The organism is Streptomyces sp. NPDC001135, from assembly GCF_053598395.1.
The window spans coordinates 1-57,671 of sequence record NZ_JBSFKD010000035.1 but is presented as its reverse complement, the minus strand read 5'-3'; the positions used below and the strand labels follow the sequence as shown (position 1 = coordinate 57,671).

At 73.4% G+C, this 57,671-nt stretch carries 13 protein-coding genes (1 of these 13 running past the window's edge); 1 reads left to right on the top strand and 12 read right to left on the bottom strand.

The features are described from left to right. The 3 genes from ACWC94_RS33180 to ACWC94_RS33170 form a co-directional block, all read right to left on the bottom strand. Positions 1-5, bottom strand: partial view of a thioesterase II family protein gene (locus ACWC94_RS33180; RefSeq protein ID WP_450801012.1) — the start only. It extends 772 nt beyond the left edge of the window; the window shows 5 of its 777 coding nt (coding positions 1-5); its start codon is at positions 3-5; the stop codon falls past the left edge of the window. Positions 6-104: 99 nt separating this feature from the next. After that, the gene (locus tag ACWC94_RS33175; RefSeq protein ID WP_450801011.1) at positions 105-1,742 is read right to left on the bottom strand and encodes a GMC oxidoreductase; all 1,638 of its coding nucleotides are present in this window, start codon (positions 1,740-1,742) and stop codon (positions 105-107) included. A 577-nt stretch (positions 1,743-2,319) separates the two neighbouring features. After that, on the bottom strand, positions 2,320-2,898 hold the full coding sequence (locus ACWC94_RS33170; protein ID WP_450801010.1) for a LuxR C-terminal-related transcriptional regulator: 579 nt from the start codon (positions 2,896-2,898) through the stop codon (positions 2,320-2,322). A 482-nt stretch (positions 2,899-3,380) separates the two neighbouring features. Here ACWC94_RS33170 and ACWC94_RS33165 point away from each other — a divergent pair, with 482 nt between their 5' ends. Continuing rightward, on the top strand, positions 3,381-6,890 hold the full coding sequence (locus ACWC94_RS33165) for a BTAD domain-containing putative transcriptional regulator (protein WP_450801009.1): 3,510 nt from the start codon (positions 3,381-3,383) through the stop codon (positions 6,888-6,890). Between the two features lie 161 nt (positions 6,891-7,051). Here the strand turns inward: ACWC94_RS33165 and ACWC94_RS33160 are convergent, their stop codons facing one another. The 9 genes from ACWC94_RS33160 to ACWC94_RS33120 form a co-directional block, all read right to left on the bottom strand. Then, a complete protein-coding gene (locus ACWC94_RS33160; protein WP_450801008.1) occupies positions 7,052-7,246 on the bottom strand; it encodes a ferredoxin in 195 nt (64 codons plus the stop codon). A 44-nt stretch (positions 7,247-7,290) separates the two neighbouring features. After that, positions 7,291-8,505 (bottom strand): cytochrome P450, encoded by a 1,215-nt coding sequence (locus ACWC94_RS33155; protein WP_450801007.1) that lies wholly within the window; start codon positions 8,503-8,505, stop codon positions 7,291-7,293. 186 nt (positions 8,506-8,691) lie between these two features. Then, entirely contained in the window at positions 8,692-9,891 is a 1,200-nt protein-coding gene (locus ACWC94_RS33150; protein ID WP_450801006.1) for a cytochrome P450, read from the bottom strand. 44 nt (positions 9,892-9,935) lie between these two features. Then, the gene (ccrA, locus tag ACWC94_RS33145) at positions 9,936-11,192 is read right to left on the bottom strand and encodes a crotonyl-CoA carboxylase/reductase (protein ID WP_450801005.1); all 1,257 of its coding nucleotides are present in this window, start codon (positions 11,190-11,192) and stop codon (positions 9,936-9,938) included. A gap of 58 nt (positions 11,193-11,250) precedes the next feature. After that, positions 11,251-21,312 carry a type I polyketide synthase gene (locus ACWC94_RS33140; RefSeq protein WP_450801004.1) on the bottom strand — a complete coding sequence of 3,354 codons (10,062 nt, stop codon included), beginning with the start codon at positions 21,310-21,312 and terminating at the stop codon, positions 11,251-11,253. 46 nt (positions 21,313-21,358) lie between these two features. Beyond that, on the bottom strand, positions 21,359-39,808 hold the full coding sequence (locus ACWC94_RS33135) for a type I polyketide synthase (protein WP_450801003.1): 18,450 nt from the start codon (positions 39,806-39,808) through the stop codon (positions 21,359-21,361). Between the two features lie 34 nt (positions 39,809-39,842). Beyond that, positions 39,843-45,326 (bottom strand): SDR family NAD(P)-dependent oxidoreductase, encoded by a 5,484-nt coding sequence (locus ACWC94_RS33130; RefSeq protein ID WP_450801002.1) that lies wholly within the window; start codon positions 45,324-45,326, stop codon positions 39,843-39,845. 33 nt (positions 45,327-45,359) lie between these two features. Further along, positions 45,360-56,222, bottom strand: coding sequence for an SDR family NAD(P)-dependent oxidoreductase (locus tag ACWC94_RS33125; RefSeq protein ID WP_450801001.1), 10,863 nt, complete (start codon positions 56,220-56,222; stop codon positions 45,360-45,362). A 70-nt stretch (positions 56,223-56,292) separates the two neighbouring features. Beyond that, positions 56,293-57,671, bottom strand: a 1,379-nt coding sequence (locus ACWC94_RS33120; RefSeq protein ID WP_450801000.1) for an SDR family NAD(P)-dependent oxidoreductase, incomplete at its 5' end; no start/stop codon positions are given.

The window sequence follows — 57,671 nt, the reverse complement described above, 5'->3', positions numbered from 1 at the left end:
TTCATGGAATCGTTCCTTTTCCGTCTGGGTTCGACCGCCCACCGTGGCGGGGCGTACTCGGGGTGGAGAGGGGCGGTGCACGCGCGCGCTCCGCCCACCGCTCGTCAGGAACCCGCGACGTCCTCCTTGATGATGCGCTCCACGTTCCGCTCCGCCAGCGCCGTGATGGTCACGAACGGGTTGACACCGATGCTGCCGGGGATGAGCGAACCGTCGGTCACGTAGAGGTTCTTGTATCCGGCGACGCGGCCGTGGTTGTCGGTGGCCTTGCCGAGGACGCAGCCGCCGAGCGGGTGGTAGCAGAAGTCGTCGGCGAAGGCCTTGATCTGCTTGCCGAACAGGTCGTACCGGTAGATGGTGGCATTGGCCTTGTTGATGCGGTCGAACAGCGACTTCGCGGCTGCGACCGCGGGCGCGTTCTGGTCCCGGGTCCAGTGCAGGTCCGCCCGGTCCTTGGCGGCGTCGTAGACGAAGGTGCCGCGCTCCGGGTTCTTGGTGATGGCCAGGTAGAGGCTGACCCAGGTCTCGACACCCGCCGGCATGGGGGCGATCTCGGCGAAGACGGGGGTGTTCGGGTTGTCCCAGTCGTCGATGCCGAGGGCGGGGATCGACGACTGCTTGGTGCCCGTGGGGTTCCACATGTGGTTGGCGCGGGCGGTCATGATGTTGCCGTTGGGGCCCCATCCCCCACCGATCTCGGAGCTGAGGTTCGGGAGTGTGCCGGTCTCCCGGGCCCGCAGCAGCAGTTCGGTCGAGCCGAGGCTGCCCGCGCCGAGGAAGAGGTGACGGCAGGAGATCTCCTTGGTCGCGAGCAGCTTGCCGTCGGGGTCCCGCTGCTCGACGGTCAGCAGGTACGTGCCGTCGTTCTGCTGACGGATCGTCTTGACCTGGTGCAGTGTCTCGATGGTGACCTTGCCGGTGCCCAGGGCGGCCGCCAGGTAGCTCTTGTCGAGTGAGACCTTGCCGTGGTTGTTGCCGTAGATGACCTCGGCGGCCAGCGCGGACTTGGGCGCCGTGCCGTCCGCCTCACGGCGCATGTGGTCCCAGTCGTAGACGTTGGGCACGAAGGTGGTGCCCAGGCCCGCGTTCGAGGCCTGCTGGCGCGAGACACGCGCGAACGTGTACCAGTCGGTCTGCTCGAACCAGCTCTTGTCGATGTTGTTGACCCGGAGGGTGGAGTTCGCGCGCGGGAAGTACTTGGTGTACATCTCTTCGGCGTCGACCTGGGGCAGCACCTCCTCGAAGTACGAGCGTCGGGGCGTGACCGCCATGCCGCCGTTGACGAGCGAGCCGCCGCCGACGCCGCGTCCCACGTACACGGACATCTGGTCGAAGTTGACCCGGTCCAGTACGCCCGCGTAGGGGTCGATGTCCCGGTTGGCGAGGTCGAGCCACAGGAAGGAGCCGAGCGGGGCCTCGGTGCGGGTCTTGAACCAGCTGGAGCGCTTGTCGGGCTTGAGCATCCCGCAGAACACGTTGCCGTCCGGACCGGGCTGGTTCCACAGCTGGCCCATCTCCAGCATCAGGGTGGGGACCCCTGCCTCGCCGAGACGCAGGGCGGAGACGGCCGCGCCGTAACCGGTGCCGACCACGACGGCGGGGACGAACGTACCGGCCGATCCACTGGTGGCGGTGGCAGCGGCTGCCGGTGCGGCGGTGATCGTGGTCTGCCCCGCGAGTGCGGCGGCACCCAAGGCCGCCAGGCCGAGCATGCGGCGGCGCGACAGAGGCTGATGTGCCATCACGTGTGTTTCTCCTGAGCGTCGAAGAGAGTAGAAGGGAGGGGAAGAACGAGTCGGAGGGCCGGCCGGAGCGGAACGGCCCGGGGCGGAACGGCCCAGGGCGGGACGGGGCGGGGACGGGACAGGACGGGCAGGACGGAACGGGCCATGTGGAGTCCGCGCGAGGGGCGGGGATGAAGTGCGGACCTGGCGGGCTGATCTCGGGGAGGCGGGGCCCGGAGTTCGGTCACCCGGGCACGGAGGAGAGCGTTGTGGTACGGCCCGCTCCCGGGCGCGGGCAGCGCTCACGGCGTGGCTCCAGGTGTCCGCCGGGCCGCGCGACAATGGGGATCACACGGCCGTTCGGAGTGTCCGTCGACCCGGGGCTTGCGGTAGGCGCTGGTGAGGTGCTCAAGCCGGGCAGCGACCGCCGTCGCGCCCGTCCCGGCCTTCACGGCGCGCGAACTCACTCAGCCGTTCTGCCCTGTGCTTTCCGGGCGCTGTGTGAGCGGCGAGTCCTGTGGCCCGCGTTCGGCGCGGGTGAACGCTGCCACAGCCGCCGGCGCGTGCGGGTGCCCGGCGCGGGCCCTGTGGCCGCTCACTTCACGAAGTCGTCCACGACCTCGGGCGGCCAGGTGCCGACCTTGAGGACGCCCATGGAGTAGGCGCGGGAGACCAGCGCGGCACGGTTGGGCACCTTGAGCTTCCGCAGCAGGCAGGTCACGTGGTACTCGACGCCCTGCCGGCTGAGGTAGAGGCTTGCCGCCAAGGGGACGGTGGAGACGCCGGCGGCGATGCCTTCGAGGATACGCGCGTCCATGGCGGAGAGGATCTTCTTGCGTTTGGTCACCACACGTGTGCCCTCGGCCTCTCCGGCCGTGGGCATCATGACCAGGATCGCGGTCGTGTCGGGCAGGCCACCGCGCACCGCGACCGCGGTGAGGGGAACGGTGAAGGCGGACTCCTCGCCAGGCCCCACGGCAATGACGGGCGTGACGAATCGCTGGTGCTTCCCTTCCAGCAAATTGGAGAATTGGCGCACCAGCGGCTGCTGCACGCTCGGGTGCACCACGTCGCGGAAATTGCGGCCGCATATGTCCTCGGACGAGCCGTTGAACTGCCGGAAGAACTCCTGGTTCGCCTGCTGGATGGTCAGGGTTTTATCGAGGCTGGCCATGCACAGGCCTGGAGCTGCAGATGCTGGACTCAGCAAGGGAGGGCTCCCTGTCAGAAAACTTGAGCGCGAAATCAATTCGGAGGCTGGTGAGCGGCCGTGGGGACCGTCACCAGGGGCGTCGTCGACCCTGGGACCAGCGGTTCTCCAGATGCTGACATCGTGCGCCACCACCCTTGCGGGGTCCTGGTCGAGCCACTGGCGGCTCCTTGCCGTCGCCCGCCATCGCTTTCAGGTCCCCTTGTCGGAATCCTTGCCGAAAACCCGCCGCTTTCTTGCCAATCGACGGATGACCAGCCCGGAAGGCGCTTTCCCTATGCCAAGATCCACAGGAGACGGTGTGGGACACAGCCAGCTCGAAACCGTCCGTCAGTCAGCCGTATCCGCGACAACGATGGGGTCCAGCCATGCCCACACCTCCGACCACAAACGTGTTACCCACGGAAACCATCCATGACGAGCTCCTATTGAGTGTTCTGGGGCCCATGTCGGCGCGGCACAACGGGCAGGATCTGCCACTCGGCCCGCCACGCCGGCGAACTCTGCTCGCCCTGTTGCTCATCCGCCTCGGCCGCGTGGTGCCCACCGAACTGCTCGTCGAGGAACTGTGGGGTGACGCAGCGCCCCGTCACGCCGTCGCCACCCTCCAAAGCCATGTCTCCCATCTGCGCCGGGCCCTGCATCCCGTGGCGGGATCGGGCCACCTTTCGGTACTGCGTCACCGGACGCCCGGTTACGTCCTCGATCTCGATCCCGAACGCGTCGACGCCTGCCGCTTCGAGCGTCTGGTCACCGACGGACGGCGGCTGCTGGAGCAGCGCGATCCGCGCACCGCCCATGCCCGGCTCACCGAGGCCCTGGGGCTGTGGCGCGGGTCGCCCTACGCGGAGTTCGACAGCCATCCGCCGCTCAGCGACGAGTGCACCCGACTCGAACAGATCCGGCTCACCGCCGTGGAGTCCTGCGCGGAGGCGCGGCTGGCTCTCGGCGCGGCCGAAGAGGTCGCCGCCGATCTGGACCGGGAGGCGCGCCGTCATCCCACGCGGGAGCGGTTGGTCGGCCACCTCATGACGGCACTGTCCCAGCTCGGACGGCAGGCCGAGGCCCTGGAGGTGTACGAGCGGACGCGCAGTCATCTGGTCGAGGAGTTCGGTGTGGACACGGCAGCCGAACTACGCCGGGTCAGAAACGCGATCCTGCGCCAGGAGCCGGGAGCGAGCGCCCCCTCGAAGGGGCTGTCGCCCGCACCACTTGAGTCCACCGCAGCGTCCCGCGTCCCGCTCGTGGGGAACGAGGCCGGTGACGACGGAGTACCGGACTCGCCGGGCTTCGAGGGCTCAGGGGGCGGTGGGACGGCCGTCACGGCCGGGGGGCACGGCCGGGTGGTGGCAACCGACGGCGCCGACGTGACGGACGGATCCGGCGCGGCCGTCCGACCCGAGGGGATCACGGGTATCGACGCGCGCCCGGAGCGACGAACCGATGGGCCGCCGGGCACGCGGGCGGATGCCGCCGGGACACAGGCCGCGACAGACCAGTGGCGGCCCGGGCCCGGGCCGGAAGACGAGCCGGCGGCTGCCCCGGGGGCCTGCGGGTCCCCGGGGTTCGAGTCGGGGTGGACGACTACCCCCTCGCCGTTCACCGGCCGCAGCCAGGAGCTCGACCGCCTGACGACCGCCGCCGCGAGCGCGGTCGTGGGCCAGGGCCATGTGGCCGGCGTCCTCGGCCCCCCAGGAGTCGGAAAGACCCGCCTGCTGCTGGAACTCGCGGCACGTCTGGAGAACATGGACGCCCAGGAGAAGGGCTCCAGGCTGGAGGTGGTCTGGAGCCACTGCTTCCCCGGCGAAGGTGTCCCCGCCTACTGGCTGTGGACCCAGATCCTGCGGCGGCTGTCCGCCACCCGCCCGGACGCCTTTCGCGAGGCGACGGAACCGTACGGCGCCCTGCTCGGCCCACTGATGCCCGAGCGGTCGGCGGCCCGGACCGGAGGCCCGAAATGGGCCTCGGACTGGTCCCAGGCCCGCTTCCTCGCCCACGACGCGGTCTGCGAGGTGTTGCTCACCCTCGCCGGGCAACACCCGCTCGTGCTGCTCCTCGAGGATCTGCAATGGGCGGACACCGCCTCCCTCGACCTGCTCAGGCTACTGAGCACCCGCTGCCAGGGCCATCCGCTCGGCATCGTACTCACGGCCCGCAGGTTCGAGGCCGAGTCGGACGCGACGCTGCGCCGGATGGTCTCCGACGTACTGCGCGGCCCCAGGACCGAGACGCTGCGGCTCTGCGGCCTCTCCCTGCCGGCCGTCGGTGCCCTCGTCGAGGCACATGCGGGGCCTGGTGTGGACCCGAAGGTCGTCGAGGTGCTGCACCGGCGCAGCGAAGGCAACCCGTACTTCGTGATGCAGCTGCTCTCCCTCGTCGGCGATGCGCGCAAACTCCATCGCCCGAATGCGGTCGACGCGCTCCTGGCTCACATTCCCACCGGCGTACGCGAGGCGCTGCACCAGCGGTTCGCCGCACTGCCCGAGCCGGTCCTGCGGGTGCTCCGGCTGTGCGCCGTCATCGGCGCCGAGGTGGACACCGACCTGTTGCACCGGACCGCCACGCCCGACGAACCGGTCATCGCGGGCCTTGAGTCGGCCATCCGTGCCGGCCTGCTCGAGGAGGACCCGCACCATCCGGGGCGGCTGCACTTCGCGCACGCCCTGGTCCAGGAGACGCTCGTCGACGAGCTCCCCCGTGAGGACCGCCACCGCCTGCACGCCAGGGCCGCCGACGCGCTGTACGCACGCAGGCGCGGGCAAGTGGGGGGCGAGGAGATCGAGCGGGTGGCACATCACAGCTGGCACGCCAAGAGTGCACTGCCCGCCGCCGAGGTGCTGCCCCGGCTGCTGCTCGCCGCGGAACACGCCGAGCAGTCCATGGCGTACGAGCAGGTGGAGATCTGGCTGCGCCGCGCAGTGCACCTGGTCGGCTTCCTACCGCCGGACGATTCCGCCACGGTGAGGTTGGAACAGAAGCTGCACATCCAACTCGGCCAGGTGCTCGCCACCACGCGCGGCTACGGCCACCCCGAGGCCGAGACGGCACTGACGCGCGGTCGCGCCCTCAACACGGCCACTCACGCCCCCGAGGACGCGTCGGTGCTCTGGGCGCTGTGCGCGGCCCATCTGGTCACCGGCCGCTACGACGCCTCACGGCAGTTGTCCGGCCTGCTGCGGGAGATCTCGCGGCAGACCCGGGAGCCCGTGGCGGTGCTCGGTGCGGCGTACGGCGAAGGCATCGTGCTGCATGTGCGCGGAATGCTGCCGCAGGCACTCGCCGAGCTGGAGCACGGCGTCGACATGGCGGATCGTTTCGCCCATGAGGGTCATGTGCTGGCGCGTACCTTCCAGCACGACCCGCGCGTCTCCTGCCGCTCCTACGACACCTTCACCCACTGGCTCCTCGGACACCGGCAGACCGCCGACGCGCGCCGACGCGAGCTGCTGAGCCTCACCGAGTACGACAGCAGGCCGTCCGACCGCTCCTTCGCGCTGTACGTGGACGGGGTCGTGGCGGCTTGGGAGGGCGACCCCCGCACCGCACTGGCCTCGAGCACCGAGGGCGTCCGGGTCGCGGGCGAACACGGGCTTCTCTACTGGAAGGCCATGCTGGGCGTCGTCAAGGGATGGGGCCTGGTGCACGCAGGAGACCGCGACGACGGCCTCGCCCTCATGCACACCTCGCTGGCCGAACTGGGCCAGTCCAGGACGTACATACGCCACCCGCTGCACCTGGGCCTGCTGGGCCAGGCGCAATATCACGGCGGGCGGACCGAGGAGGCGAGGACCACCTTCCGGATGCTGCTGGCCGCTGTCGAACAACGCCGCGAGCGCGTGTACCTCCACCCGGCGCTGCCCGCGACTCCGCTGCTCCACGACCTGCTGGGGCACGGTGACGACGACACGTGGGCGGGCCGGGGCCCCGGACGGGACGAGCCGGACTCCGGCCGATGAGCGTGGCGGCACCGCGCTCTGCCCCGTCAGGCGACTCATCGGGTTCCTGTCCCCGTGATGTGCCACCGTGGGATTCCAGCAAGCGGTGGCCCTGGCCGCCCGGCTCCCGGAGAGCCACCGCCCGCACGGTCGCGGACCCCACGCCTCACGGCTCGTGCCGTTCAGTCCTCGAAGATCGCGACCGCCTGTACCGGACAGGCCGCGGGAACGTCGTGCACGCGCGGGTCCCCCGCCCCGTCCTCATGTCCCGGGACCAGAGTGACCAGCGCGTCGTCGTCCTGGGTGAAGACGCCGGGCGCGGTCATGACGCACTGTCCGGATCCGATGCACCGGTCGCGGTCGATGGTGATGCGCACGGTGTGGCCCGCCTCCCTTCCTTCCGTTCCTTCCGCCCGGACGCTCACCACGTGACGGGGAGTTCGACCGGGCCCTGGGCGTCGTGACCGGCCTTGATGGGCACCTCGTCCAGGGGTACGGCCAGCCGCAGGCCCGGGATGCGGGCGAAGAGCGTGCCGAGGGCGATCTCGAGCTCGGCGCGGGCTAGATTCTGCCCCAGGCACTGGTGGATGCCGTGGCCGAAGCCGACGTGGTGACGCGCGTTGCGCCGGGCGTCGAAGGTGTCGGGGTTCTCGTACGCCTTGGCGTCGCGGTTCATCAGCGTGATGGAGACCAGCACCGCGTCCCCGGCCTTGATGGTCTCGCCGCCGACATCGATGTCCTCCTTGGCCATCCGGACCATGTAGTCGGAGACGGAGGTGAACCGCAGCAGTTCCTCGACCACTCCCGAGATCGCAGCCGGGTCACGCAGCAGCACCTCGATCTGCTCGGGGTGCTGGATGAGCGTGAGGGCTCCGAGGGCGATCGCGTTGACGGTGGTCTCGTGGCCGGCCACCAGCAGGACGAACGAGATCATGACCACCTCGTCGTGGTCCAGCTCGCCTTCCTCCAGCTGGCGTGCGATCAGCTCGTCCAGCAGGCCGTCCCCGGGGTCGGCCTGCTTCTTGGCGACCAGGCCGTGCAAGTACTTGTACAGCTCGGCGAAGGCCGCGTCGGCCTCCGCCGACGTCGCGGCGCCCACGAAATTGCGGGAGCACTCCTCGAAGAAGTCGTGGTCGCCGTACGGGACGCCGAGGAGTTCGCAGATCGCCATGGACGGCACGGGCAGGGCGAAGGCCGACACCAGGTCCGCGACCGGCCCCTTCGCCAGCATGTCGTCCAACAGCCGGTCGACCAGGCTCTGCAGTCTGGGACGGATGGCGTTCATGCGCTTGACGCCGAAGCTGGGGATCAGCATGCGCCGCTGCCGGGCGTGCAGGGGGTCGTCGACACCGATCAAGGGGAACGCGAGCCCGCCGCGGTCCTCGGTGCGCTGGACGACTACGGGGAAGTCAGGGTGGCCCCAGTCGGATGACAGCCGGGGATCGACGAGCAGTGCCCGTCCCTCGGTATGCCCGGTGACCAGCCACGCCGGTCGGCCGTCGAACAGGGTGACCCGCGTCAGCGGGCTCTCGCCCCGCCATTCCGCGTAGGCCTTCGGCGGCTGGTACGGGCAGGTCCTGTCCTGGGGGAAGGACGGGGCCGACGATCCGGTGGGGCGGATTTCGGTCTCGGTCATGTCGTGCCTTTCGAACAATCGGCGGTGCGGTCGTTCATCGTGGTGAAGGGCCGAACAGCGGCCCCGGTGAACGGGATTGCGCTGGGCCGCCGCGGCGACCGGAGAGTCGCGGCGGCGGAAGGCGTGATCAGCGCACGCGGTCCGCGGACGCTGATCACCTGTGGGAGGGGGCTCGTGGAGGGGAGGTCACCAGGTGACGGGCAGCTCGTGCACGCCGTAGAAGACCATGTCGCTGCGGAAGCGGAGTTCCTCGACGGGCTTGGCCAGACGCAGGGTCGGGAATCGGCGGAACAGGGTCTCGAAGACGATCTGCAGCTCGATCCGGGCGAGTTGCTGACCGATGCACTGGTGTGCGCCGAAGCCGAAGGCCAGATGCGGGGCGGGGCGGCGGGTGATGTCGAAGCGCTCCGGCTCGTTCACGAAGGCGGGGTCGAAGTCGGCGGCCAGGACGTGCGCGACGACCTGCTCGCCCCGGGCGATGCGCACGCCGCCGAGCTCCACGTCCTCGGTGGCGACGCGCTCGCCGCCGAACTGGCCGATGGTGAGGTAGCGCAGCAGCTCCTCCACCGCGTTGCCGACCAGCGACGGGTCCTCGCGCAGCAGGGCCAGCTGGTCGGGGCGGTCGAGGAGCAGCGCCGCACCGAGGCCGATCATGCAGGCGGTGGTGTCGTGGGCCGCGATCAGCAGGGTGCCGGCCGCGTTCATGAGGAACATGTCGTCGACGACGCCGTCGGGGTCCTCGGTGGTGATCAGTGCCGAGATCAGGTCGTCGCCGGGGTTGGCCCGGCGCTCCTGGACGAGCTGGTAGAGCAGCCCTCCCAGGCGCATGCCGGCGGCCTCGGTGGCGGCGGCGTCCTGGTCGACCCGCATCATCGCCTCGGCGATCTCCTGGAACTCCGCCCGCCGCTCGACCGGGACACCGAACAGGTCGGAGATCACCATGGAAGGCACCGGGTTGGCGAAGGTCTTCACCAGGTCGACCGGGCCGCCCTGGGCCTTGATGGCATCGAGGTGCTCGTCGACGATGCGCTGGATGTTAGGCCGGAGCGCCTGCATGCGCCGGACGGTGAACTCCTTGGCGAGCAGCTTGCGGTCCGCGGTGTGCTCCGGCTCGTCCTGCCACAGCAGGCTGCCGCGGCCGGGCTTCTGGGTGACGACACCGTCCTGGGTGTGCAGCGCGTGGGGCACCTGGACGCTGAACGAGGGGTCGCGCAGCAGGGCGCGCACCTCTTCGTAGCCGGTCACCAGCCACGCTTCGTGGCCGCTGGTGAAGGTGGCCCGGGTCACCGGGGCGGCCGCCCTGATGTCGGCGAGACCGTCCGGCGGCAGGAACGGGCAGCTGCGGGCCTTCGGGACGGCGGGCGCGTCGGCGGTGGGCTCGGGCATGACTCTCCTTGTGCTGGTGGGAGGGGGTTCGTACGACGGGCCGGTCAGGCCGCGGCGGGTTCGAGTGTGGTCTCGCCGCGCCGGGGCGCGTTCACCAGGACGGCCATGTTCCCGGAGGGGTGCACGTTGTCGTGCATCATCTGGTGCATGCGCCCGATGTCCTGGAAGCCGTCGCAGGCGGACAGGCAGGGGTCGAGCATGCCGGCGCCGACGAGGTTGATGACCTCGCGGCACTGGCGGGTGTCGGCGTAGTGCGAGCCCTGGAGACGCTTGGAACGCATCCACAGGTGGCGCAGGTCGACGTCTCCGTTGTAGCCGGAGGTGCCGCCGCAGATCACCACCATGCCGGCGTTGTCGCACAGGTACATCGAGGTCGGCAGGGTGTCCTGGCCGCTGTGCTCCAGCACGATCCGCGGGGACTTGCGCTCACCGAGGATCTCCCAGATCTTCTTGCCGACCCCGCGAGCGCCGCGCAGGAACCGCGCCGACGCCTCGGCGTCCCCGACATCGGGCAGCCGGCCCCAGTGTTCGAAGTCGCGGCGGTTGATGGTGCCCTGGGCCCCGAGGCGGCGGCAGTACTCGGAGCGGTCCTCGCTGGAGACCACGGCGATCGGGATGCCGCCGGCCAGCCTGACGAGCTGGATGGCCATCGAGCCGAGGCCGCCCGCACCGCCCCAGATCAGCACCGGGTCACCGGGGCGGACCGTGTTGCCCTGCCAGCCGAACAGCTGCCGGTAGGCGGTGGGCCCGGTGAGCAGGAAGGCCGCCGACTCCTCCCACGACAGATGGGCGGGCTTGGGGTGGCACTGGTACTCGTCGACCCGGCAGAACTGCGCGAAGGAGCCGTAGTTGGTCTCGTACCCCCAGGCCTTGATGCTCTCCGACACCAGAGGGTCGGTGCCCAGCCGGATGTCCTCGGCGGTCTCGTCCCACTGGCCGCTGGTGAGCAGCACGTGGTCGCCCACCTTGACGTTGCGGACGCCTTCGCCGACGGCCCACACCACGCCGGACGCCTCCGAGCCGCCGATGTGGAAGTCCTCGGGCTGGCCCTGGCGCTGCCGCATCCCGATCACGTCGACCGGCTTGCCCAGCGAGGACCACACGTTGTTGTAGTTGATGCCGGCGGCCATCACGTAGACCAGCACCTGGCCCCGGCCCACCGCGGGGGTGTCGACGACCTCGGTGCGGAACGCCTGCTTCGGCTCTCCGAAGCGGTCCTGGCGGATCACCGAGGCGTACATCTGCCGCGGGACCTCACCGAGCGGCGGGGTCTCGCCTATCTCGTAGAGAGCCTTCGTCATGTCTTCTCTCCCACATCTGCTCTGTCCGGTCTGGGGTGCTCGCGGTGGCCGCGGGCGGTCATGCGGTCGTTGCGTCCTGGGATGCGGCGGGGCCGGACGCGTCGGGGACGACGTCCGCCAGCCAGGAGTCCACCGCCGCCGCGGTGGTGCCGGCGTGGTCCTCCAGCATCGAGTAGTGGTTTCCGGTCACTTCGACGATCGTGTCGACGTGCTCGGGCGGTGCCGCCCGCCCGTCGCCGTCCGCGGCGCCGGGCAGCATGGGCTCGCTCGCCCGTACGAGCAGGGTCGGCGCGGCGATCCGCGGCGCGGCCCAGTCGTCGAACAGGCGCATGTAGCGGCCCATGGCGGTGAGCTGTTCGCCGCCGGACCTCATGAAGTCCAGGCGCTGCGACTGTGCCTGGGCCATCGCGTTGAGCACCCGGTGGTCGAAGGGGACCTCCCGGCTGAAGCTGTCGACCATCACCACGGCCGCCGGCTGCTCGCCCATGGCCTCCAGGTGGGCCGCCACGCCGTGGGCGATCCAGCCGCCCGAGGAGTAGCCGAGCAGGACGACCGGCTTTCCGCCGGCGCACTCCCGTACGGTCTGCGCGTGCAGGCTGAGCACGACGTCCAGGTCGGACGGGACCGGCTCGCCCTTCTCGTAGCCGGGGTGGACCAGCGCCCACATGTCCAGCCGGTCGCGGAAGGGGGTGGCGAACCGCGCGTACTGGTGCGCCCCGGCCGGGACGACGTACGGCGAGAAGCACATCAGCGCGAGGGGGCGGTCGCCCTGCGACAGCCGTACCGGGGCGGGGCGCTGGGCCAGTTCCTCGGGCCGCTCGAAGGAGGGCCGGAAGCGGGCCGCCTCCATCAGCATCCCCATGGCCTCGGCGGCCGTCCCGTTCTCGCTCGCGTGCCGGTAGAGCTGCACCAGCATGTCGGCGGATCCCTCCTGCGCCGCGCCGCGGCCGGCGCCCTGGAGCCGCGTCAGCAGGTGCTTGGCGAGCCTGGTGGGCGTGGGATGGTCGAAGGCCAGTCCGGCGGGCAGGTGGAGACCGGTCGCCGCCGACAGGCGCCGGCGCAGGTCGATCGCGGTGAGCGAGTCGAAGCCGAGCTCCAGGAAGTGTGCGGTGGGCAGCACGTCCTCGGCCGACGCGTGACCGAGGACCACTGCGCTCTGGGCGCGGATGTGCTCCAGCAGTCGTTCCTCCTGCTCGGCCGGGGCGAGCCCGGCGAGTTCGGTGGCCAGCGCCGCTTGGGCGCCGGTCTCCTCGCCGGCGGGCTGCTCGGCCGCCAGGAGCCGCTGTACGTCGGGCAGGTCGGCCAGCAGCGGGCTGGGCCGTCCCACGGTGAAGGCGGGCAGGAACTTCTCCCAGTGGATGGGGGCGACGGTGAGGGCCGCCTCGTCGTGCTCGACGGCCTGGCGCAGGGCGGAGATCGCGAGCTCGGGGGCCATGACGCCCAGGCCCCGCCGCTCGCCGCGCTCCTGGACCGCGTCGTCGACCATGCCGCCGCCCGCCCAGCCGCCCCAGGCGACCGAGGTCGCGGCCAGGCCGCGGGCCCGCCGCCGCAGTGCCAGGGCGTCGAGGAAGGCGTTGGCCGAGGCGTAGGAGGCCTGCCCACCACTGCCCCAGACGCCGGCGCCGGAGGCGAAGAGGACGAACGCGTCCAGCTCACGGCCGGCGAGCAGCTCGTCGAGATGGAGGGCGCCGGTGACCTTGGCGGCCGCGGCTTCGGCGAACTCGTCGAGACCGGCGTCGGCCAGCATGGACGACCGTGCCGTGCCGGCGGCGTGCAGCACCGCGGTGAGGGGGTGCCGGGACTCGATGCCGGCGAGCAGCCGCGCGACCGCGTCACGGTCGGCGATGTCGCAGGCGGCGATGGTCACTTCGGCGCCCAGGGCGGTCAGCTCCGTGTGCAGTTCCCGCGCACCGGGGGCGTCGGGCCCGCTCCTGCTGGTGAGCACCAGGTGCTGCGCGCCCGCGCCGGCCAGCCAGCGGGCGAGGTGCCGGCCCACGCCGCCGGTTCCGCCGGTGACCAGGACGGTGCCGCGGGGCTGCCAGGGTGTCGCGGGCTCCTCGTCGGTGGGCCGTGCCCGGACCAGGCGCCGGACGTACACGCCGTCGGCCCGCACGGCGAGCTGGTCCTCGTCGTGCTGGGCCAGTGCTCCGGCCAGGCGGCGCAGCGCGTGCTCGTCCAGCTTCCCGGGCAGGTCGACGAGACCGCCCCAGCGCCGGGGCAGTTCCAGTGCGGCGGTGATGCCCAGGCCCCACAGCTGTGCCTGGTCGGCGTCGCGCAGCGGGTCGGTGGCTCCGGTGGACACCGCTCCGCGGGTGGCGCACCACAGTGGTGCCTGGACGTCGATGTCGCCCAGCGCCTGTACCAGGGTGACGGTCGTGGCGAGGCTCGCGGACAACGTCGGGTGGGCCGGGTGGCGGCCGGGGGCGAGGCCGAGCATCGAGACGACACCGGCGGGCCGTTCGCCGCCGAGTTCCTCGGCGAGCCGGTGCGCGGCCTGCGCGCGGTCGCAGTCGACGGGGAGTTCGACGACCCGCACCTTGGCGCCGTGGGCGCCGAGCACGCCGACGACACAGGGCGCCCACTGCTCGTCCGCCAGTCCGGCGGGGATGACGGCGAGCCACAGGCCGTCCAGGCTGGGGGCCGGGTCGTCGGCCAGCCGCCGGAAGGAGACACGGTAGCGCCAGCCGTCCACCGTGGACTTCTCGCGGCTGCGCCGACGCCACGCGGACAGCACCGGCAGCGCCGGACCGATGAGGGCCGCGTCGTCCGCCCCGAGCTGGTCGGCGAGCCCGGACAGGTCCGTGTTCTCCACCAGCTCCCAGAACCCGGCCTCGACCGGATCGGCGCCCGCCGGCTCCGGGTCGGCGCTCTGCAGCCAGTACCGCTGCCGTTGGAACGCGTACGTCGGCAGGTCCACGCGCCGTACCGGCCGCCCGGCGAAGGGGACCGTCAGGTCCACGGGTACGCCGCTCACGTGCAGTTCGGACACGGAGCGCAGGAAGTGGTCCATGCCGCCCTGGCCTCTGCGCAGCGAGGCGCCGGTCACGGCGTCGGCACCGGCCTCCTCCGCGATCTCCTGCACGGCGCCGGCCAGCAGCGGGTGCGGGCTGCACTCGACGAACACCCCGTGCCCGTCGTCCAGCAGGGCCCGTACGGTCCGCTCGAACTCGACTGTGCGGCGGGCGTTGCGGTACCAGTACTCGGCGTCCAGGGAGGTGGTGTCCAGCACGGTGCCGGTCACCGTGGAGTAGAAGGGGACGTCCGCCGCTGCGGGGGCGACCGGAGCCAGCAGTTCCAGGAGTTCGGGGCGCAGGCTCTCGACCTGGGCGGAGTGCCCGGCGCCGGTGGCACCGCGGACCTTGCGCACGCGCACGCCCTCGGCTTCGAGTTCCGCCAGGAGTTCGTCGACCGCGTCGGGTTCTCCGGAGACGGTCAGGGCGGCGGGCCCGTTCACGGCGGCGACCGACAGCCGGTCGCCGTACTTCTCCAGCCTCGCGCGGGCCCGGTCGGCGGGCATGGCGACCGCGAGCATCGCGCCCTTGCCGATGAGCCTGGTCAGTGAGCGGCTGCGCAGGGCCACGATCCGGGCCGCGTCGTCCAGCGTCAGCGCGCCCGCGACGTACGCGGCGGCGACCTCGCCCTGCGAGTGGCCGACGACGGCGGCGGGTGTCACACCGTGGGAACGCCACAGGGCGGCCAGCGACACCATCACCGTGAACAGCGCGGGCTGGGCGACCTCCACCTCGGCCACGTCCGGCGCACCGGGTTCGGCACGCAGGACGTCGAGCAGCGGCCAGTCGAGATAGGGGGCGAACGCCTCGGCGCAGGCCTTCACCTGGTCGGCGAAGACCGGGGAGGTGTCCAGCAGTTCGCGGGCCATCTCCGCCCACTGCGAGCCGTGACCGGGGAAGACGAAGGCGACCTTGCCGGAGGCCTCGGCGGTGCCCTGGACCACGGTGTCCGCGGGTGTGCCGTCGGCGAGCGCCGCGAGCCCGCCCCGCAGCTCGTGCCGGTCACGGCCGACGACCACGGCCCGGTGTTCCAGCTGCGTCCGGGTGGTGACGAGGGCGCGGCCGACATCGGGCAGGGAGAGCCCTTCGCTGCGGTCGAGGTGGTTCAGCAGTCGGCGGGCCTGCTCGCGCAGGGACCCGGCGGTCTTCGCGGACAGCGCCCACGGGAACACGTCCAGGGGCCGGGCGGCGGTCGCGTCCCGCGGTGCGGGGTCCTGCTCGTCCTCGGCGGCGGGCGCGGTCTTCGGGGCCTGCTCGATGATGGTGTGCACGTTGGTGCCGCTCATCCCGAACGAGGAGACGGCCGCGCGCCGGGGCCTGTGCTGGTCGGGCCAGGCGGTCTGCTCGGTGAGCAGGCGCACGCTCCCGCCGGCCCAGTCGACGTCCGGGGTCGGCTCGTCGACGTGCAGGGTCCGTGGCAGGACGCCGTTGCGGAGGGCCATGACCATCTTGATGACGCCACCGACACCCGCGGCCGCCTGCGCGTGGCCGATGTTGGACTTCAGCGAGCCCAGCCACAGCGGCCGGTCCGCGGGGCGCTCCTTGCCGTACGTGGCCAGCAGGGCCTGCGCCTCGATCGGGTCGCCGAGCCGGGTTCCGGTGCCGTGGGCCTCCACGGCGTCCACCTCGTCCGGGTCGAGCCGGGCATTGGCCAGCGCCTGCCGGATGACCTGCTGCTGGGCCTTGCCGCTGGGCGCGGTCAGGCCGTTGGAGGCGCCGTCCTGGTTGACGGCGCTGCCCCGCACGACGGCCAGGACCTCGTGCCCGTTGCGGCGGGCGTCGGACAGCCGCTCCACCAGGACCAGGCCCACGCCCTCGGCGAAGCCGGTGCCGTCGGCGGACGAGGAGAACGCCTTGCAGCGGCCGTCGGCGGACAGCGCGCGCTGCCGGCTCGACATCGTGAACGCGGACGGTCCGGCCATCACCATCACACCGCCGGCCAGTGCCATGGAGCACTCGCCGCCCCGCAGTGCCTGAACGGCGAGGTGCAGGGCGGTCAGTGAGGACGAGCACGCGGTGTCGACGGTGACCGACGGCCCCTGCAGGCCGAAGGTGTAGGAGAGCCGGCCGGAGATCACACTGGCCGCGTTGCCGCTGGGGAGGTAGCCCTCGACACCGTCGGGCACCTTGAGCGGGCGGCCCGTGTAGTCCTGGTAGCCGGAGCCGACGAAGACGCCCGTGGCGGTGGAGCGCATCGCGTCGGGGGCGATTCCGGCGCGCTCGAAGGCCTCCCAGGTGGTCTCCAGCAGCAGGCGCTGCTGCGGGTCCATGGCGACGGCCTCACGGGGGCTGATTCCGAAGACCGCGGGGTCGAACTCGTCCGCGTCGTGCAGGAATCCACCCTGGGTGGTGTAGGTGGTGCCGGGGTGGTCGGGGTCCGGGTGGTAGAGCGCCTCGACGTCCCAGCCGCGGTTCCCGGGGAAGCGGGTGATCGCGTCGCGGCCGGAGGCGACCAGCTCCCACAGGTCCTCGGGCGAGCGCACCCCGCCGGGGTAGCGGCAGGCCATCGAGATGATGGCGATCGGCTCGTCCAGCGCCGCGGCGATCGCCGCGGGCGTGGCCGTCTCGTCGTGGCCGCCGGTGAGTTCGGCGAGCAGGTGGGCGGCGAGGTCCGCGGCCGTGGGGTGGTCGAAGACCAGCGTCGTGGGCAGGGCGAGACCGGTGGCCTCGTTGATCCGGTTGCGCAGTTCCACCGCGGTCAGGGAGTCGAAGCCGAGGTCCCGGAAGGGCCGGTCGGCCTCGACGGCGCCCGCTCCGCAGTGGCCGAGGACGGCGGCGGCATGCGTGCGCACGAGGTCCACGAGGGCGCGTGCGCGGTCTTCGTACGACAGCCCGGCCAGGCTCTCGGCGAGCGCCCCGGAGCCGTGGCCCGTCCCGGGGGCGTCCTGGTCGAGCGCCGCGCGCACCTCGGGGAGGTCGCCGAGCAGCGGACTGGGCCGACCGAGGGTGAACGGCACGATGAAGCGCGACCAGTCCACGTCGGCCACGGTCAGCAGGGTCTCGTCGCGGTCGAGCGCGCGCTGCAGGGCGGTGATCGCCGAGGCGGGGGCCATCGCGCTGAGGCCGCGGCGGCGCAGCCGCTCCTCGTCGTCGCCGTCCTCGACCATGCCGCCGTCGGCCCAGGGGCCCCAGGAGACGGCGGTCGCGGTGAGGCCGCGGTCGCGGCGCTGCCGGGCGAGACCGTCGAGGAAGGCGTTGCCGGCGGCGTAGGCGGCCTGGCCGCCGCTGCCCCAGACGCCGGAGATGGAGGAGAAGAGGACGAAGGCGTCCAGTTCCGCGTCGCCCAGGAGTTCGTCCAGGTGTGCCGCGCCACCGGCCTTGGCGGCGAGCGCGGCGGCGAAGGCGGCAGGGCTGGTGGCGTCCACCATGCCCGCGTCGGCGACCCCGGCGGCGTGCACGACGGCGGTGAAGGCGTGCTCGGCGAGCAGGGCCGCCACGGCGTCGCGGTCGGCCACGTCGCAGGCGGCGAGCGTGACGCGGGCGCCGAGGGCCTCCAGTTCGTCCCGCAGGGCGGCGGCGCCCGGTGCCTCCGCGCCCCGGCGGCTCGTGAGGACGAGGTGTTCGGCGCCGCCGCGCGCCAGCCAGCGGGCGACGTGGCCGCCGAGCGCGCCCGTGCCACCGGTGACGAGGACGGTCCCGCGGGGCTGCCAGCGGCGGCTGGCCGGCCGTGCCGGTGCGTGGGCGAGCCGCCGGGCGAAGACGCCCGAGGTGCGGACGGCGAGCTGGTCCTCCTCCCACCGACCGGTCAGCCCCTGCCCCAGGATGTCGGTCAGGCGTGCGGCGGCCTGGTCGTCGACGGTCTCCGGCAGGTCGATCAGGCCGCCCCAGCGCCGGGGCTGTTCGAGGGCGACCGTGCGGCCCAGGCCCCAGACCTGGGCGTGCCGGGCGTCGCGTACGGTGTCCGAGCCGCTCACCGCCACCGCGCCCGAGGTGAGGCACCACAGCGGGGCGTCGACGCCCGCGTCGCCCAGGGCCTGGACGAGCAGCAGGGTGGGCAGCACGGGATCGCCGGTGACGAGCAGGGACAGCACGCCGTCGACCGGTCCGATCCCGGCCAGCTCCCCGGCCAGTGCGGCGCGGTCGCTCGCCGCGGCGACGACCAGTGTCCTCAGGGTGGCGCCGCGAGCGGTGAGCGCGGTGCGGACCGCGGCGGTCCGCTCGTTCTCCTCCTCGGGTACGGCCAGCAGCCAGGTGCCGCCGATGGCGGCCGGAGCGAGCTCGCCCAGGCGCTTCCACGACTCGCGGTAGCTCCAGTCGTCGACGGCGGACTGCTCCTTGCGCCGGCGCCGCCACGAGGACAGCCTCGGCAGTACGTCGCTGAACGTGTCCCCCGCCCCGATGTCCAGGGTCTCGGCGAGGGCCTGCAGGTCCTCGCGCTCCACGGTCTCCCAGAACTCCGCGTCCACCGGATCCGCCACCGCGGCGGCAGTGGTTTCCGGGGCGTCGATCCAGTACCGCTCGTGCTGGAAGGCGTACGTCGGCAGGTCGGTCCTGTGCGCACCGGCGAAGAACGCGCTCCAGTCCACGGACACGCCGTGCGTGTGCAGTTGGGCCAGAGCCGTGACGAGGGCCTGCCGCTCGGGGCGCTCGGCCCGCAGCATGGGCACCGTGACGGCGCCGTCCAGGCAGTCCTGCGCCATGCCGCTGAGGACACCGCCCGGACCGATCTCGACGAAGGTCCTGACGCCCAGGTCGTGCAGGGTCCGGACGCCGTCGGCGAAGCGGACGGCCTCACGGACGTGCCGGACCCAGTACTCGGGGGTGTAGGCCTCGACGAGCCGACCCGTGAGGTTGGAGACGACGGGTAACTGCGGCTCCTCGAAGGCCAGTCCACGGACGACCTCGGCGAACTCCTCCAGCATCGGGTCCATCAGCGGCGAGTGGAAGGCGTGGCTCACCTTCAGCCGGGACGTCTTGCGCCCCTGCTCGGCGAAGGACGCGGCGACCGCCAGGGCCGCCTTCTCGTCACCGGAAAGCACCACCGACGAGGGGCCGTTGACCGCGGCGACACCGACCCCGTCGGTGAGGTGGGGCAGGACTTCCTCTTCGGTGGCCTGCACGGCGACCATCGCGCCGCCCGTGGGCAGGGCCTGCATCAGCGCGGCGCGGGCGGACACCAGCTTCGCCGCGTCGTCGAGGGACAGCGCACCGGCCACGTGCGCGGCGGCGATCTCGCCCACGGAGTGGCCCACGACGAAGTCCGGTCGCACACCCCAGGATTCGAGGAGGCGGAACAGGGCCACCTCGACCGCGAAGAGCGCGGGCTGGGTGCACCCGGTCTGGTGGAGCGTTTCGGCATCGACGTCGGCCGGGGCGTCCAGACGCGCGCACACCTCGTCGTAGGCCGTGGCGAAGACGGGGAACGCCGCGTACAGCTCGCGCCCCATGCCAAGGCGCTGCGAGCCCTGCCCTGAGAAGAGGAAGCCGGTCTTGCCGCCGGCCGGGCGCCCCAGCAGCACACGGGAGGAGGGGGTCCCGGCGGCCAGGTCCTGCAGCCCGAGGAGCAGCTCCTCACGGTTCTCCCCCACGACCGCGGCCCGTTGGCGCATGGCCGCGCGGGTCGTGGCCAGTGACAGCCCGACGTCGTGCGGCCGGACCCCGCCCCGTACGAAGGCCAGCAGCCGGGCCGCCTGGGCCTGCAGGGCGGCACTGCTCTTGGCGGAGAGCACCCACGCGAGAGGACCGTCGGCGGGATCCCCCGCGGGCTCCTCGTCCTGGGCCGGCGGGGCCTGTTCGATGATGGTGTGGGCGTTGGTGCCGCTGACCCCGAAGGACGAGATCGCGGCCCGGCGCGGGTGATCGGTCTCCGGCCAGTCGACGGCCTCGGTCAGCAGCCGGACGTCGCCCGCCGTCCAGTCCACGTGGGGCGTCGGCTCGTCGGCGTGCAGGGTTCGCGGCAGGACACCGTGGCGCATGGCCATGACCATCTTGATGATGCCGCCGACACCCGCGGCGGCCTGGGCGTGGCCGATGTTGGACTTCAGCGAGCCCAGCCACAGCGGCCGGCCCTCCGGCCGCTCCCGGCCGTACGTGGCGAGCAACGCCTGCGCCTCGATCGGGTCACCCAGCCTCGTCCCCGTACCGTGCGCCTCCACGACGTCGATCTGGGCGGAAGACAGGCCGGCCGACGCCAGGGCCTGGCGGATGACCCGCTGCTGCGCCGGACCGTTGGGCGCGGTCAGGCCGTTGGACGCACCGTCCTGGTTGACGGCGCTGCCCCGCACCACGGCCAGTACTTGATGCCCGTTGCGGCGGGCGTCGGACAGCCGCTCCACCAGGAGCATGCCGACGCCCTCCGCCCAGCCGGTGCCGTCCGCGCCGGCGCCGAACGCCTTGCACCGTCCGTCCGGGGCCAGTCCGCGCTGACGGCTGAACTCCACGAACGCGGTGGGTGTGGTCATCACCTGCACGCCGCCGGCCAGCGCCATCGAGCACTCGCCGCCGCGCAGCGCCTGGATCGCCCAGTGCAGCGCCACCAGCGACGACGAACACGCCGTGTCGACGGTGACCGCCGGGCCCTCCAGGCCGAAGGTGTAGGCGATGCGGCCGGACATCACGCTGGCGGAGTTACCGGTGCCGAGATGGCCGTCGGACTCGCCGCCCACCCCGACCAGGAGGTTGACGTAGTCCTGGTAGCCGGAGCCGACGAAGACTCCGGTACGGCTGCCGCGCACCGACTCCGCGTCGATACCCGCCCGCTCGAACGTCTCCCACGTGGTCTCCAGCAGCAACCGCTGCTGCGGATCCATCGCCACGGCCTCACGCGGACTGATCCCGAAGAACCCCGGGTCGAACTCCCCCGCCTCGTACAGGAATCCACCGCGGCGCGTGTACGTCTTCCCCGTCGCGTCCGGGTCCGGGTCGTAGATGTCCTCCACGTCCCAGCCCCGGTCCGCCGGGAACTCACCGACCGCGTCACCACCGGAGGCCACCAGCTGCCACAGGTCCTCCGGCGAACGCACCCCGCCCGGATACCGGCACGCCATGCCGACGATCGCGATGGGGTCCTGGTCCTTCTCCTCGACCTCGCGAAGGCGCTCCCGGACCTGGCGAAGGTCTCCGGTGACGCGCTTGAGATACTCGAGAAGCCTGTCTTCGTTGCTGCTCATCCGCCTCATCCGTCCTCGGCTGTCGTTAAAGGTAGAGCGCCAAGAACTAGGAATTTTCTAGATCTTGATCGATCAGATCGAAGATGTCGTCGATCGTCGCGTCCTGCAGCTGCCGCTGCGCGTCGGCGGATTCCGTGCCTTGCTCTCCGGTGGAGTTCACCAGGGACAGCAGGTCCTGCAGCCGCCTGCGCACCCCTGACCGGACCGTCTCCTCGGCGGAGGCGGCCGTCGAGATCACCGACTCCAGACGGTCGAGTTCGCTGAAGACCGACATCTCGACCGGACCCGTCCCGCCGGCGAGTTCGCTCCAGAGGTGGCGGGCGATCGCCTCGGGCGTCGGGTGGTCGAAGACCAGCGTCGCGGGCAGGGGCAGGCCGGTGTCGGCGGTGAGCAGGTTGCGCAGCTCCACCGCGGTCAGGGAGTCGAAGCCGAGGTCCCGGAACGCCAGGTCCGGTTCCACCGCCGCGGAGCCACTGTGGCCGAGTACGGCCGCCGCGTGAGCGCACACCGTGTCCACGAGCAGGCGTTGCTGTTCGCCCTCGGACAGCGCGGACAGCTTCTCCTTCAGCGCGGACGGCTCCGCGGCCTGCTCGGCGGGCTCCTGCGCGAGGACGTCCCTGACCTCGGGCAGGTCGCTCAGCAGCGCGCTCGGCCTGCTGACGGTGAACGGGACGACGAACCGCTCCCAGTCCACGTCCGCCACGGTGAGCGTGCCGTCCCCGCCGCTCAGCGCACCGTGCAGCGCGGAGATCGCCCGGTCCGGCCGCAGCACGGTCAGGCCGCGCTGCCGCAGCCGCTCCTCGTCACCGGCGTCGGCGACCATGCCGCCCTCGCCCCACGGGCCCCAGGCGATCGCGGTGGCGGCGAGGCCCCGGGCCCGCCGGTGCTGCGCCAGGCCGTCGAGGAAGGCGTTCGCGGCCGAGTAGGCGGCCTGTCCGCCGCCTCCCCAGACGCCGGAGACGGAGGAGAAGAGGACGAAGGCGTCCAGCTCCTGATCGCCGAGCAGTTCGTGGAGGTGGACGGCCCCGAGGGCCTTCGCGGCGACCGTCGCCGCGAAGTCGCCGAGACCCGTCTCCGCGAGCATGCCCGCCTCGGCGGTGCCGGCCGTGTGGACGACGGCGTTCACGGGGTGCTCGGCGAGCAGCGCGGCCAGCGCCTCGCGGTCCGCCACGTCACAGGCGGCGACGGTCACGCGTACCCCTGCCTCCTGCAGTTCGGCCTTGAGGTCGACGGCGCCGGGGGCGTCGGGACCACGGCGGCTGGTGAGCACCAGGTGCTCCGCACCGGCACCGGCGAGCCAGCGGGCGACGTGCCCGCCCAGCGCACCCGTGCCTCCGGTGATCAGGACGGTGCCGCGCGGCGACCACGAACGGTCGCTTTGGGCCGCGGGCAGACGCGACAGGCGCCGCGCGAACACCCCGTGGTCGCGGATCGCGACCTGGTCCTCGGCCGACTGCCCGAGCACCGCGGCGAGGCGGCCGGCGACCCGGTCGTCGAACGTGTCCGGGAGGTCGATCAGACCGCCCCAGCGCGGCGCGTGCTCCAGCGCCGCCACCCGGCCCAGACCCCAGACCTGGGACTGGTACGGGTCTGTCACCTCGTCGCCGGGGGTCACGCCCACCGCGTTCCGGGTCGCGCACCACAGCGGGGCACCGATGCCCGCGTCGCCCAGGGCCTGGACGAGCAGCACGGACAGGGCGACACCGGCGGTCAGTGCGGCGGCCACAGGGGCGGCCTCGCCGTCGAGGGCGAGCAGCGACAGGACGCCCGCCACGGTCTCGCCACCGGCCGCTTGGGCGAGTTGCGCGGTCAGGTCCGCACGACCGGTGGCCGGCTCGACCGGGACCGGCAGCGGTGCCAGACCCCCCTCCGTCAGCCCGCCGAGGCAGGCGGTGACCCAGTCGTCGCCGAGTTGCCCGGCGCTGACGGGAACCAGCCATGTCCCGCTCCGGGCAGGACCCTCCGGGGCGGGGTCGGAAATCCCCTTCCAGGTGACGCCGTAGCGCCAGCCGTCCACGGTGGACCGCTCCTTGCGCCGGCGCCGCCACGAGGACAGCCTCGGCAGTACGTCGCTGAACGCGTCCCCCGCCCCGATGTCCAGGGTCTCGGCGAGGGCCTGCAGGTCCTCGCGCTCCACGGTCTCCCAGAACTCCGCGTCCACCGGATCCGCCACCGCGGCGGCAGTGGTTTCCGGGGCGTCGATCCAGTACCGCTCGTGCTGGAAGGCGTACGTCGGCAGGTCGGTCTTCCGCGCGCCGGCGAAGAACGCGCTCCAGTCCACGGACACGCCGTGCGTGTGCAGTTGGGCCAGAGCCGTGACGAGTGCCTGCCGCTCGGGGCGGTCGGCCCGCAGGACGGGCACGGCGACCGCGTCGTCCGCGCAGGCCTGCGTCAGGGCACTGAGGACACCACCCGTGCCGATCTCGACGAAGGTCGTCACACCCAGGCCGTGCAGGGTCTCGATGCCGTCGGCGAAGCGCACCGCTTCACGCACGTGCCGCACCCAGTACTCGGGGGTGTACGGCTCGGCCAGCCCGCCGGTGAGGTTCGAGACCACCGGAATCCGCGGCTCCTCGAAGGCCAGACCGCTGACGACCTGCGCGAACTCCGCCAGCATCGGATCCATCAACGGCGAGTGGAACGCATGGCTGACCTTCAACCGGGAAGTCTTACGCCCCCGTTGGGCGAAGACCTCGGCGATCTCCAGGACCGCGTCCTCGACCCCGGAGACCACAACCGACTGAGGCCCGTTGACCGCCGCGATACCGACCCCGTCGGTCAGGTACGGCAGGACCTCCTCTTCGGCGGCCTGCACCGCGACCATCGCCCCACCCGCGGGCAGGGCCTGCATCAGCGCGGCACGCGCCGACACCAGCTTCGCCGCATCCCCCAGCGACAACACACCCGCCACATGCGCGGCAGCGATCTCACCCACCGAGTGACCGGCCACGTAGTCCGGCCGCACACCCCACGACTCCAGCAACCGGAACAACGCCACCTCGACCGCGAACAACGCGGGCTGGGCCGAACCCGTCTGGTGAAGCGATTCCGCGTCGACGTCGACCGGCGCGTCCAGACGCGCACACACCTCGTCGTACGCATCCGCGAAGACCGGGAACGCCTCGTACAACTCACGCCCCATCCCCAGGCGCTGCGAACCCTGACCCGAGAACAGGAAACCGACCTTGCCTCCCGGCCGGCCCTGGACGACTCCGGGCGACGGCGTTCCGGCGGCCAGGCAGCCCAGCTCGCGGCGGAAGTCGTCACAGCTCTCGCCGATGACGGCCGCCCTGTGGCGCAGGGCGCTGCGGGTCGTCGCCAGCGAGAAGCCGACATCGGCCGGTGACGTGTCGTCCTGTACGAAGGCCAGCAGCCGTCGTGCCTGGTCGCGCAGCGCAGCACTGCTCTTGGCGGAGAGCACCCATGGCAGGAGGGCCGGGGCAGGGGCGGGGATGGCTTCTTCGTCCTGGGCCGGCGGGGCCTGTTCGATGATGGTGTGGGCGTTGGTGCCGCTGACCCCGAAGGACGAGATCGCGGCCCGGCGCGGGTGATCGGTCTCCGGCCAGTCGACGGCCTCGGTCAGCAGCCGGACGTCGCCCGCCGACCAGTCCACGTGGGGCGTCGGCTCATCGGCGTGCAGGGTCCGCGGCAGGACACCGTGGCGCATGGCCATGACCATCTTGATGATGCCGCCGACACCCGCGGCGGCCTGGGCGTGGCCGATGTTGGACTTCAGCGAGCCCAGCCACAGCGGCCGGCCCTCCGGCCGCTCCCGGCCGTACGTGGCGAGCAGCGCCTGCGCCTCGATCGGGTCACCCAGCCTCGTCCCCGTACCGTGCGCCTCCACGACGTCGATCTGGGCGGGAGACAGGCCGGCCGACGCCAGGGCCTGGCGGATGACCCGCTGCTGCGCCGGACCGTTGGGCGCGGTCAGGCCGTTGGACGCGCCGTCCTGGTTGACGGCGCTGCCCCGCACCACGGCCAGTACTTGATGCCCGTTGCGGCGGGCGTCGGACAGCCGCTCCACCAGGAGCATGCCGACGCCCTCCGCCCAGCCGGTGCCGTCCGCGCCGGCGCCGAACGCCTTGCAGCGGCCGTCGGGCGACAGCCCGCGCTGGCGGCTGAACTCCACGAAGGCCCGGGGGGTGGACATGACCATCACGCCGCCGGCCAGCGCCATGGAGCACTCGCCGTTGCGGAGGGCCTGGACCGCCCAGTGCAGGGCGACGAGCGACGAGGAGCACGCCGTGTCGACGGTGACGGCCGGTCCTTCCAGGCCGAGGGTGTAGGCGATGCGGCCGGACATGATGCTCGCCGAGTTGCCCGTGCCGAAGAAGCCCTCGGAGTCGTCGATCGCGTGGAATGCCTGGGCGGCGTAGTCCTGGTAGCCGGAGCCGACGAAGACTCCGGTACGGCTGCCGCGCACCGACTCCGCGTCGATACCCGCCCGCTCGAACGTCTCCCACGTGGTCTCCAGCAGCAACCGCTGCTGCGGATCCATCGCCACGGCCTCACGCGGACTGATCCCGAAGAACCCCGGGTCGAACTCCCCCGCCTCGTACAGGAATCCACCGCGGCGCGTGTACGTCTTCCCGGACGCCTCCGGGTCCGGGTCGTAGATGTCCTCCACGTCCCAGCCCCGGTCCGCCGGGAACTCACCGACCGCGTCACCACCGGAGGCCACCAGCTGCCACAGGTCCTCCGGCGAACGCACCCCGCCCGGATACCGGCACGCCATGCCGACGATCGCGATGGGGTCGTCGTCCGCGGCGAGTGCGGTGGCCGTCTCCGGTGCCGCCGTAGCGGTGCTGCCGGTGAGCTCGGTGCGCAGGTGCCGGGCGAGTGCCTGGGCGTTGGGGTGGTCGAAGACCAGCGTGGCGGGCAGGACGAGGCCGGTCTCGGCATTGAGCTCGTTGCGCAGTTCGACGGCGGTCAGGGAGTCGAAGCCCAGGTCCTTGAAGGCCCGGCCGGCCTCGACCTCGCCGGTGCCGCTGTGGCCGAGGACGGCCGCGGCGTGCGTGCGGACGAGGTCGACCAGCAGCGCCTGCTGCTCGGTCTCGGGCATCCCGGTGAGGCGGCCGGCCAGGGGCGAGGCGGCGGTGCCGGGCCGGCCGGCGTCGCTGTCCTCGGTGACGATCCGCTCGGCCTCCGGGAGGTCGCCGAGCAGGGCGCTCGGGCGGCCCACGGTGAACGGGGGCAGGAACCGCTCCCAGTCCACGTCGACCACGGTGGCGGTCGCCGCGCCGGAGTCCAGCGCCTGCCGGAGGGCGGCCACGGCGAGCGCGGCGGGCATCGGAATCAGACCGCGGCGACGCAGTCGTTCGTCCGCGCCTTCGCTCTCGGCCATGCCGCCGCCGGCCCACGGGCCCCAGGCCACGGCGGTGGCCGGCAGGCCTTGGGCCCGGCGGCGTTCGGCGAGCCCGTCGAGCAGGGCGTTGGCCGCCGCGTAGGCGGCCTGGTAGCCGCTGCCCCACACGCCGGCGATGGACGAGAAGAGGACGAAGGCGTCGAGGTCCCGGTCGGCGAGGAGCGCGTCGAGGTGCAGGGCGCCGGCCGCCTTGGCGGACAGCACGTCGGCGAAGGCGCCCGGCGTCATGGCCGCCAGCGGCTCCAGGTGGTCCACGCCCGCCGTGTGGACGACGGCGTTCACCGGGTGCTCGGCGAGCAGCGCGGCCAGCGCCGCACGGTCGGCGACGTCACACGCGGCGACGGTGACACGGACGCCCGCCGCCTCCAGTTCCGCGACGAGTTCCGCGGCACCGGGCGCCGCGGGGCCCCGGCGGCTGGTGAGCACCAGGTGTTCGGTGCCGGCGCCGGCGAGCCAGCGGGCGACGTGCCCGCCCAGCGCACCCGTCCCACCGGTGACCAGCACCGTGCCGCGCGGCGACCACCGCTGCCCGGCCCGTGTGTTCCGGCGGGTGGCGGCGTGGGAGAGCCTGCGGCCGAACACGCCGTGGGCGCGGATCGCGACCTGGTCCTCGGCCGACTGGCCGAGCACCGCGGCGAGGCGGCCGGCGACCCGGTCGTCGAACGTGTCCGGGAGGTCGATCAGACCGCCCCAGCGCGGCGCGTGCTCCAGCGCCGCCACCCGGCCCAGACCCCAGACCGCGTTCTGGGCGGCGCTCGGCACCGCGTCCGCACGGCCGGTGGACATGGCGGACCTGGTCAGCGCCCACAGCGGGGCGTCGATGCCCGCGTCGCCCAGGGCCTGGACGAGCGCGAGGGACAGTGCGGTGCCGACGGAGAGGGCCGGGTGTCCGGCGTGGGACCGCTCGTCGGTGCCGAGCAGGGAGATGACACCGTCGACCGGGGTCCTACGGACGGCGTCGCCGAGCTGCCGCAGCAGGGCGCCGCGGTCGGCGGCCGGATCGACCGCCACCCGGACCAGCCGGGCTCCGAGGGCGGCGAGCCCGTCGGCGACGGCGGCGGTCCACTCGACGGCGTCGGAGTCCTCGGTGTGCTCGGTGACCAGGAACAGCCAGTCGCCCGGCAGTTCGTTCTTCGTCCGGAGGCCGCTGAGCGGCTTCCAGCCCGTGCGGTAGGACCAGCCTTCCACGGCGGACTCCCGGCGCTGCTGCCGGCGCCAGGCGGACAGCCGGGGCAGCACCGCGTCCAGCTGCTCGGCGGGCAGGTCGAGGGTGGTGGCGAGGGACTGGGCGTCCTCGCGTTCCACCGTCTCCCAGAACCCGGCCTCCACCGCGTCGGTCCCGGCGACGGCGGCCGTGGGCGCGGTGGTCCGCAGCCAGTACCGCTGGTGCTGGAAGGCGTAGGTCGGCAGGTCGGCGCGGCGGGCGCCGCGGCCGGCGAAGAACGCCTGCCAGTCGACGGGGACGCCGTGCACGTGGAGCTGCGCCACGGCACCGGTGACCGCCTCGGGCTCGGGGCTGCCGGACCGTGTGGAGGGAACGGTGACCGCGCCGTCCAGGCAGCCCTGGGCCATGGCGCTCAGCACCGCGCCGGGGCCGGTCTCCACGAACGTGGTCACGCCCAGCTCGCCCAGGGTCCGGATCCCGTCGGCGAAGCGCACGGCCTCGCGGACGTGCCGGACCCAGTAGTCCGCCGTGTAGGTGTCGATGAGCTCACCGGTGAGGTTCGAGACGACCGGTGTCCGGGGCGTCTCGAAGCGCAGACCGCCGACGACGCGGGCGAAGTCCTCCAGCACCGGGTCCATCAGCGGCGAGTGGAACGCGTGGCTGACGGTGAGCCGGGAGGTCTTGCGGCCCTGCCCGGCGAAGACGTCCGCGACGGCCGCTACGGCGTCCTCGGCTCCGGAGACCACGACGGACCGCGGGCCGTTGATCGCCGCGATGCCGACGGCGTCGGTGAGGTGCGCCAGCACCTCGTCCTCGGTGGCCTGGACGGCGATCATCGCTCCGCCGGCGGGCAGGGCCTGCATCAGCGCGGCACGAGCCGTCACCAGGGCGGCCGCGTCCTCCAGCGACAGGGCCCCGGCCACGTGCGCGGCCGCGATCTCGCCGACGGAGTGCCCGGCCAGGTAGTCCGGCCGCACGCCCCATGACTCCAGCAGGCGGTGGACGGCGACCTCGTGCGCGAACAGCGCCGGCTGGGTGAAGGCGGTGCGGTTCAGCTCCTCGCCGTCCTCGTGACCGTTCGCGCCGAAGGCCACGTCCCGCAGCGGCCGGTCGAGGTGCCGGTCGAGGTGGGCGCACACCTCGTCGTACGCCTCCGCGAAGACCGGGAACGCCTCGTACAGTTCCCGACCCATGCCGGGCCGCTGCGAGCCCTGCCCGGAGAACAGGAACCCGACCTGGCCGGTGTCGGCGCGGCCGAGGACGACGCCGGGAGCGGGCGCTCCCGAGGCCACGGCCCGCAGGCCCTCGGCGATCCGGCCGCGGTCGGCGCCGGCCACGGCGGCGCGGTGCTCCAGGGCGGCCCGGGTGGTCGCCAGCGAGAAGCCGACGTCGGTCAGGGACGGTTCGGCGCCGTCCGCGGTGAGGGACAGCAGGCGCTCGGCCTGGGCGCGCAGGGCGGCCTCGGACTTGCCGGACAGCACCCACGGCACGGTCGCGGAGGCGACCTCGACCGGTGCGACGGCGGCCGGTTCGGTCACGGGGGCCTGTTCGATGATGGTGTGGGCGTTGGTGCCGCTGACGCCGAAGGAGGACACGGCGGCCCGGCGCGGGCGGTCCGTCTCCGGCCAGTCGACGGCCTCGGTCAGCAGCCGCACGGCGCCCGCCGACCAGTCCACGTGCGGCGTCGGTTCATCGGCGTGCAGCGTCCGCGGAAGAACGCCGTGGCGCATCGCCATCACCATCTTGATCACACCGGCCACGCCGGACGCCGCCTGCGCGTGACCGATGTTGGACTTCAGCGAGCCCAGCCACAGCGGCCGGTCCTCCGGCCGCCCCTGCCCGTACGTGGCGATCAGCGCCTGCGCCTCGATCGGGTCGCCCAGCGCGGTGCCCGTGCCGTGCGCCTCCACCGCGTCGACATCGGCCTCGGTGAGCCCGGCGGAGGCCAGGGCCTGCCGGATGACCCGCTGCTGTGCCGGACCGTTGGGCGCGGTCAGGCCGTTGGACGCGCCGTCCTGGTTGACCGCGCTGCCCCGCACGACCGCGAGGACCTCGTGGCCGTTGCGCACGGCGTCGCTGAGGCGCTCCACGAGCACCACGCCCACGCCCTCCGCCCAGCCCGTGCCGTCCGCGCCGGCGCCGAACGCCTTGCAGCGGCCGTCGGCGGACAGCCCGCGCTGCCGGCTGAACTCCACGAACGCGGCCGGTACGGCCATGACGTTCACACCGCCCGCGACGGCCATCGTGCTCTCGCCGTTGCGCAGCGACTGGATGGCCAGGTGCAGGGCCACCAGCGACGACGAGCACGCCGTGTCCACGGTGACGGCCGGGCCCTCCAGGCCGAACGAGTAGGCCACGCGCCCGGAGACGACGCTCGCGGCTCCGCCGGTGAGCAGGTGCCCCTCGACGCCTTCCGGGACCTGCGGGAGGCCCGCGCCGTAGCCCTGGTAGGACATGCCGACGAACACGCCCGTGCGGCTGCCCTTCAGGGAGGCCGGGTCGATGCCGGCCCGTTCGAACGCCTCCCACGAGGCCTCCAGCAGCAGGCGCTGCTGGGGATCCATCGCGAGCGCCTCGCGCGGCGAGATCCCGAACAGGGCGGCGTCGAAGTCGCCCGCGTCGTAGAGGAATCCGCCGTCGCGCGCGTACGTCTTGCCCGGGGTGCCCGGGTCGGGGTCGTAGAGGCCCTCGACGTCCCACCCGCGGTCCTCGGGGAAGCCGGAGATCGCGTCACCGCCGGACGTCACGAGCTGCCACAGGTCCTCGGGCGAGCCGACGCCGCCGGGGAGGCGGCAGCTCATGGCCACGATCGCGATGGGCTCGTCGCCGGCGGTGGCCGTGTGCTGCTCCTGCGGCGCGCCGGCCTGCGATCCGAGCAGTTCGGCGCGCAGGAACCGGGCCAGGGCCGTGGCGTTCGGGTAGTCGAAGACCAGCGTGGTGGGCAGTTTCAGGCCGGTGTCGGCCGTGAGCTTGTTGCGCAGTTCGACGGCGGTGAGCGAGTCGAAGCCGAGGTCGTTGAACGCCCGGCCGGGCTCCACCGCCGCGGCGCCGTCGTGGCCGAGCACGGCGGCCGCGTGCGTGCGGACGAGGTCCACCAGCGTGCGGTCCTGCTCGCCCGCCGGCAGCCCGGTCAGCTTCGCGGCGAGCGCGTTGCCGGCTGCGGCGCCGCCGGAGGCCGGGGCCTCCAGGGCGCGGCGCGCCTCGGGCACGTCCAGGAGCAGAGCGCTGGCGCGGGTGACGGTGAACGGGCCGATGAACCGCTCCCAGTCGAAGTCCGCGACGGTCAGGGCGGTCTCGTCGTCGGCCAGCGCCTGCTGGAGCGCGGAGATCGCGAGCGCGGGCCGCATCGGCGGCAGGCCGCGGCGGCGCAGCATCTCCTCTCCGTCGCCGACGCCGGCCATGCCGCCCTCGGCCCAGCCGCCCCAGGAGACGGCGAGCGCGGTGCGCCCGCGGGCCCGCCGGTACTCGGCGAGGGCGTCCAGGTAGGCGTTGGCCGCCGCGTACGCGCCCTGGCTCGCGCCACCCCAGACACCGGCGCCCGAGGAGAACATGACGAACGCGTCGAGCTCCTGACCGGCCAGCAGTTCGTCCAGGTGCGTGGCGCCCGCGGCCTTGGCCGCCACCGTGCCGGCGAACCCGGCCGGGTCGGAGTCCTCGATCATGACGTGGTCGCCGACGCCTGCGGCGTGGACGACGGCGTTGACGGGGTGCTCGGCCAGCAGCGCCCGCAGGGCGTCCCGGTCGGCCGCGTCACAGGCCACCACGGTCGCCCTCGCGCCGAGCTCCTCCAGCTCCGTGACGAGTTCCGCGGCACCGGGCGCCGCGGGGCCCCGGCGGCTGGTGAGCACCAGGTGCTCCGCGCCCGCGCCGGCGAGCCAGCGGGCGACGTGCCCGCCCAGCGCACCCGTCCCACCGGTGACCAGCACCGTGCCGCGCGGCGACCACCCTTGGGCGGGGCCGGTGGGGCGGGCGGCCCGGACGAGCCTGCGCCCGAAGACGCCCGAGGCGCGGACCGCCACCTGGTCCTCGGCCGCCTGGCCGAGGGCGGCGGCCACGCGGGCCGCACTTCGGGCGTCCAACAACTCGGGGAGGTCGATCAGCCCGCCCCAGCGCTGCGGGTGTTCCAGCGCCGCCGCCCGGCCGAAGCCCCACACCTGCGACTGCAACGGGCGGTCCACGCGGTCGGAGCGGCCGGTGGCCACCGCGCCGCGCGTGGCGCACCACAGCGGGGCGTCCACACCCGCGTCGCCGAGCGCCTGCACCAGGCAGAGGGTCGCGGCGAGGCCGTGCGACAGGCCGGGGTGGCCGACCGAGGCGCCCTCGTCCTCGGCGAGCAGGGACAGCACGCCGGCCACCGGGCCGACGCCGGCCAGGTCGCGGGCCAGCGTCCGGCGGTCGGTGCCGGGCCCGGCGACGAGGGTCACCAGTTCCAGGCCGCGTTCGCCGAGCGCGGTGCGGACCGAGGCGGTCCACTCGCTCTCCCCGGCCACGACGAGCAGCCAGGTACCGGACGCGCCGGGCTGCGGGAGCGCGCCGAGCGGCTTCCATGTGACGCGGTAGCGCCAGCCGTCGACCACGGACTGCTCGCGGCGCTGCCGGCGCCACGCGGACAGCCGGGGCAGGATCGCGCTCAGTGAGGCGTCCGCGCCGACGCCCAGGGTCGCGGCGAGGGACTCCACGTCCTCGCGCTCCACGGTGTCCCAGAAGCCGGAGTCCGCCGTGTCGGCCGGGGTGCCGTCGGCGGCCGGGTCCTCGTCCCCTTCCAGCCAGAAGCGCTCGCGCTGGAAGGCGTAGGTGGGCAGGGTGACGCGGTGAGCGCCAGGGAAGAGCGCCTGCCAGTCAGGGGAGACGCCGTGCACGTGCAGTTCGGCGAGCGCGGTGAGGAGTGCCTGCCGCTCGGGGCGGTCGGCCCGCAGGACGGGCACGGCGACCGCGTCGTCCGCGCAGGCCTGCGTCAGGGCACTGAGGACACCACCCGGGCCGATCTCGACGAAGGTCGTCACACCCAGGCCGTGCAGGGTCTCGATGCCGTCGGCGAAGCGCACCGCTTCACGCACGTGCCGCACCCAGTACTCGGGGGTGTACGGCTCGGCCAGCCGGCCGGTGAGGTTCGAAACGACCGGAATCCGCGGCTCGTTGAAGACCAGATCGCTGACGACCTGCGCGAACTCCGCCAGCATCGGGTCCATCAACGGCGAGTGGAACGCATGGCTGACCTTCAACCGGGAAGTCTTACGGCCCCGTTGGGCGAAGACCTCGGCGATCTCCAGGACCGCGTCCTCGACCCCGGAGACCACAACCGACTGAGGCCCGTTGACCGCCGCGATACCGACCCCGTCGGTCAGGTACGGCAGGACCTCCTCTTCGTCGGCCTGCACCGCGACCATCGCCCCACCCGCGGGCAGGGCCTGCATCAGCGCGGCACGCGCCGACACCAGCTTCGCCGCATCCTCCAGCGAGAACACACCCGCCACATGCGCGGCAGCGATCTCACCCACCGAATGACCGGCCACGTAGTCCGGCCGCACACCCCACGACTCCAGCAGCCGGAACAACGCCACCTCGACCGCGAACAACGCGGGCTGCGCCGAACCCGTCTGGTGAAGCGCTTCCGCATCGACGTCGACCGGCGCGTCCAGAAGCGCACACACCTCGTCGTACGCATCCGCGAAGACCGGGAACGCCTCGTACAACTCGCGCCCCATCCCCAGGCGCTGCGACCCCTGACCCGAGAACAGGAAACCGACCTTGCCTTCGGAGCGGGCGCGTCCCAGCGTCACGTTCGCCGCCGGTTCGCCGGCGGCGAGGGCCGTGAGGGCCTGCCGGAGCTGGTCCGGGCCGTGCGCCAGGAGCACCGCGCGGTCCTCGAACGTCTCGCGGGCGGCCAGGGAGAGGGCGATGTCGGGAGCCGTCCAGTCGTCCCTGGCGTCGAGGTGGCCGGCCAGCCGGGCCGCCTGTGCGCGCAGCGCCGGCTCGCCCTTGCCCGACAGCACCCACGGCACGAGCGTGCCGGAGTCGGCCGTGGGCGGCAGCTCCGCCGTGGCGGGGGCCTGCTCGATGATGGTGTGGGCGTTGGTGCCGCTGACCCCGAAGGACGAGATCGCGGCCCGGCGCGGGCGGTCGGACTCGGGCCAGTCGGCGGCCTCGGTCAGCAGCCGGACGTCACCGGCCGTCCAGTCGACGTGCGGCGTCGGCTCGTCCGCGTGCAGGGTCCGCGGCAGGATGCCGTGCCGCATCGCCATCACCATCTTGATCACACCGGCCACGCCCGCCGCGGCCTGCGTGTGGCCGATGTTGGACTTCAGCGAGCCCAGCCACAGCGGCTGTCCTTCGGGCCGCTCCCGGCCGTACGTGGCGAGCAACGCCTGCGCCTCGATCGGGTCGCCCAGCGTCGTGCCCGTGCCGTGCGCCTCGACGGCGTCCACGTCGCCCGGAGCGAGCCCGGCCGAGGCCAGCGCCTGGCGGATCACCCGCTGCTGCGCCGGACCGTTCGGCGCGGTCAGGCCGTTGGACGCACCGTCCTGGTTGACGGCGCTGCCCCGCACCACCGCCAGGACCTCGTGGCCGTTGCGCACGGCGTCGGAGAGGCGCTCCACGAGCACCACGCCCACGCCCTCGGACCAGCCGGTGCCGTCCGCGTCCGCGCCGAACGCCCTGCAGCGGCCGTCGGGCGACAGGCCGCGCTGCCGGCTGAACTCGACGAAGACGTTCGGGCTGGCCATGACCGTGACACCGCCGGCCAGCGCCATCGTGCACTCGCCGTTGCGCAGCGACTGCAGGGCCAGGTGCAGGGCGACCAGGGACGACGAGCAGGCCGTGTCGATCGTGACGGCGGGGCCTTCGAGGCCGAAGGTGTAGGCCACCCGGCCGGAGACGACGCTGGACGCGCCGCCGACGAGCCGGTGTCCTTCGACGCCTTCCGGTGTGCGGCGCACATCGGCCCCGTAGCCCTGGTAGGCCATGCCGACGAACACGCCGGTCCGGCTGCCGCGCAGCTGCGCGGGGGCGATCCCGGCCCGCTCGAAGGCCTCCCACGAGGTCTCCAGCAGGAGGCGCTGCTGGGGGTCCATCGCGAGTGCCTCGCGCGGTGAGATCCCGAAGAAGCCGGCGTCGAAGTCGGTGGCGCCGTAGAGGAATCCGCCGTCGCGCGCGTACGTCTTGCCGGGGCGATCGGGGTCGGTGTCGTAGAGGGCCTCGACGTCCCAGCCGCGGTTCGACGGGAAGGCGGAGATGGCGTCGCCGCCGGACGCCACCAGGTCCCAAAGAGCCTCGGGCGAGTCGACGCCGCCGGGCAGGTGGCAGCTCATCGCCACGATGGCGATGGGCTCGTCGTCGGCGGCGGCCGCGTGCTGGTCGTGCGGCGCGGCGGTCCGCGAGCCGAGCAGCTCGCTGTGCAGGAAGCGGGCGAGCGCGGTGGCGTTGGGGTAGTCGAAGACCAGCGTGGGCGGCAGGGCGAGGCCGGTCGCCGTGTTGACCTTGTTGCGGAGTTCGACGGCGGTCAGGGAGTCGAAGCCGAGGTCCTTGAAGGCCCGGTCGGGCTCGACCTCCGTCGCCGAGGAGTGGCCCAGGACGGCCGCGACGTGCGCGCGGACCAGGTCGATCAGGGTCTGTGTGCGGTCGGCCTCCGGCAGTCCGGCGAGCCGGGCCGCCAGGGGCGGGGCGCCGGTGGCGGCGTCGGCCGGTGCGGGGGTGCCGGCGCGGCGCACCTCGGGCAGCTCGGACAGCAGAGCGCTCGGGCGGCCGAGGGTGAACGGTCCGATGAACCGTTCCCAGTCGACGTCGGCCACGACGACCGCGGTGTCGTCGCAGTCCAGGGCCCGCTGGACCGCGGTGACGGCGAGTGCGGCGGGCAGCGTGACGACGCCGCGGCGGCGCAGGTGCTCCTCGTCGGCGTCGGTGACCATGCCGCCGTCGGCCCAGGGACCCCAGGCGATCGCGGTGGCGGTCAGGCCGCGGGCCCTGCGCCGGGCGGCGAGCCCGTCGAGGAAGGCGTTGCCGGCCGCGTACGCGGTCTGCCGTCCGCTGCCCCACACGCCGGCGATCGAGGAGAAGAGGACGAAGGCGTCCAGCTCGCGGTCGCCGAGCAGTTCGTCCAGGTGCGCGGCGCCGCCGGCCTTCGCCGCGACCGTGCGGGCGAAGTCGGCCGGCGTCAGGTCGTCGAAGGGGGCGAGCTGTTCCACGCCCGCGGTGTGGAAGACGGAGGTGAAGGTGTGCTCGGTGAGCAGCGCCGCCACCGCGTCCCGGTCGGCGACGTCGCACACGGCGAGGGTGACGCGTGCTCCCAGCTCCTCCAGTTCGGCCTTGAGCGCGGTCGCACCGGGCGCGTCCGGGCCGCGGCGGCTGGTGAGCACCAGGTGTTCGGCACCGGCGCCGGCGAGCCAGCGGGCGACGTGCCCGCCCAGCGCGCCCGTACCGCCGGTGATCAGCGCCGTGCCGCGCGGCGACCACGGCCGGCCGGCGCCGTTTCGGGCGTGGGCGAGCCGGGCGGTGAACACGCCGGAGGCGCGGACGGCGACCTGGTCCTCCGCCATGTCGGTGCTCTGGGACAGGACGGCGGCGATACGGCTGGCGGCGCGCTCGTCGACGGCAGTGGGCAGGTCGATCAGGCCGCCCCAGCGCCTGGGGTGCTCCAGGGCGAGGGTGCGGCCGAGGCCCCACACCTGGTTCTGCACCGCGCTGAGCGGTGCGTCGTCGAAGCGGCCGGTGGCGGCCGCGCCGCGGGTGACGCACCACAGCGGCGCGTCGACGCCCGCGTCGCCCAGCGCCTGGGCCAGGGCCGCGGTCTGCGCGAGGCCCTGGGAGAGCGCGGGGTGCCCGGGGCAGGCGGTCTCGTCGGTGGCGAGCAGCGACAGGACGCCGTCGGGCGATCCTGCTTCGGCTGCGGCCCGGGTCAGCTGGCCGGCGAGGGACGCTCGGTCGGCGTCGGCGCCGACCGTCAGCGGGATCAGGTGCGCGCCGCGTCCGGCGAGGGACACGCGGACCGTCTGGGCCCACTCGTCGCCCTCGGGCGCGGCGAACAGCCATGTGCTGCCGGAGAGGTCACCGGCGGACAGGCCGTTCAGCGGCTGCCAGGCCAGCTGGTAGCGCCAGCCGTCCACGGCGGACTGCTCGCGTCGCCGGCGCCGCCAGGCGGACAGCTTGGGGACGACGACGTCCAGTTCGTCGGGGCTCAGTTCCAGCGTGGCGGCGAGGGCCTGGGCGTCCTCGCGCTCGACGCTCGCCCAGAAGTCGGCGTCGACCGCGTCCACGGCGGCCGTCTCGGTCTCGGGGGTCTCCAGCCAGTAGCGCTGCTGCTGGAATGCGTAGGTGGGCAGGTCGACGCGCCGGGCGCCTGGGAAGAAGGCGTGCCAGTCCACTCCGGCGCCGCTGACGTGCAGTTCGGCGAGCGCGGTGACGACGGCCTGACGCTCGGGGCGGTCGGCTCGGAGTACGGGGACGGTGACGACGTCGTCGACACAGCCCTGTGCCATGCCGCTGAGGACACCGCCGGGGCCGATCTCCACGAACGTGGCCACACCCAGCTCGTGCAGGGTCCGCACACCGTCGGCGAACCGGACCGCCTCACGGACGTGCCGCACCCAGTACTCGGGGGTGTACGGCTCGGCCAGCCCGCCGGTGAGGTTCGAGACCACCGGGATCCGCGGCTCCTCGAAGGCCAGACCACTGACGACCTGCGCGAACTCCGCCAGCATCGGATCCATCAACGGCGAGTGGAACGCATGGCTGACCTTCAGACGGGACGTCTTACGACCCTGAGCAGCGAACACCTCGGCAACCGCCAGGACCGCGTCCTGAGCACCGGAAACGACCACGGACCGCGGGCCGTTGACCGCGGCGATACCAACCCCGTCGGTCAGGTGCGGCAGCACCTCGTCCTCGCTCGCCTGCACCGCCACCATCGCCCCGCCCGCAGGCAGGGCCTGCATCAGCGCGGCACGCGCCGACACCAGCTTCGCCGCATCCCCCAGCGACAACACACCCGCCACATGCGCGGCAGCGATCTCACCCACCGAATGACCGGCCAAGTAATCCGGCCGCACACCCCACGACTCCAGCAACCGGAACAACGCCACCTCGACCGCGAACAACGCAGGCTGGGTGCAACCGGTCTGGTTGAGTTGCTCCGCGTCCGCGTCGAGGGTGACGTCGAGGTGGGCGCGGATCTCGTCGTAGGCCGCGGCGAACGCCGGGAACGTGTCGTAGAGTTCACGTCCCATGCCGGCCCGCTGCGAGCCCTGGCCGGAGAACAGGAACCCGGTCTTGTCGCCGAGGCGGGCCGCGTTCTGGACGACGGCCGCGGACGGGGTGCCGGACGCCAGTGCCCGTACGCCCTCGGTGAGTTCCTCCAGGCTCTCACCGACGACGGCCGCCCGGCGATCCCAGGCGGTGCGCGTCGTGGCGAGGGAGAAACCGATGTCGGCCGGCGAGCGGCCGGGGCCGCTGCCGCCGCTCCGGCCGTCCTCCAGGAAGGAGAGCAGGCGCTCCGCCTGGGCGCGCAGCGCCGCGTCGCTCTTCGCCGACAGCACCCACGGGACCGGTCCCGGGGCGGCCGTCCCGGGGGCGGGTTCCTCGTCGAGGGCCGGGGCCTGCTCGATGATCGTGTGCGCGTTGGTGCCGCTGACACCGAAGGACGAGACGGCGGCGCGGCGGGGGTGGTCCGACTCGGGCCACTGGACGGCCTCGGTCAGCAGCCTTACGCCGCCCGCCGACCAGTCGACCTGGGCGGTCGGCTCGTCCACGTGCAGCGTCTGCGGCAGGACGCCGTTGCGGATGGCCATCACCATCTTGATCACACCGGCGACGCCGGAAGCCGCCTGTGTGTGGCCGATGTTGGACTTCACGGATCCCAGCCACAGCGGCCGGTCCTCCGCGTGTTCCTGGCCGTACGTGGCGAGGAGCGCCTCGGCCTCGATCGGGTCGCCGAGGGTGGTGGCCGTGCCGTGCGCCTCGACCGCGTCGACCTGGGAGGCGGTCAGGCGGGCGTTCTCCAGGGCCTGCCGGATCACGCGCTCCTGCGACGGGCCGTTCGGGGCGGTGAGGCCGTTGGAGGCGCCGTCCTGGTTCACGGCGCTGCCGCGGATGACGGCGAGCACGTCGTGGCCGAGCCGACGGGCGTCGGACAGCCGCTCCAGCAGGAGCACGCCGACGCCTTCGGACATGCCCGTGCCGTCGGCGGTCGAGGAGAACGCGCGGCAGCGGCCGTCGGGCGACAGGCCGCGCTGCGCGCTGAACGCGATGAAGGTGTGCGGGGTGGCCATCACGGTCACGCCGCCGGCCAGGGCGAGCGAGCACTCGCCGCGGCGCAGCGCCTGGGCGGCCAGGTGGAGCGCCACCAGCGAGGACGAGCAGGCCGTGTCCACGGTGACGGCCGGGCCTTCGAGGCCGAGGGCGTAGGAGATCCGGCCGGAGACCACGGCGGCGGTGTTCGCGGTGACGAGGTGGGCCTCGATGTCGCTGTCGCCCTGCCGCTGGAGGTAGGCGTGGTCCTGGCCGTTGGTGCCGACGAACACGCCGGCCCGGGTGCCGCGTGCGGTGGCGGGGTCGATGCCCGCGCGTTCGAAGGCCTCCCAGGAAGTCTGCAGGAGCAGCCGCTGCTGCGGGTCCATGACCAGGGCCTCACGGGGGGATATCCCGAAGAACGCGGGGTCGAACTCGGCGGCGTCGTAGAGGAAGCCGCCCTCGCGCACGTATGTGCGGCCGGTCCGCCCGGGCTCCGGGTCGTAGATCGTGTCCAGGTCCCAGCCGCGGTCGGCGGGGAACCCGGACACGCCGTCGCCGCCCGAGGAGACCAGCTGCCACAGGTCCTCGGGCGAGCCGACCCCGCCCGGGTAGCGGCAGGCCATCCCGACGATGGCGATGGGCTCGGTGTCCTTCGCCTCCAGCTCACCCAGCTGCCTGCGGGTCTGGCGCAGGTCCACCATCACGCGCTTGAGGTAGTCCCTGAGCTTGTCGTCGTTCGACATGTTTTACGTCCTCGGTAGCAGTGCGTGAGAAGAGTTAGAGAGACCCGAGCTCTTGGTCGATGAGGTCGAACATCTCGTCGTCGGTGGCGGCGTCGATCCGGTCGAGGTCGAGTTCGAAGTCGCGGCCGGTGCCGGGGCCGGCGTCGGTGGCGTTCGCCGCGGCGTCCTGACGGGTGTCGGTCCACTTCCACAGCAGCGCCTTGAGCCGGGCGGTGACCTTGTCGCGTACGGCGTCCTGCGGGGACAGCGCGGTCAGGCGCGCCTCCAGCCGGTCCAGTTCGCCGAGCACGGGCGGGGTCTCGGCGGTGAGGGAGAGGACCAGGTCCTTGTGCAGGAGCCGGGCGATCGCGACGGGGTTGGGGTGGTCGAAGACCAGGGTGGGCTTGAGCCGGAGCCCGGTCGCGGCCTTGAGCCGGTTGCGGAGCTCCACGGCGGTCAGGGAGTCGAAGCCGATGTCCCGGAAGGCCGTGGTGGGCTCGATGCGGGCGGCGGTGGAGTGGCCGAGGGCTGCTGCCGCCTGGTTGCGCACCAGATCCAGCAGGGCCTTCTCCTGGTCGGCCTCCGGCATACCGGCGAGGCGGCGGGCCAGGGTGGGGGCCCCTGCTGCCGCGGTCCCGCCGGCCGCGGCGCCGGTGTCGCCCACGAGGCCGCGGAGGACGGCGGGCAGCATGCCGGCGCGGGCCATGGCGCGCAGTCCCGGAACGTCCAGCCGTACCGGCACGATCACCGGCCGGTCCACGGTGAGGGCGGCGTCGAACAGGGCCAGCCCCTCCGCCGGGGTGAACGGCACGACTCCGGCCCGCCCCATCCGGTTGCGGTCGGCGTCGGTGATCCGGTCGCCCATGCCGCCGTTGTCCGTCCACAGGCCCCACGCCAGCGAGGTGCCGGGCAGGCCCGCGGCCCTCCGCTGCCGCGCCAGTCCGTCCAGGAAGGCGTTCGCGGCGGCGTAGCCGGCCGCGCCGGCGCTGCCCAGGACTCCGGCCAGGGAGGAGAAGAGCACGAACGCGGAGAGGTCCAGGTCCCGGGTCAGCTCGTGCAGGTGCAGCGCCCCGTCGGCCTTCGGCCGCAGCACCGTGTCCAGGCGCTCCGGCGTGAGGGCGGTGACCACGCCGTCGTCCAGGGCCGCCGCCGCGTGGACCACGGCCACGAGCGGGTGCTCGGCCGGGATGGAGGCCAGCAGCTGGGCGAGGGCGTCCCGGTCGGCGATGTCACAGGCGGCCACGTCGACGTGCGCGCCCAGCTCGGAGAGGGCGGTGACGAGTTCGCCGACGCCTTCGGCCGCGGGGCCGCGTCGACTGGCCAGCAGCAGCCTGCGTACGCCGCGTTCGGCGACGAGGTGCCGTGCGAGCGACAGTCCGAGGCCACCGGTCGCGCCGGTGAGCAGCACGGTCCCCTCGGGGTCCCACGCGTGATCGGTGGGTTCCTCCGGCGGGGTGATCCGGGCGAGGCGGGGCACGTACAGCTTTCCGTCGCGCACCGCGGCCTGCGGCTCGTCCAGAGAGGCGAGCGCCGCGGCCAGCGCCGGGTCGATGCCGCCGTACGTACCGACGCCGCCGTACGTGACCGAGTCGTCCGCGTCGACGAGCAGGAGCCGGTCCGGGTGCTCGGTCTGGGCCGACTTCACCAGGCCGGAGACCGCTGCGTGCGCGAGGTCCGGGGCTGTGCCGTGCAGCTCGACGGCTCCGCGCGTCATCACCACGAGCCGTGCGTCGGAGAACCGCTCGTCGGCGACCCACTCCTGGACGGCCCGCAGCACACCGGCCAGCATTCCGCGCGTCGCCGCGGCGGCATCGCCCTCGCTCGGGGCGCAGGGCAGGAGGACGTGGGCAGGCGTGGCCGCACCGCCGTCGACCGCCTCGCGGAGCGCGTCGATGTCGGTATACGACCCCTCGTTGCCGAGGACCGCCCACTCGGCTCCGGAAGCAGGGGCGGGAGCGGAAGCCGTGGTGTACTCGACCCAGTCGACCTCGAACATCCAGTCCTGGTGCGCCACGCGGGAGGCCAGCACCTGCTGCGCGGACATCGTCCGCGTCCGGACGGACGCGACCGAGGCGACGGGAGAGCCGTCCGTGTCGGACAGTTCGATCGTCACTGCGTCGTCGCCTGTGGGCCGGATGCGGATGCGTACGGCCCCGGAGCCCGGAGTGTGCACGGACATGCCGCTCCAGGCGCAGGGCATGAGCACCTCGCCGGGATCGCCGGCACGGTCGGATGCCGACATGCCGAGGGCAGCGTTCAGCAGGACGGGGTGGAGGCCGTAGCGGTCCGCCCGGTTCCGCTCCGTGACCGGCAGTACGGCCTCGCCGTACAGCTCGTCTCCGGCGCGCCAGGCGGCACGCAGGCCGGGACGGTGCGCCACGTCCACGGGTTCGGCACCTGTCGGCGGCCAGCTCATCAGGTCGAACTCCGGCGCCGGAGCGTTCCGGGTGAGCTCTCCGCCGGCGTGGCAGACCCATGGCTGGTCGGTGCCGCCCGCAGCGGGCCGGCTGAAGACGCGCACCGAGCGCCGGTCGGGGTCGTCGCCCGCACCGACCTGCACCTGGATGCGGACGGCGCCCTGTTCGGCCAGAACCAGCGGTGCGTCCACGTCCAGTTGTTCCAGGTGCGGGAACCCGGCCCGCCGTCCCGCGGACAGGGCGAGTTCCACGAACGCGGCGGCCGGGAGCACCGGCACGCCGCCGACCGTGTGTTCCACGGTCCAGGGCAGCTCGGCCGGGGACAGCCGGCCGGTGAACAGCACCTCCCGCGCCCCTGCGGTTTCCACGACCGCACCGAGCAGGGCGTGGCCGAAGGAGTCCAGGCCCGCCGAGGAGACGTCGAGGGCGGTCGTGCCTTCGAGCCAGTAGCGCTCGCGCTGGAAGGCGTACGTGGGCAGGTCGACACGCTGGGCGCCGGGGAACAGCGCCTGCCAGTCCGGGGAGACACCGTGCGTGTGCAATTGCCCCAGGGCGAGGGTGAGCGCCTGGGGTTCGGGGCGGTCGGTACGCAGAGCGGGAACGGTGACGAGGTCCACGTCGTCATCGAGGCAGCCCTGGGCGAGGGCGCTCAGCACACCGCCGGGGCCGATCTCCACGAACGTGGTCACACCCAGCTCGTGCAGGGTCCGCACACCGTCGGCGAACCGGACCGCCTCACGGACGTGCCGCACCCAGTACTCGGGGGTGTACGGCTCGGCCAGCCCGCCGGTGAGGTTCGAGACCACCGGGATCCGCGGCTCCTCGAAGGCCAGCCCGCTGACGACCTGCGCGAACTCCTCCAGCATGGGGTCCATCAGCGGCGAGTGGAACGCATGGCTGACCTTCAACCGGGAAGTCTTACGGCCCCGTTGGGCGAAGACCTCGGCGATCTCCAGGACCGCGTCCTCGACCCCGGAGACCACAACCGACTGAGGCCCGTTGACCGCAGCGATACCGACCCCGTCGGTCAGGTACGGCAGGACTTCCTCTTCGGCGGCCTGCACCGCGACCATCGCCCCACCCGCGGGCAGGGCCTGCATCAGCGCGGCACGCGCCGACACCAGCTTCGCCGCATCCCCCAGCGACAACACACCCGCCACATGCGCGGCAGCGATCTCACCCACCGAATGACCGGCCACGTAATCCGGCCGCACACCCCACGACTCCAGCAACCGGAACAACGCCACCTCGACCGCGAACAACGCAGGCTGCGCCGAACCCGTCTGGTGAAGCGCTTCCGCATCGACGTCGACCGGCACGTCCAGACGCGCACACACCTCGTCGTACGCATCCGCGAAGACCGGGAACGCCTCGTACAACTCACGCCCCATCCCCAGGCGCTGCGACCCCTGACCCGAGAACAGGAACCCGGCCTTGCCCCGGTCCGCTCCGGCGCGCCCTGTCACCACCTGTGCCGCGGGCTCGCCCGCCGCGAGGGCGGTCAGGCCCGCGCGCAGCTCCTCCTTGTCGGCGCCGACGACCGCCGCCCGGTGTTCCAGCGCCGAGCGGGTGGCCGCCAGCGAGAACCCCACGTCGGCCGGTGACGCGGCGGCGAGGTCGGCGGACGACAGCAGCCGTTGCGCCTGCTCCCGCAGCGCCTCCCCGGTCTTCGCGGAGAGCACCCACGGCACCACCGTGGTCCGGGCCGGCGTCAGTTCCGCGGTCGGGTCCGCCGCCTCCGGTTCCGGTGCCTGCTCGAGGATGATGTGCGCATTGGTGCCACTGATCCCGAACGACGAGATCCCGGCCCGGCGAGGGTGGTCCGTCTCCGGCCACGCCATCGCCTCGGTCAGCAGCTCGACCGAGCCGGCGGACCAGTCGACCTGCGGGGTCGGCCGGTCCACGTGGAGCGTCTTCGGCAGCACGCCGTGCCGCATCGCCAGCACCATCTTCATCACGCCGGCCACGCCCGCCGCGGCCTGCGTGTGGCCGATGTTGGACTTCAGCGAGCCGAGCAGGAGCGGCCGTTCGCGTTTCTGTCCGTAGGTCGCCAGCAGCGCCTGCGCCTCGATCGGGTCGCCGAGGCTGGTGCCCGTGCCGTGTGCTTCGACGGCGTCGATCTCCTCGGCGGACAGCCGGGCGCCGGCGAGCGCTTCGAGGATCACGCGCTGCTGCGAGGGGCCGTTGGGCGCGGTCAGGCCGTTGGAGGCGCCGTCCTGGTTGACGGCGCTGCTCCGGATGACCGCGAGCACCGTGTGGCCGAGCCGGCGGGCGTCCCGCAGCCGCTCCACGAGCAGCAGGCCGGCGCCTTCGGACCAGGACGCTCCGTCGGCCGCCGCGGCGAAGGACTTGCAGCGGCCGTCGGGGGCGAGTCCGCGCTGGCGGCTGAACTCGACGAAGGCGCTCGGGCCCGCCATGACCGTGACGCCGCCGGCGAGCGCCATGGAGCACTCGCCGCTCCGCAGCGCCTGCACGGCGAGGTGGAGGGCGACGAGCGAGGACGAACAGGCGGTGTCGACGGTGACGGCGGGGCCCTCGAAGCCGAAGGTGTAGGCGATGCGCCCGGAGGCGACGCTGCCGGAGTTGCCGGTGCTCATCAGCCCCTCGACCCCATCGGGGAGGACGCCGGGCGTGAAGCCGTAGTCGTGGTACATCAGGCCGGCGAAGACGCCGGTGCGGCTGCCCTTGAGGCCGGCGGGGTCGATGCCCGCGTGCTCGAAGGCCTCCCAGGCGGCCTCCAGCAGCAGCCGCTGCTGCGGGTCCATGGCCAGCGCCTCACGCGGGGAGATCCCGAAGAAGTCCGCGTCGAAGTCCGCCGCGTCGCGGAGGAAGCCACCCTGCCGGGTGTAGACCTTGCCGGGCTGGTCGGGGTCGGGGTCGTAGAGCGCGTCGACGTCCCAGCCGCGGTCCTCGGGGAACCGCGAGATGGCGTCCGTGCCCTCGGCCAGCAGCCGCCACAGCTCCTCGGGGGAGCCGACGCCGCCGGGGAACCGGCAGCTCATGCTCACGATGGCGATCGGCTCCTGGTCGCGGGCCTCCAGTTCGCGCACGCGCCGCCGGGCCTGGCGCAGGTCGGTGGTGGCCCGCTTGAGGTAGTCGCGGAGCTTGTCTTCGTTCATCATCGGTGTTGCCCGCCCCTTTGTGGCCTGCGCAGTTCAGGAGATGCCGAGTTCGTCGTCGAGGAGGTCGTACAGCTCCTCGTCGCTCGCCGAGCTGAGGTCGTCTTCGTCCTCGGCTCCGCCGGCGCCTCCCGGATCGGCCGGCTCGTTCCCGTTCCAGCGGGCGAGCAGCGCCTGGAGACGCATGTTGATCCTGGTTCGGGTGACGTTGTCGACTCCGTTCGCTCCGGCGCCGTCGAGGGCGGCGGCGAGGCGGTCGAGTTCGTCGTAGACCGGCGCCGTAGCGCCTGTGCCGCCGGGGAGGTCCTTCAGCACCCGCTGCGCGAGCGCCGCGGGCGTCGGGTGGTCGAAGACCAGCGTCGCGGGCAGCCGCAGGCCGGTGGCCCTGTTCATCCGGTTGCGGAGCTCCACCGCTGTCAGCGAGTCGAAGCCCAGGTCTCCGAAGGCCTGGTCGGGCTGGACGGCCTTGGCCGAGCCGTGTCCGAGGACGGCGGCGACCTCGGACCGGACGAGGTCGAGCACGGCCTCTTCCCGCTCGCTCTCGGGCAGGCCCGCGATCCGCTGTGCCAGCGGCACGGAAGCGGCCCGGTCGGTACGCCGCGGCCGGCCGCCGACGAGCGCCCTGAGCAGCGGTGGCACCGGGGCGGTCGCGTTCCGCAGGGCGGCGAGGTCCAGCCGTGCCGCCACCACGAGGGGCTCCTGCAGCGCGAGTGCGGCATCGAGGAGTTCCAGGCCGTCGTCGTCGGACAGCGGCAGCACGCCGCCGCGGGCGAGCCGGGTCCGGTCGGCGCCGCCGAGGTCCTCGGTCATGGTGCCGGTGCGCTGCCACAGGCCCCACGGCAGCGACACCGCGGGCAGCCCCTGGGCCCGGCGGAACGCGGCGAAGGCGTCCAGGAAGGCGTTGGCCGCGGCGTAGTTGGCCTGGCCGGGGGTGCCGAGCGTACCCGCGAGCGAGGAGAAGACCACGAACGCCGACACGTCGCCCGCAAGCTCGTGCAGGTGCAGCACCGCGTCGGCCTTGGGTCGCAGCACCGTCTCCAGCCGCTCCGGCGTGAGTGAGGCGATCACGCCGTCGTCGAGGACGCCGGCCGTGTGCACCACGGCCGTCACCGGTGTGCCGGACAGCACCTCGGCGAGGGCGTCCCGGTCGGCCACGTCGCAGGCGGCCCAGAGCACGTCGGCTCCCGCGGCGGTCAGTTCCGCCCGGAGTTCCGCGGCGCCCTCGGCGTCCGCGCCGCGCCGGCTCATCAGCAGCAGGCTGCGCACGCCGTGCTCGGCGACCAGGTGCCGGGCGACGAGCCCGCCCAGGGCGCCGGACGCGCCGGTCACGAGCACCGTGCCGGTCCCGAAGTCCGGGGTGGCCCGCGGGGCGTCGGCGGCGGCCCTGGCGAGCCGGGGCAGCAGGAGCGCGTCGCCGCGCAGCGCCGCCTGCGGTTCCCCGGAGGCGACGAGGCGGGGGACGGCCGCGGTCGCGACCCGCTCCGCGTCGGCGTTCGCGTCGGTGTCGAGGAGGACGATGCGGTCCGGGTTCTCCGACTGAGCCGACCGGACCAGGCCCCACACGGCCGCGTGCACCGGGTCGCCCGCTGCCGGGTCGTCCCCGCCGGCGACCGCTTCCCGGGTCACCAGCACCAGGCGGGCGGCCCGGTCCTCGGCCAGCCACCACTGCACCAGCCGGAGCACGTCGGCGAGGACGTCCCGGACCCGTGCGGCGTCGGCGCCCGATCCGGCCGGGCAGGGAACGACGACGGCGTCCGCGTCCGCCTGCGCCCCGGTGTCCGCCGCGGGGGCCGCGAAGAGGGCGGCGATGTCGTCGTAGGCCCGTACGACCGGGGCGTTCGCGTCGGCCGGGGCGGTGAGCGGTGCCCAGTCCACGGTGAACAGGGAGTCCCGGGAGCTCGTGCGCAGTTGCTCGGCCGACACCGGGCGCAGCGTCAGGGACTCCACCGACACGACGGGACGGCCCGTGCCGTCGGCGGCCTCCAGCCGTACGGTGTCCCCGCCGGCCTGGGAGAGCCGTACCCGCAGGCCGGCCGCTCCGGTTCCGTGCAGCGTGACGCGGGACCACGCGAAGGGCAGCAGGGGCCCGTCGGTGGCCGGTACGAGGCCGCCCGCGCCCAGCGCGTGCAGCGCGGAGTCGAGCAGGGCCGGGTGCACGCCGAACGCGTCCGCGTCCGCCTGCGTCTCGTCGGGGACGGCGAGTTCGGCGTAGACCGCGTCGTGGCCGCGCCAGGCGGCACGCAGGCCCTGGAAGAGGGGGCCGTAGCTCAGGCCGAGGTCCGTCAGGCGGTCGTAGAAGCCGTCCAGGTCCACCGGCTGGGCGTCGGCCGGGGGCCAGCTGCTCAGGTCGGTGCCCAAGGGGGCTGCGCCGGTGGCGAGGGCGCCGGTGGCGTTGCGGATCCAGGGGCCCTCCCCGGCTCGCGAGTGCACGCTCAGCGGGCGGCGGCCGGAGTCGTCCTCGCCGCCCACGAGGACCTGGAGCGCGACGCCGCCGTGCTCGGGCAGCACCAGCGGTGCCTGCAGGGTCAGCTCCTCGACCAGGTCACAGCCGGTCTCGGCCGCGGCGTGGGCGGCCAGTTCCACGAAGGCCGTGCCCGGCAGCAGCACCGTACCCAGCACCGCGTGGTCGGCCAGCCACGGCTGGGCCTGCAGGGACAGCAGTCCGGTCAGCAGGTGGCCACCGGCGTCCGGCAGTTCCACCGCCGCGCCCAGGAACGGGTGGTCGGCGGCGTCCAGTCCGGCCGCCCGGACGTCACCGGCCGGAGCACTCGCCTGAAGCCAGTACCGCTCGTGCTGGAACGCGTAGGTCGGGAGGTCGACGCGGCGCGCGCCGGGCAGGACGGCGTCCCAGTCGATGCCGACGCCGTGCGCGTGGACCTGGGCCAGCGACAGCATCAGCCGTTGGCGTCCGCCGTCACGGCGGCGCAGCGTCGGTACGACCGCGGCCTCCGCCTCGGCGGCCTCGATGGCGTCCTGGATGCCCGCCAACTGGACCGGGTGCGGGCTGACTTCGACGAACACGTCGTGCCCGTCGGCCAGAGCGGCCCGGATCGCGTCGTGGAACCGCACCGTCTGCCGCATGTTGCGGTACCAGTAGCCGGAGCCGAGCTCGTCCGCGTCCAGCTTCCCGCCCGTCACCGTGGAGTAGAAGGGCACGGAGCCGGGGAGCGGGCGGATGCCGGCGAACCCCTCACTCGCCTGCGCTTCGACGCGTTGGATCTGCGGCGAGTGCGCGGCGTAGTCGACGGCGACCCTGCGGGCCTGGACGCCCTCCCGTTTGCAGTGCGCGAGGAGTTCGTCCAGGGCGTCGGTGTCCCCGGAGACCACGACGGTGGAGGGTCCGTTCACGGCACCGATACCGAGGCGGCCGGCCCACCGGCCGATCAGTTCCTGTGCCTCCTCGTCCGGGAGCGTCACCGAGGCCATACCGCCGCGGCCCTGGAGTTCGCGCACCGCGAGGCTGCGCTGCGCCACGATGCGCGCCCCGTCCTCCAGACGGACCGCTTGGGCGATCACCGCCGCGGCGACCTCGCCCTGGGAGTGCCCGACGACCGCGTCGGGGGTCACACCGAAGGAGCGCCACACCCCGGCGAGGGCGACCGTCATCGCCCACAGCACGGGCTGCAGCACGTCGACCCGGTCCTGCTCGACATCGGACGTGCCGCGCAATACCGCGGTCAGCGACCAGTCCACGTGCGGCGCGAGGGCGCGCTCGCAGGCGTCGATCCGGTCGCGGAAGACCGGGGAGGTCTCCAGGAGTTCGGCGGCCATGCCGACCCACTGCGACCCCTGTCCGGGGAAGACGAAGACGGTCTTGCCGCCGGTGCGTGCGGTGCCGGTGACCACGCCGGGCGGCGTGGCGCCGCCGGCGACACCGGCCAGTTCCCGCCGGAACTCCTCGAGGGTCTGCCCGACCACCACGGCACGGTGTTCGAACGCCGCCCTGGTCGTGGCGAGCGAGTACGCCACGTCGGCCACCAGGGCCGCCTCGCCGTGGTCGTCCCTGTCGCTGCCGTTGTCGATGTCGTCCAGGGAGGACGCGAGGCGGGCGGCCTGGGCCCGCAGCGCTGCTTCGGTCCTGCCGGAGAGCACCCACGGCACGGCAGCGCCGGAGGCGGACGCCGGAGGCGGTTCCTCGGTCGCGGGGGCCTGTTCGATGATGGTGTGGGCGTTGGTGCCGCTGACGCCGAAGGACGACACGGCGGCGCGGCGGGGGCGGTCCGACTCGGGCCAGTCGACGGCCTCGGTCAGCAGCCGGACGTCTCCGGCCGACCAGTCCACGTGCGGTGTGGGTGCGTCGACGTGCAGGGTCTGCGGAAGGACGCCATGGCGCATGGCCATGACCATTTTGATCACCCCGGCGACGCCCGCGGCGGCCTGGGTGTGGCCGATGTTGGACTTCAGCGAGCCCAGCCACAGCGGCCGTCCTTCGGGCCGCTCCCGGCCGTACGTGGCGAGGAGGGCCTGCGCCTCGATCGGGTCTCCGAGCCGGGTGCCCGTGCCGTGGGCCTCGACGGCGTCCACGTCGGCCGGTGCGAGCCCGGCGGACGCCAGCGCCTGCCGGATCACCCGCTGCTGCGAGGGGCCGTTGGGCGCGGTCAGACCGTTGGAGGCGCCGTCCTGGTTCACCGCGCTCCCCCGCACCACGGCCAGCACGCGGTGGCCGTTGCGCTCGGCGTCGCTGAGCCGCTCCACCAGGAGCATGCCGACGCCTTCGCCCCAGCCCGTGCCGTCGGCACCGGCCGCGAACGCCTTGCACCGGCCGTCGGGCGACAGGCCGCGCTGCCGGCTGAACTCGACGAAGACCGTCGGGCTGGCCATGACCGTGACACCGCCGGCCAGCGCCATCGTGCACTCGCCGTTGCGCAGCGACTGCAGGGCCAGGTGCAGGGCGACGAGCGACGAGGAGCAGGCCGTGTCGACCGTGACCGCGGGGCCCTCCAGGCCGAAGGCGTAGGACACGCGCCCGGAGGCGACGCTGCCGGAGCCTCCGGTGGTGAGCAGGCCCTCGACGCCCTCGGGCAGTTCGCGCGGGCCCTGGCCGTAGTCGTGGTACATCAGGCCGGTGAAGACGCCGGTACGGCTGCCCCGGACTGTCGCCGGGTCGATCCCGGCGCGTTCGAACGCCTCCCAGGACGCCTCCAGCAGCAGCCGCTGCTGCGGGTCCATCGCCAGGGCCTCACGGGGGCTGATGCCGAAGAAGCCGGCGTCGAACTCGGCCGCCTCGTGCAGGAAGCCGCCGTCGCGCGCGTAGGTCTTGCCGAGGCGCTCGGGGTCGGGGTCGTAGAGCCCGTCGACGTCCCAGCCGCGGTCGTCCGGGAACCGGGAGATGCCGTCCCGGCCGGAGGCCACCAGCCGCCACAGGTCCTCCGGCGAGCGCACCCCGCCCGGGAGGCGGCAGCTCATGCCGACGATGGCGATCGGCTCGTCGGCGGCGGCAGCGGTCTGCCGCGCCGCCCCCCTGGCCGTGGCGGCCGGGGCCTCGCCGAGGAGTTCGGCGCCGATGTGCCGGGCGAGGGCGGCAGGGGTGGGGTGGTCGAAGACCAGGGTGGCGGGCAGGCGCAGGCCGGTGGCGGTGGACAGCCGGTTGCGCAGCTCCACGGCCGTCAGCGAGTCGAAGCCGAGGTCCTGGAAGGCGTGCGCGGGCTCGACGGCCCGGGGCGAGGAGTGCCCGAGTACGGCGGCGACCTCGGCCCGGACCAGTTCCAGGAGGGCGTCGTCGCGCTCGTCACCGGCCAGCCCGGCGAGACGTTCGGCCAGGGATCCGGTGGTGGCGCGCTGGGCGGTGCCACGGCGGGGGACGCGGACGAGTCCGCGCAGCAGGGCCGGTACGGTTCCTGCCGGCCGGTTGCGCAGGGCCGCGGTGTCCAGGCGGACCGGTACGAGCACGGGCTCGTCCGAGGTGAGCGCCGCGTCGAACAGCCGCAGGCCGTCCTCGGTGGACAGCGGCAGGACACCGGAGCGCGCCATCCGCGACCTGCCGGTCTCGTCCAGGGCGTCGGCCATGGCGCCCTCCTGCTCCCACAGGCCCCATGCCAGCGAGACGGTGGGCCGGCCCTGGGCGCGGCGGTTCCGGGCGAAGGCGTCGAGGAAGGCGTTGGCCGCGGCGTAGTTGCCCTGGCCGGGGTTGCCGAAGACGCCCGCGGCGGAGGAGAACAGCACGAACGTCGTGCCCTGGCCGGTGAGTTCGTCGAGATTGAGTACGGCGTCGGCCTTGGGCGCGAGGACGGCGCCCACGCGCTCCGGGGTCAGCGCGGCGATCACGCCGTCGTCGAGCAGGCCGGCGGTGTGCACGACGGAGTCGACCGGGGTGGCGGCCAGCAGCCGGGCGAGGGCGTCACGGTCGGCGAGGTCGCAGGCGGCCCACGTCGCTTCGGCGCCGAGCGCCGTGAGTTCGGCTTTCAGCTCCGCGGCGCCGGGGGCGTCCGCGCCACGGCGGCTGACGAGCAGCAGCCGGCGCACTCCGTGTCCGGTCACCAGGTGACGGGCAAGGGTTCCGCCCAGCGCGCCGGAGGCGCCGGTGAGCAGCACGGTCCCGAGGCGGGAGGCAGCGCCGTCGGCGGGGGCGGAAGCGGTGCCCTCGGTGAGGGCGGAAGCGGTCGCTTCGGGGAGAGCAGAAGCGGTCGCTTCGGTGAGGACGGTGGCCGCCGCGTCCGCAGGATCGGGAGCCGCGCCCTCGGCAAGACCAGAGGCAGCGCCCCCGGCGACGGCCGTGGCCGCAGCGTCCGCGGGATCGGTGGCCGCGTCCTGCGTTGCCGGGGAGGTGGCGCGGGTCAGGCGCGGTGTGGTGATCTCCCCTGCGCGGACGACGACGTGGGGCTCGCCGGACAGCACGACGCCGGGCACCAGCGCGGCCGTCTCGTCCGGGCGGTCGGTTTCGAGCAGCACGATCCGGCCGGGGTTCTCCGCCTGGGCCGAGCGCACCAGTCCGCCCGCCGCGGCGTGCGCGAGGTCGTCGCAGCGCGCCACCAGCACGAGGCGCGACGTCCGGTCCTCGGCGAACCAGCGCTGCACCAGCCGCAGCACCTCGGTGGTGACCGCACGGACCCGCTCGGCCTGGGTGGCCCCTTCGGGGCCGTCGGGGCACGGGACCACGACCACGTCCGGCTGCGGCGACCCGTCGGGCTCAGCCAGTGTGGCGATGTCCGGGACGTACGCGACCGCCGTCCCGTCCGCGTCGTCGGAGAGCAGGTCGTCGGAGGGAAGGGTCAGCGGCGCCCGCTCGACAGTGAACATCGCGTCACCGGAGCGCCCGCGGAGCTGCTCGGCCGACATCGGGCGCAGTGTCAGCAACTCGACGGACGCCACCGGCTCGCCGGCGCCGTCGGCGACCAGCAGGGACACCGCGTCGGTACCGGCCGGCGCCAGCGCGACCCGTACGGTGGACGCGCCCGTGGCGCGTACGGACACCCCGGACCAGGCGAACGGCAGGAGCGGCCCGTCCGCCTCGGCCACGAGGGAGCCGTCCGCACTGCCCGCACCGATCGCGTGCAGCGCCGCGTCCAGCAGCGCCGGGTGCAGGAGGAAGGAACCGGTGTCCGTGCCGTCGGGGAGTGCGACCTCCGCGAAGACTTCCCGGCCCGCGCGCCAGGCGTTGCGCAGTCCGCGGAACGCCGGTCCGTAGGCCAGGCCGAGGGCGGCCAGCCGGTCGTAGAGGCCGTCGAGGTCGACCGGCTCGGAGCCCGCCGGCGGCCACGCCGTGAGTGCCCGGCCGGCGGCTGCGGCGCCCGTCTCTTCGGTCCCTTCGGTGACGAAGCCGGTGGCGTGGCGGACCCAGGGCAGGTCGGCGTCGTCCTCGGGGCGTGAGTGCACGGTCAGCGGCCTGCGGCCCGTGCCGTCGGCCGCGCCGACCCACACCTGGACCGCGACGCCGCCCCGCTCGGGCACCACCAGGGGCGCTTCGAGGGTGAGGTCCTCCAGCAGTGCGCAGCCGGCTTCGTCGGCGGCCCGCACGGCCAGTTCGACGAACGCGGTGCCCGGCAGCAGCACGGTTCCGAGCACGGCGTGGTCGCTCAGCCACGGGTGCGTGCGCAGGGACAACCGGCCGGTCAGCAGCCGCTCGTCGCCACCGGCCAGGGAGACGGCGGCGCCCAGCAGCGGGTGGTCGGCCGAGCCCAGGCCGGCGGCGCGGACGTCACCGGGAGCGGCCGGTGAGGCGTCGAGCCAGTAGCGCTCGTACTGGAAGGCGTAAGTGGGCAGCTCGACGCGGCGGGCGCCGGGGAAGAAGGCGTGCCAGTCCGGGGAGACGCCGTGTGCGTGCAGTTCGGAGACGGCGGCGACGAGTGCGGCCCGCTCGGGGCGGTCGGCGCGCAGGGCGGGCACGGTGACGATGTCCGTGGCGTCGTCGAAGCAGCCCTGGGCGAGGGCGCTCAGTACGCCGCCCGGGCCGATCTCGACGAACGTGGTCACGCCGAGGTCGTGGAGAGTCCGGATGCCGTCGGCGAAGCGGACCGCTTCGCGGACGTGCCGGACCCAGTACTCGGGGGTGTAGGGCTCGGCCGGGCGGCCGGTGAGGTTGGAGACGACTGGAATGTGCGGCTTCTCGAAGGCCAGCCCGCTGACGACCTGCGCGAACTCCTCCAGCATGGGGTCCATCAGCGGCGAGTGGAACGCGTGACTGACCTTCAGACGGGACGTCTTACGCCCCTGCTCCCGGAAGGCCTCGCCGATGGCGACGACCGCGTCCTCGGCTCCGGAGACCACGACGGACCGGGGCCCGTTGACCGCCGCGATACCGACGCCCTCGGTGAGATGCGCCAGCACCTCGTCCTCGCTCGCCTGGACCGCCACCATCGCCCCGCCCGCAGGCAGGGCCTGCATCAGCGCGGCACGCGCGGACACCAGCTTCGCCGCATCCTCCAGCGACAACACACCCGCCACATGCGCGGCAGCGATCTCACCCACCGAGTGACCGGCCACGTAGTCCGGGCGGATCCCCCACGTTTCCAGGAGCCGGAACAGCGCCACCTCGACCGCGAAGAGGGCGGGCTGGGCGGCGCCCGTGCGGTGCGGTTCTTCCGAGTCGACGTCGACCGCGGCGTCGAGGTACGCGCGGACCTCGTCGTATGCGGCGGCGAACGCCGGGTAGCACGCGTACAACTCGCGTCCCATGCCCAGGCGTTGCGATCCCTGGCCGGAGAAGAGGAACCCGACGCGCCCGCCGGTGCCCGAGAGGCCGCGCGCGACGCCCGGGGCCGGGGAGCCGGAGGCCACGGCCCGCAGCCCCTCGGCGAGTTCCGCCGGCGTCTCGCCCTGGACCACCGCGCGGTGGTCCAGGGCCGTGCGGGTCGTGGCGAGCGAGAACGCCACGTCGAGCGGGGGGACTTCGGCGTCCGCGAGGGGCAGCAGGCGTTCGGCCTGTGCGCGCAGGGCCTCCTGGGTCTTGCCGGAGATCACCCACGGCACCGGTCCGCCCTCGGCCGGGCGCGCGACCCGCGGGGCGACGGCCTCGGTGCGCTCCGCGCCTTCCTCCGGCGCCTCCGGGGCCTCGGTGTCCCGTGTGAACGCTTCGGCCGACGGGGCTTCCTCGATGATGGTGTGCGCGTTGGTGCCGCTGATCCCGAAGGAGGAGATGCCGGCCCGGCGCGGCTGGTCCGACGCCGGCCAGGGCGTGCGCTCGGTGAGCAGCCGTACGGCGCCCGCCGACCAGTCGACGTGCGGGGACGGCGCGTCGACGTGCAGCGTGCGCGGCAGTTCGCCGTGGCGCAGGGCCATGACCATCTTGATGATGCCCGCCACACCGGCCGCGGCCTGGGTGTGGCCGATGTTGGACTTGATCGAGCCCAGCCACAGCGGTTTGTCGTCGGTACGGCCCTGCCCGTACGTCGCGAGGAGCGCCTGCGCCTCGATCGGGTCGCCGAGCCGGGTGCCCGTGCCGTGCGCCTCCACCGCGTCGACCTGCGCGGTGGTGAGCTGGGCCGCGGCCAGGGCCTGGCGGATCACCCGCTGCTGGGAGGGGCCGTTGGGGGCGGTCAGGCCGTTGGACGCGCCGTCCTGGTTGACGGCGGAGCCCCGGACGACCGCGAGGACCTCGTGTCCGTTGCGGCGGGCGTCCGAGAGGCGTTCCACCAGCAGCAGGCCGGCGCCCTCGCCCCAGCCGGTGCCGTCGGCGCCGGCCGCGAACGCCTTGCAGCGGCCGTCGGGCGCCAGCCCGCGCTGGCGGCTGAAGCCGACGAAGGTGGCGGGGCCGACCATCGCGGTGACACCGCCCGCCACGGCCAGCGAGCACTCGCCGTTGCGCAGCGACTGGACGGCCAGGTGCAGGGCCACCAGGGACGACGAGCAGGCCGTGTCGACCGTGACGGCCGGGCCTTCGAGGCCGAAGGTGTAGGCCACCCGGCCGGAGGCGACACTGCCCGAGGTACCCGTTCCGAGGTAACCCTCCAGGTCCTGGGGGGAGTTCTGGAGGGTGGCGAGGAACTCGTGGTTCATCACGCCGGTGAACACGCCGGTCCTGCTGCCCGCCAGCGAGGCGGCATCGATGCCGGCCCGCTCGAAGAGCTCCCACGACGTCTCCAGCAGCAGCCGCTGCTGGGGGTCCATGGCGAGGGCCTCGCGGGGCGAGATACCGAAGAGGCCGGCGTCGAACCGCGCCAGGTCGCGCAGGAACGCGCCTTCGCGGGCGTAGCTGGTCCCCCGGGACTCCGGGTCCGGGTCGTAGAGCGCGTCCAGGTCCCAGCCGCGGTCGGCGGGGAACTCCGATACGGCGTCGCGGCCGTCTGTGACCAACTCCCACAGATCCTCGGGGGAGTCGACCCCTCCCGGGTAGCGGCAGCTCATCCCGATGATGGCCACCGGTTCCCCGGCGGCGTCCTCGTAGTCACGAAGGCGCCGCCGGGTCTCCTGGAGATCTGCGGTGACGCGCTTCAGGAAATAGCGGAGCTTGTCCTCGTTCGCCACCGAAATCGTCCCTCACCCCTGCGATGACTTACCGGATTTCGGCAAGGGCTCACCGGGACGCGCCGGAGCGTCAGGAAATCCCGAATTCCTTGCCGAGCAGATCGAATACTTCGTCGTCCGTGGCCGATTCCAGATCACTGCCGCCCATTCCACGGCTTTCCGACGCCGGGGCCTTGCCGGATTCACCGGCAATCGCCAATACGGCCTGGAGCTTTGACAGGATCCGGTCGCGAGCTTCACTCTCTGACAACTTCGTGACCAATTCTTGTTCGACCCTGTCCAGATCGGCAAGTAGGGAATCCACTAGGGCCGGTTCACCCGCTCCCACCGTCTCCGTGAGCACATGACGGGCCAGGAGAGCGGGTGTCGGGTGGTCGAAGACCAGCGTCGCGGGGAGCCGCAGACCGGTGGCCCTGTTCAGGCCGTTGCGCAGTTCGACGGCCGTGAGGGAGTCGAAGCCCAGGTCCCCGAAGGCCTGTTCCGGCCGGACCGCACGGTCCGACGCGTACCCCAGGACCGCGGCCACCTCGGCCCGGACCAGGTCCAGTACGGTCTTCTCGCGCTCGGACTCCGGCAGCCCCTCCAGGCGCTCGGCCAGCGAGGACGCGGAGGGAGCGGCGGCGGCCTGCGCGGTCCTGCGGGCGGCCGTGGCCGGCACGAGGGCGCGCAGCACCGGCGGTACGTCACCGGCGCGCAGCGCGCCGGTGTCGATGCGCACCGGGGCGAGTACCGCCTCGTCCGCAGCCAGTGCCGCGTCGAACAGCCGCAGCCCCTCCTCCGGGGGCAGCGGCAGCACTCCGCTGCGCGCCATCCGCGCCCGGTCGGCCTCGGCGAGGCCGTCCGTCATCGCACCGGGCTGCTCCCACACACCCCATGCCAGCGATGTGGCGGGCAGTCCCGCACGGCGCCGGTGCGCCGAGAAGGCGTCGAGGAAGGAATTCGCCGCCGCGTAGCTCGCCTGACCGGCGCTGCCGACGATGCCGGCGACGGACGAGAACACCACGAAGGCGGCCAGGCCCATGTCCCGGGTGCACTCGTGCAGGTTCAGCACGGCGTCCACCTTGGGGCGGAAGACCTCCCTCATTTTCTCCGGTGTGACCGAGGCGATCACCCCGTCGTCGAGAACACCCGCGGTGTGTACGACGGCCGACAGCGCATGCTCGCCGAGCCCGTCCAGCATTCCGGCGACGGCCTCCCTGTCCGCGACGTCGCAGGCGGCCCAGGTGACCTCGGCACCCCATGCGGTGAGTTCGGCCTCCAGCTCGACCGCACCAGGTGCGTCCGCGCCCCTGCGGCTCGCCAGCAGGAGCCGGCGCACCTTGTGCTCGGACACCAGGTGCCGTGCGACGAGTGTGCCCAGCGCCCCGGAGGCACCGGTCACGAGGACGGTGCCGGTGCCGAAGTCCGGGGTGCCGGTGGCGGTCCCGGTGGCCTTCACCAGGCGCGGGA

What these genes read in the sequence shown, in the direction of transcription:
- ccrA (WP_450801005.1), bottom strand. Translation starts at nt 11,192, where the DNA reads ATGACGAAGGCTCTCTACGAGATAGGCGAGACCCCGCCGCTCGGTGAG.
- ACWC94_RS33155 (WP_450801007.1), bottom strand. Translation starts at nt 8,505, where the DNA reads ATGACCGAGACCGAAATCCGCCCCACCGGATCGTCGGCCCCGTCCTTC.
- ACWC94_RS33135 (WP_450801003.1), bottom strand. Translation starts at nt 39,808, where the DNA reads ATGTCGAACGACGACAAGCTCAGGGACTACCTCAAGCGCGTGATGGTG.
- ACWC94_RS33150 (WP_450801006.1), bottom strand. Translation starts at nt 9,891, where the DNA reads ATGCCCGAGCCCACCGCCGACGCGCCCGCCGTCCCGAAGGCCCGCAGC.
- ACWC94_RS33175 (WP_450801011.1), bottom strand. Translation starts at nt 1,742, where the DNA reads ATGGCACATCAGCCTCTGTCGCGCCGCCGCATGCTCGGCCTGGCGGCC.
- ACWC94_RS33140 (WP_450801004.1), bottom strand. Translation starts at nt 21,312, where the DNA reads ATGAGCAGCAACGAAGACAGGCTTCTCGAGTATCTCAAGCGCGTCACC.
- ACWC94_RS33130 (WP_450801002.1), bottom strand. Translation starts at nt 45,326, where the DNA reads ATGATGAACGAAGACAAGCTCCGCGACTACCTCAAGCGGGCCACCACC.
- ACWC94_RS33170 (WP_450801010.1), bottom strand. Translation starts at nt 2,898, where the DNA reads ATGGCCAGCCTCGATAAAACCCTGACCATCCAGCAGGCGAACCAGGAG.
- ACWC94_RS33165 (WP_450801009.1), top strand. Translation starts at nt 3,381, where the DNA reads ATGTCGGCGCGGCACAACGGGCAGGATCTGCCACTCGGCCCGCCACGC.